Origin of the sequence: Comamonas sp. A23 (assembly GCF_004522605.1) — a bacterium.
GTDB lineage: Bacteria > Pseudomonadota > Gammaproteobacteria > Burkholderiales > Burkholderiaceae_C > Comamonas > Comamonas thiooxydans.
Genome location: NZ_RSDT01000003.1, coordinates 396,097 through 452,988, shown reverse-complemented (window position 1 = coordinate 452,988; position 56,892 = coordinate 396,097). Strand labels below are relative to the sequence as shown.

Sequence of the window (56,892 nt, the reverse complement as noted above, 5' to 3'; positions counted from 1 at the left end):
CCTGCTCAGCGAGAAGCCGCTGTGGCAGGCCTGCCCCCGTGGCGGCCACCTGAAAGGCAAAGACACACGCCATACCGAAACCGATATGGCCTATGGCGAACTGGAAATGGTGCTGCCCGACGGCCACGGCATTCACCATCTGGACTGGCAGCCTGAAAAAGCCGTTCCGCTGCGCAAGAACCTGCTGCGTCTGACGGCCCCCAACCCCGGCATGATGACCGGCCCCGGCACCAACAGCTATCTGGTCGGCGATGCGCATACCGGCTATATCGCCATCGACCCCGGACCGAACGATGCCGAACATCTGCAGCGACTGCACGATGCCGCCGGCGGCGATATCCGCTACATCGTCTGCACCCATTCCCACCCCGATCACTCGCCGGGTGCCGCGCCGCTGCAGGCCATGGTCCTGCTCTCCGGCCATGCCAGGCCGCCCATCATGGGCCGGCCTTCGGCGCCCACCGCGCGCACCAACAGTCGCTTCAAACCCGAGGTGACGCTACGGGACGGAGAGCGCATCACGCTTGCCGGACAAGGGGCAGAAGGCGAGATCACGCATACGCTGCAAGCCATCTTCACGCCCGGCCACGCGGCCAACCACCTGTGCTTTTTGCTGGAGGAGGACGCGCTGCTATTCAGTGGCGATCACATCCTCAATGGCAGCACCACCGTCATCAGCCCGCCGGACGGCAACATGATCGATTACCTCGATTCGCTGGACAGGCTCCACTCCATGTGCCTGGAGCACGACATTCGCTACATCCTGCCCGCCCATGGCTATGTGCTGGGCTTTGCGCGACATCAGATCACCCGCCTCAAGGCCCACCGCCTAGCACGCGAGGCCAAGGTACATCAGGCCATGCGCACCAAGCCCGACGGCAGCATTCAGGACTGGGTGGCGATTGCCTACGCCGACACACCTCAAGCCCTGTGGCCCGTGGCCCAGCAATCGCTGCTGGCGCATGTGGAGCGCATTCAAAAGCTCTGCCTTGGCAGATAGCGCCCAGCGACCGCCGCGCTAGACCTGTGGACAACTAGGACATGGCCGGAGCATTAAGCTCTCGCCATGTCTGAATCCCTGCCTGAACAAGAAAGCATCCGCCTGGCCAAACGCGTGGCGGAGCAAGAACAATGCTCGCGCCGCGAAGCCGAGCTCCATATCGTCGCGGGCAATGTCCAGGTGGACGGCAAAGTGGTGCAAGTGCCCGAAACCCGCGTGCGCCCCGATCAGGTAGTGATCCTGCGCAAGGATGCCAAGCCTGAAGCCATTCCGCCCGTCACCATCCTGATGAACAAGCCTTCGGGCATGACCCAGGGCAAGGCCTACGGCCGCGTGCGCAGCGCGCATTCGCTGCTGAGAGAAGACACCAAAGCCAAGCTGGATACGCCCATGCCCCAGCTGGTGCTGGATCATCACTTCAGGAATCTGGAGTCGTTTCTGACGATTCCCCTGCCTGCCAGCGGCCTCATCGTCTACACCCAGGACAAGCGCGTGGCACGCAAGCTGGCCGAGGAAGGCATGTGGCTGGAGCAGGAAATCATCGTCGGCGTGGAGGGCCAGATCATTGAAGATGGCCTGGAAATTCTTTACGAAGGCTTGCCTATCCCTGGCGGCAACGGCCATCGTCGCATGCCTCCCTGCCATGTGAGCTGGCAGAGCGAAAACCACCTGCGTTTCGCTCTCAAGGGCATTGCGCCCGAAGAGATCGAGAAGATGTGCGCCGCCATCGGCCTGACGGTGGTCAGCATGCGCCGGCTGCGCCTTGGCCGCGTCTCTCTGGCCAAGGTGCCCGAGGGCCAGTGGCGCTATCTGATGCCCTGGGAAAGGTTCTAGACGCCTGTCCTCCAGCTGCGTCATGGATCATACAGCTTGCAAATGAGAATCATTTCGTAGAATGCGGGATTCCTGTGCTGCCTTCCGGCCTCCCGCATGCCCGCGCCCGTCTCCTCCTCTTCCCTGCTGAGTACCTTCCAGGACAGCTACCACGAGCTGGTGCGCTTCGTGGCACGCCGCACCGGCCCGCAGGCCGCGCGTGACCTGGTGCATGACGCCTGGATACGCCTGGCCGAACGCCAGCGCGGTGAAAGCGATGCGCCCGCCGCGCCGGACCATTCACCAAGCACCAGCCGCCCCTATCTCTACGTGGTGATGGAGAACATCGCCATCGACCACCTGCGCCATGGTCGGCGCACGGCCGAGCGCTTTGACAGCAGCGTCCGCGAAGGAGAGCCGCCCTCCCCTCTCAGCCCCGACGTGGCCGACACCCATTCCTACCGCCAGGCCCTGGCCGAGGTCGAAGGCGCGCTGTCACAGCTGCCCGCGCGCTGCCGCGAGATCTTCCTGGCCGACCGCATCGAGGGCGCCTCGCATGCCGAGCTGGCGGCGCGCCACGGCGTCTCGGTCAAGACGGTGGAGCGCGAAGTCATGCGCGCCATGGACAGCGTGGAAGCCGCGCTGCGCCGCTGGCGTGGAGATGCCGCGGCATCCTCCGCATCACGTAAGGGCCGCCGCCGTGCCCTGTCCAGCCTGCTGGGCCTGGCAGGCCTGGGTGCGGGCAGTGCGGCGATCTGGCAGGCCTGGCGCCAGTGGATGCCGCAATACCAGATCCGTCTGACCACAGCCACCGGCCGCATGCTGAACCAGCCCCTGCCCGACGGCAGCAGCCTGACGCTGGACGCCGCCAGCCGCGCCGAGGTGGACTTCTACGCCACGTGCCGGCAGGTGCGCCTGCTGGCCGGCAGCGCCTTCTTCGCCGTGGCGCGCGACACGGAAAGGCCCTTCGTGGTCCAGGCCGCAGACGTGCAGGTCACCGTGCTGGGCACGCGCTTCGAGGTCGCGCTGGAGGGCGATGCCGTGCTGGTCGCCGTCGATGCAGGCCGCGTGCAGGTGCGCGATGGCAGCGGCGCCCAATATGAACTGGGCGCAGGCCAGATGCTGCGCCTGGGGGCAGGACAGACAGCCGCCGTACAGACCACAGCCACCGTGGCAGCCTGGCGGGAAGGCTGGCTGGACTTCCAGAACACGCCGCTGGCCGACGTGGCCCGGCGCCTGGAACGCTACAGCCCGCAGCCGCTGCGCGTGGAGCCCGATGCCGCCGCCCTGCCCGTGCTGGGGCGCATGCGCATTGCGGCGGCCCAGGGCTGGCTGCGCATGCTGCCGCGCACCCTGCCGGTCAGCGTGCAGGAAGAGGAACAAGGCCCGGGAACCGGGCGCACCCTGGTCATCCGCCGCCGCAGCTGAGCCGCCGATGGCCTCGGCCTCGCCGAAACCTCGGCATGTGCGCGTCAGGCATGAGGGAATGTCGGCGCCCGTTCGTAAAGGTATGAAGACCCCGGAACGCGAATCATCCGCAGCCCGGGAATCACCATTGCCCAGATCCGTCACGGGACCTTCCATGTCTTCATCCTCATCCAAACCTTCCCGCCTTGCCCACCACCATGCGGTCGCTGCTGCCATCGCACTGCTGGCCCTGCAGCTGCCTCCTGACGCCCAGGCCCAGACAGCGCCGCCCCCGGCCGCCAGCACCGACTTCCACATCCCCGCCCAGCCGCTGGATCTGGCACTGACCCATCTGGCCCGCCAGGCCGGCCTGCAATTGCTGGCCGCGCCCGAGCTGGTGCAGGGACGCAGGGCACCAGCCGTGGAAGGGCGCCTGAGCACGGCCTCCGCCGTGGCCCGGCTGCTGCGCGGCAGCGGGCTGGAAGGCTATGTGAGTCAGGGCACGCTGGTGGTGGGAAAGCCCGCCGGCACCGTCGCCCTGCCCGAAGTCACGGTATCCGCCGTGGGCGAGACCACGACTACCGAAGGCTCGGGCTCCTACACCACGGGGCTGATGAGCACCTCCACCAAGCTGCCGCTGTCCATCCGCGAGACACCCCAGTCCCTCACCGTGGTCACACGCCAGAAGATGGACGACCAGGGCATGCTGTCCATCGACGACGTGGCCAACAGCGCCACCGGCATCACCATCAACCGCTGGAGCGACGACCGGGCGCGCTATTTCTCGCGCGGCTTCGTGATCGGTTCCTTCCTGCAGGACGGTGTGCCCGTCTCGTATGAAACCGATACCTCCACCTACGACGCCATGGCCATGTACGACCACGTGGAAGTGGTGCGCGGCCCCACGGGGCTGATGACGGGCGTGGGCGATCCTTCGGGCACGATCAATTTCGTGCGCAAGCGCGCGCCGCGCACCACCCAGCGCTCGGTCACCCTGCGCGGCGGCAGCTGGAACCAGGCCGTGGGCGAGATCGATGTGGGAGGAGCCTTCAACGAGGACGGCTCGGCACGCGGGCGCGTCGTGGCCTCGCTGCAGTCGCGCGACCACTTCGTCGACGGCTACAGCAGCAAGCGCCAGCTGCTGTACGGCACCACCGAGTTCGACCTGGGCCGTGACACCACGCTGAGCGTGGGCGGCTCCTATGTCAACGAAGACAACCCCGGCTCGCAATGGATGGGCGTGCCCATGGGCTTCGATGGATCCTTCCTCGGCATACCGAGGTCGCAGCGCTTCTCGCCTTCGTGGAGCAAATGGGACAAGAAGGAAGTCAGCCTCTTTGCCGACCTGGAGCGCCGCTTCGACAGCGGCTGGAAAGCCAGGCTGGCCGCCCGCGCCCTGCAGGCCAAGTCCGCACTGGACGGCGCCTACCTGGTCTCGGGCGGCCTCGACGAACTGGGCCGCACGCGCTACGACGTGGCTGGCGGCGTGTACGACTACGACAAGCGCCAGCTCAGCCTGGATGCCTCGGCCCAGGGCCCCGTGCGCCTGTTCGGCCGCGAGCACGACCTGGCCTTCGGTGTCAGCCGCCGCACCATCCGCTGGAGCGACCAGGGCTACAGCTACCTGTCGCCCACCGGTGAGTGGCTGATCGCCAATGGCGTCGATCCCACCACCTGGAACCCGGACTCGCTGGACCGGTCCACAATGCTGGCCGAAGACCTGTGGACCCGCCGCCAGAAGACCACGCTGACCTCGGCCTACGCCACGGGCCGCTTCCTGCTGGCCGAGCCGCTGAACCTGATCGCCGGTGCACGCCTGGATTGGTATGACTTCACCAACGCCCAGCGCCAGGGCAGCTGGAGCCGCGAACGCGAATTCAGCGAGAAAGCCCGCGCCACCCCCTATGTGGCGCTGACCTATGACATCAACAAGACCTACTCGGCCTATGCCAGCTACACCAGCATCTTCCGACCACAGGATTTTCTCGATGTCTCGGGCAGCATGCTGCCGCCGGTGGAAGGCCGCAATTTCGAGCTGGGCCTCAAGGGCAGCTATCTGGACGACCGCGTGAACCTGGCCGTTGCCGTGTTCAACACCACGCAGGACAACCTGCCCCAGGCCATTACGGACATCAACTCCTGCACGGTGAAGACCAATTGCTACCGCTCCGTCGGCAAGGTCAGGAGCAAGGGGCTGGACGTGGACATCAGCGGCGAGATCCTGCCGCGCCTGAATGCCGGTTTTGGCTACACCTTCACCCAGGCCCAGATCGCCAGCGACAGCACCGAAGGCGTCAAGGGTGCGCCCTATGCCAGCTACACGCCGCGCCACCAGCTCAAGCTGTCCGCCATGTACCACCTGGGCGGCGAGCTGGGCGCATGGCGCGCGGGCGGCGGCCTGCGCTACCAGACCCGCACCACGTCCGAGTCGCTGACCAGCGCTGAGGGCTATGTCATCCGACAACCGGCCTATGCTGTGACCGACCTGGTGGTCGGCTGGCGCGTGAACCAGCAACTGGACCTGCAGGTGAACATCAGCAACCTGTTCGATCGTCGCTATTTCGAGACTCTGGGCACAAACAACGGCGGCAACTATTTCGGCCTGCCGCGCAAGGTTCTGCTGACCGCGCGATACCAGTTCTGACCCGCCAATGAAAATGCCCCGCCAGTGGCGGGGCATGGAAGAAAGTGTGAAGTGCGCCGATAAGCCGGATTCTGTGCACAACGGTTGCCCGCCATGTGACCGCCATTAATCTTGGCCATCAGTCGCCCGATGGCTCGGTGCTACCTACCCGCACACTCCGGGGGCCCCGTCAACGTGTGCCTACTTGGTATTGCTGCGCGTAGAGATTGCCCGTTTCACCCTGGTTGGTCTGCCTTGCGGCACTCCTGCCAGACTCGTCTCTGTTGCTCTGATCCTCACCTCACGGTGGACAGCTGTTAGCTGCTACGCCGCCCTATGCAGTCCGGACGTTCCTCCAGTACGGCCTTTCGGCACTTGTACCAGCGGCGGTCTGGCGCACTTCACGGCGCGCATTATCCCGCGTTCAGAAAGAACTTGCACAGAACTCGCGCCTGAACTGCTCGGGAGGCAGGCCGGACTCGCGCTGGAACATGGCAATAAAGGCCGAGGGCGTGCTGTAGCCCAGATCGTAGGCGATCTGCTGCACGGTGTGGCCGGCCTCCAGCGCGTCGATGGCCTGCAGATAACGCATGCGCTGGCGCCATTCGCCCAGACTCATGCCCAGCTCGCGCTGGCAGTGGCGTGCCAGCGTGCGCTCCGTCATGTGCACGGTCTCGGCCCATTCGGCCAGGCTGCGGTGGTCGTCGGGGCGCGACTGCATGGCGTCCAGCACCTGCACCAGCGCGGGATGCCGGGCCACGGGCAGAAAGCTCAGCTCCAGCGGCGTGGCTCGTAACTGGTCATGCACCACCCGGGCCAACCGCAGATCGGCGTCCGTCACCGGGATCTGCACGCCTCGGGCACCGAAGTCCGCGAGCACGGCCTTGACGATGGGTCCCAGGCGCATGCAGCCCGCCGTCTGCGGCAGGTCCGCACACAGATCAGGGGCCAGATAGACGGAGCGGTACTGCACCGCATGCTGCAGATAGCAGCTGTGCACCACGCCCGGCGGAATCCACACTCCGTGCTGCGGCGGGCACAGGATATGACCCGTGGGCACATCCATGTTCAGGCTGCCGTGGGCCGCATAGTTCAGATGCCCCCAGCGGTGGCTGTGCGGCGGAGCCTCGCTGTGTTCGCCGAACTCGTCATAGCGGAAGTAATAGCTGCCAGGCACTTTGTCGGTGTCCAGTATCTGTACGGCATACCGCTTGGCGGCCGGGCCGGGAGTCGGGGCAGAGGCAGGCATGGGTTCGTCCGGCTTGAGTTATGAAATGTCTGAAATCAGCAATGCGCTTCAAATACGTCAAGCGCATCATAAGCACCTCAAGGAGTTTCATATGGGTGCATACCTATTACCACTGGGCGCGGTGCTGATCTGGTCGGTCAACACCGTGGTCAGCAAGCTGGCCGCAGACAGCATTAGCGCGGCCGAGATCGGGTTCTTTCGCTGGCTGGTGGCCGCCGTGCTGTTCACGCCCTTCGTCCTGCCCTCGATCTGGCGCCAGCGCGCCGACATCAAGCCCCTGCTACCACGGATCGTCGTGCTGGGCGTGCTGGGCATGGTCATCTACCAAAGCCTGGCCTATTACGCCGCCCACTTCACCACGGCCACGCACATGGGCATCATCGGCTCGCTCACGCCCATGCTGGTGCTGGCCCTGGCCGTGTTCATGCTGGGCCAGCCGCTGACGCATGGCGGCATCTGGGGCTCATTGCTGGCGATCCTGGGAGTCGCGCTGGTGGTTTCATCGGGCCGGCTCAGCCATCTGGCTTCCGAGGGCCTGAACCTGGGCGACGCCATGATGTTCCTGGCCATGCTGGCCTATGCGGTCTACAACATCCTGCTCAAGCGCTGGCCCATGCCGCGCCTGGCCACGGTGCAGCTGCTGTATCTGCAGGTGCTGGTTGCCGTAGTCGTGCAGTTCCCGCTCTATCTCTTCTCGCCCAAGACCGGGCTTGACGCCAGCAACCTGCCGCTGGTCGGCTACGCCGGCATCATGGCCTCCATCGCCGCACCGCTGCTGTGGATGAAGGCGGTGCAGACGCTGGGGCCCGGGCGATCGAGCATGTTCTTCAATCTGATCCCCGTATTCACCGCCCTGATCGCGGCATTCGCCCTGAACGAGCCCCTGGCGGCCTACCATGCCGTGGGCGGCATCATGACGATTGCCGGTCTGCTGCTGGCCGAGCTGTGGAAGGCCCCGCTGCGCGCGCGTCCCGCCTTGGCCTGCGGTGCTAAAGCAGCAGATTGAGAATCGCGTAGCTCATCAGCGACAGCAGACTCACCACGAACACCAGCATGACCCAGGGGCCCCAGCGCTGCTCGCGCCAGGAAAAACCGACCAGCAGGCCTACGCAGCAGGCCCCCAGCAGCACCAGAATTGTGTTGAACGTGAGCAAGAACAGTCCTCCCTCAAACAGACTTTGCCCCATTGTTCCCGATTGCAGGCCCCAGGGGAAACACCATCGCCCCTAGGCTTGATGTGAATCAATCGCCAATCCCCGACACCAGGCGCAGACCGGGGTTTTGAGCGGACGGCAGCGCGATCGGGTACGCATGACCCCTAGGGTTTTCCCGTGCTTTATCGGTGCACGCCTGCCTCATGCCGGTGCAAAGCCCGCACCACCTCTGCTCATAAGAATTTGCATTCAGGGCCGCTCAGAATTTCTTGTTGGACAGCCCCTCGCTGCCTTTCGATACTGCCGCCACAGGAACACCGGCCCGCGCCGCATTCCACTGTTCCAAGACACACAGGAGCGCCGGCAAAAGCGCCCCATGTGCCCGCTGCACTTTCGCATACAGGAGACTCCCCATGAGCAGCCCGGCTTCCGCCACCCACCCTCTTGCCGGCCATGCCGGTGCGCACGCGCACCCCGACATGGACGCCACCTACCGCAAGATCACCTGGCGCCTGATCCCCTTTCTGGTCTTTCTCTTTGTCCTGGCCTGGATAGACCGCGTCAACGTCGGCTTCGCCAAGCTGCAGATGCTGCAGGACCTGCAGTTCAGCGAGGCTGTCTACGGCCTGGGCGCCGGCATCTTCTTTATCGGCTATTTCCTGTTCGAAGTGCCCAGCAATCTGCTGCTGGAGAGGATCGGCGCACGCAAGACGCTGGCGCGCATCACCATCCTCTGGGGCGCGGCTTCCATGGCCATGGCCTATGTGACCACGCCCACCATGTTCTATGTGCTGCGCTTCATCCTGGGCGTGGTCGAGGCGGGCTTCTTCCCCGGCGTGGTGCTGTATCTGACCTACTGGTTCCCGGCCCGCCACCGCGCGCGCATCAACGGCTTGTTCATGACCTCGTTCGCCATCGCCGGCGCCGTGGGCGGCCCGATCGCGGGCGCCATCATGAACGGCATGCAGGACGTGGGCCATCTGGCCAACTGGCAATGGCTATTCATCCTTGAAGGCATCCCCTCGGTGATCGCCGGCTTCTTCGTGCTGGCCTGGCTGCCCGAGAAACCCGAGAACGCCAAGTGGCTGAGCGCCGCCGAGCAGCGCGCCGTCAGCGCCGCCGTGGCCCAGGAGAGTCAGCAAGGCCACAAGCAGCATTCCTTCGCCGACGCCTGCCGCAACTACCGTGTCTGGCTGTGTGCCGCCGTGTACTTCTGCATCGTCAGCGGCAACGCCACGATCGCCTTCTGGTCACCGTCCATCATCAAGGAGATCGGCATCCAGAACAATCTGCAGATCGGCCTGATCTCGGCCATTCCCTTCCTGGCCGGCACGCTGGCCATGGTCTGGAACGGCATGCATTCGGACAAGACCGGCGAGCGCCGCATGCACAGCGCCATCCCCGCGCTCATCGCCGCCACAGGCCTGATCCTGACCGGCATGTTCCTGCACGACGCCGTGCTGGCCCTGTGCGCGCTGACGCTGGCCTCCGTCGGCATCCTCGCTGCCTTCCCCGTGTTCTGGTCCATTCCCTCGGCCTTTCTGGCCGGCACGGCGGCCGCTGGCGGCATCGCCCTCATCAACTCCATCGGCAACCTGGCCGGCTTTGTGGCGCCCTACATGATCGGCGCGCTCAAGACCAGCACCGGCTCGCTGTCCTCGGGGCTGTACTTCGTGGCCGCGCTGGAGTTCCTCGCCGCTTTCCTGGTCGTGCTCTTCGTCAAGAAGCAGTGACCGCCTGACGCTGCCTGCGCAGCGCCGCTGTGCGGGGCCCACGGCCCCGCCTCCCCCTTTTTGAGCTTTTCGCCATGCAACTGCAATTCACCACCCCCGAAGGCCAGACCCTGGCCCCCATCTTCGACACCCTGATCGTCGCCGGCTGGGCCGGACGCGACCATGCGGCCATCGAGCACCATATCGAGGAACTGGCCGCGCTCGGCATTCCGCGCCCCAGCGCCGTGCCGCTGTACTACCGCATCGCCAGCAACCAGCTGAGCCAGAGCAGCACGCTGCAGGTGCTGGGCCCGGACTCCTCGGGCGAGGCCGAGGTCTTCGTCTTCAGCCACGGCGGCGAGATGTTCGTGAGCCTGGCCTCGGACCACACCGACCGCAAGCTCGAGGCCTATAGCGTGGCCTTCTCCAAGCAGGCCTGCATCAAGCCCGTGGCCACCCAGGCCTGGCGCTTTGCCGATGTGGCCGGCCACTGGGACGAGCTGATCCTGCGCTCGTGGATCGTGGAGGACGGCCGCGAAGTGCTGTACCAGGAAGGCACGCTGGCCAGCCTGCGCACGCCCCAGGACCTGATCGCGGGCTACACCGGCGGCCAGAGCCAGCTGCCCGAAGGCAGCGGCATGACCTGCGGCACCATGGCCGCCATCGGCGGCATACGCCCTGCCACGCAGTTCGCCATGGAGCTGCATGACCCGCGCAGCCAGCGCAGCATCCGCCACCGCTACCGCAGCGAGCTGCTGGACATCGTCGCCTGAACACGGAGCTACCCATGACTTCAGTCTCTCCCCGCCTGGACCAGGTCTCCGAGCACCTGGCCCAAGGCCAGACCAGCGCCGTACAACTGACCGAGCAGGCCCTGGAGCGCGCCACGCAAGGCGAAGGCCCGCGCGTGTTCACCCGCGTGCTGCGCGAGCAGGCCCTGGCCGAAGCCCGCGCCAGCGATGTGCTGCGCGCGGCCGGCCTGGCGCGCTCGCCCCTGGAAGGCCTGCCCATCTCGGTCAAGGATCTGTTCGACATCGCGGGCCACCCCACGCTGGGCGGCTCCAGACTGCTGGCCGATGCCGCACCCGCCACGCAAACGGCCGAAGTCGTGCAGCGCCTGCGCCGCGCGGGCGCGGTCATCGTGGGCACCACCAATATGACCGAGTTTGCCTACTCGGGCCTGGGGCTGAATCCGCACTACGGCACGCCGCGCAATCCCTGGCAGCGTGATATCGACGGCGGCCGCATTCCCGGCGGATCGTCCTCGGGCGCGGCCATCTCGGTGACCGACGGCATGGCGCTGGCCGCCATCGGCTCGGACACCGGCGGCTCGGTGCGCATTCCCTCGGCGCTGTGCGGCCTGACCGGCTTCAAGCCCACGGCGCGGCGCGTTTCCATGCAGGGCGTGCTGCCGCTGTCTGCCAACCTCGACTCCATAGGCCCGCTGGCGCCCAGCGTGCGCTGCTGCGCCGCGCTGGACGCGGTGCTGTCGGGCGAGCCGCATGGCGAGCTGCACGCGGCCTCGCTGCAGGGCCTGCGCCTGCTGGTGCCCACGAATGTGGTGCTGGACGGCATGGACAGCGCCGTGGCCGCGGCCTGGCAGCGCGCGCTGTCGCTGCTGTACGCGACCGGCGTGCAGATCACCGAGGCCGTGGTGCCGCCCTTCTCCGAGCTTGCGCAGATCAATGCCAAGGGCGGCTTCACCGCCGCCGAGGCCTGGGCCTGGCACCGCAGCCATATCGACGGCGCCGGCCGCCTGGCCGAATACGATCCGCGCGTGGGCACACGCATTCTGCGCGGCAAGGACATCAGTGCGGCCGACTATATCGAGCTGCTGGCACTCCGCCAGCAGTGGATTGCCCGGGTCCAGGCGCAGATGGCCGATCACGACCTGATGCTCATGCCCACGGTGCCCGTGATCGCGCCCAAGATTGCCGAGCTTGAGGCCAGCGACGAAGCCTATTTCGCGGCCAACGGGCTGATGCTGCGCAATCCCACGCTGATCAACTTCCTCGACGGCTGCGCGGTGTCCCTGCCCTGCCACCGCGCGGGTGAAGCGCCCGTGGGCCTGAGCCTGGCCGGCACGGCCGGTCAGGACCAACGCCTGCTGTCGGTGGCACTGGCCGTCGAGGCTTTGCTCGCCCAAGCCTGATTGCTGAGCAAAAATAGGAGCTGCTAGCGCTTGACTGCAATCTATTTCAGACAGAAAACACTCTGAAATCGATAGGCAACAGGCGGTAGCAGCTCCTTTTTTGTTCAGTACCAGATACTCAAGCCTGCACGGCGGGTCTTGACATCGGCGCAAGCTGTGCCCGCTCCTGGCCTGCGCAATTCCTGCACTTTATGCGTCCCCTGCCAGACGGGTTCCCGGCAGCCGCGCCACGGCCTGGCCGTGGTTCAGCGCAAAGGCCGTGGCCACCTCTTCGGCGGCGCGCACCACGGTTTCGGCCAGCGGGTTTTGGTGATCGTTGCGCCAGCAGGCCACCAACGGCAGCGAAGGAAACTCGCGATCCACGCGCAGCAGGCGCAGGCGCTGCTCGGCCAGCTCGCGCTGGATGATGGCCGGCGGCACGGCCGCCACGCCCAGGCCGTCGCAGACCACGCGGATCATGGTCGCCACAGAAGCAATGCAGTTCATGTGCGGCGAGGCGCTGCCTTCGGCGCTGAACAGTTGCTCGATCACCGCATACGGCTCTGAACCGCGCGCAAAGCTCATGATGGGAAAAGCCGCCAGCTCGGCCAGGCTCAGGGTCTCGTCGCCTATGCCCAGCTTGGGGCTGCCCACCCAGGCCATGGCGAACTCGCCCAGCGACAGATTGGCGATGGCACCACCGGAGACGGGCTTGGCCTGCAGCGAGACATCGAGCTGGCCCTTGAGCAGCTGCTCCGACATATGGATGGTGGTGTCGCAGGCGATCTCCACCTGCAGGCGCGGATAGCGCTGCTGCAGCAGCGCGAGAAAGTCGGGGAACCAGCTGTGCACGATGGATTCGATGGCGCCGATGCGGATCACGCCCGCATAGGCCTGCTTGTCCAGCATGTCCTCGCGCATCTCGCGCATCAGCCTGAGCATGCGCTCGGCATGCACCAGGGCCTTGGCGCCGTCGGCCGTGAGCGTGACCTCGCGCACGCCGCGATCGAACAGGCGCACGCCGAACTCCTGCTCCAGCGTGGCAATGCGGCTGGAGACGGCAGCCTGTGTGGTGAACAGCCGCTCGGCCGTCATGCGGAAGTTGCGCAGCTCGGCCAGCAGCACAAAGGTTTCCAGAAACCGTAGATTCATGGGTCGATGTTAATCATCGACCGCGGCCTTGCCCACTTTTCGGGTCATATCGATATAGCCCATTCGCAGAACGCTTGCGTGCACAATGCTCTGTGTCTGCGCAGACAACCTGCGCTGCGATCCACTGTCCCACCATCCCTTATTCGCGGAGGTCCGATGAGAGCTGACAACATTCTGCAAACGATTGGCGACACGCCCGTCATTCACATCAACCGTCTGTTCGGCAGCAATACCAACGTCTGGATCAAGTCCGAGCGCAGCAACCCGGGCGGCTCCATCAAGGATCGTATTGCGCTGTCCATGGTGGAAGACGCCGAGAAATCCGGCGCGCTCAAACCCGGTGGCGTCATCATCGAGCCCACCAGCGGCAACACCGGCGTGGGCCTGGCCCTGGTCGCGGCCGTCAAGGGCTACAAGCTGATTCTGGTCATGCCCGAGAGCATGAGCATCGAGCGCCGCCGCCTGATGCTGGCCTATGGTGCATCCTTTGACCTGACTCCCAAGGAAAAAGGCATGAAGGGCGCCATCGCCCGCGCCCAGGAACTGGCCGCCCAGACGCCCGGCTCCTGGATTCCCCAGCAATTCGAGAACCCCGCCAACGTGGCCGTGCATGAGGCCACCACGGCCCAGGAAATCCTGCGCGACTTCCCCGATGGCCTCGATGCCTTCATCACCGGCGTGGGCACGGGCGGTCACCTGTCCGGCGTGGCCAAGGTGCTCAAGGCCAAGTTCCCCAATCTCAAGGTCTATGCAGTGGAGCCGGCCGCATCGCCCGTGATCTCCGGAGGTCAGCCCGCGCCTCACCCCATCCAGGGTATTGGCGCCGGCTTTGTGCCCAAGAATCTGGACGTCAGCCTGCTCGACGGCGTGATTCAGGTGGAGGCCGAGCCCGCACGCGAATACGCGCGCCGCGCCGCTCGCGAGGAAGGCCTGCTGGTCGGCATTTCCTCGGGCGCCACGCTGGCCGCCATTGCCCAGAAGCTGCCCGAGCTGCCAGCCAGTGCCAGGGTGCTGGGCTTTGCCTACGACACGGGTGAGCGCTACCTGTCGGTGGAAGGCTTTTTGCCCAACGCCTGATTGCGCTACGCGCCCTGCTACCACGCCGCACCCAGTGCGGCGTTTTTTTGCCCGCTATACCCGAGCGCGCCAGGCGCTCATCAGGCCCGCACCAATGGCCCATGGCACAAGCGGTCATCAAGTTCGCTTGACACCAATCCGGGGCACTCCCCTACCATGGGGACAAGATATGCCACAAGCATGACACGGGAGAATTTCCATCTTGTTCCGATTTTTTGAAAAGCAGGTTCCACCTTATCCAGCACAGGAGCCCAAGGTCCCGCCCAAAGGTTTTTTTGCCTTTGTCTGGGCCTGTACCCAGGGCATGCGCGGCTGGATTGGTCTGATGACCCTCACCTCGGCACTGCTGGCCGCCTACGAAGCAGTGCTGTTCGCCATCATGGGCCGCGTGGTGGATTGGCTGGGCACGGTCTCGCCCGCCAACTTCTGGGCCGAACAGCAAGCCACGGTGCTTGGCATCGCCACCATCCTGCTCGGCAGCGTGGTGCTGCTGGCCCTGCACACCACCGTCATGCACCAGGTGCTGGCCATCAACTTTCCCATGCGGCTGCGCTGGGTGTTCCACAAGCTGATGCTGGGCCAGAGCATGTCCTTTTATGCGGACGAGTTTGCCGGCCGCATCACCACCAAGATCATGCAGACCGCGCTGTCGGTGCGAGAAGTGGTGTTCATGGTGGTGGATGTGTTTGTGGGCGTGGGCGTCTACATGATCGGCATTCTGATTCTGGCCGCCAGCTTCGAGTGGCGGCTGATGATTCCGTTTGCGCTGTGGTTCATCGCCTATGCCGCCGCCTGCTTCTACTTTGTGCCTCGCCTGGGCCAGATCGGCAAGGAGCAGGCAGATGCGCGCTCCATGATGACGGGCCGCGTCACCGATGCCTATACCAATATCGCCACCGTCAAGCTGTTCGCTCACACGCGCCGCGAAGCCGAATATGCGCGCAATGCCATGGAAGCCTTCAAGGCCACTGGCTATGCGCAGATGCGTCTGGTCAGCCTGTTCGAGATCACCAACCACCTGATGATTGCCCTGCTGCTGCTGGCCAGCGGCGGAACGGCGCTATATCTTTGGACGCAGGCTCAGGCATCTGCGGGCGTGGTGGCGGCCGTGATTGCCATGGCGCTGCGGCTGATGGGTTACTCGCACTGGGTGATGTGGCAGATGACGGGCCTGTTCGAGAACGTAGGCACCATCCAGGACGGCATCACCACGCTGACCAAGCCGCGTACCATCGTCGATGCACCCGACGCCAAGCCGCTGCAGGTCACGCGAGGAGCGATTGCCTTCGAGGATGTGAGCTTTGGCTACAAGGTGGGCGGTAAAAAGGTGCTGGACCATCTGAACCTGCACATCCGTCCCGGCGAGCGCATCGGCCTGATCGGTCGCTCGGGCGCGGGCAAGTCCACGCTGGTCAATCTGCTGCTGCGCTTTCACGAGCCGCAAGGCGGGCGCATCACCATCGACGGCCAGGACATCCGCAGCGTGACGCAGGACAGTCTGCGCAGTGCCATCGGCATGGTGACCCAGGACACCTCGCTGCTGCACCGCTCCATGCGTGACAACATCCTCTATGGCCGACCCGACGCGAGCGAAGCCGAGATGCAGGCTGCTGCCGACAAGGCCGAGGCTTCTGACTTCATCGCCACGCTGACCGACCTCAAGGGCCGCAGCGGCTATGACGCCCAGGTCGGCGAGCGCGGCGTCAAGCTCTCGGGCGGCCAGCGCCAGCGCGTAGCGATTGCACGCGTGATGCTCAAGGATGCGCCCATTTTGCTGCTCGACGAAGCCACCAGCGCGCTGGACAGCGAGGTGGAAGCCGCCATCCAGGAAAGCCTGGACTCGCTGATGGACGGCAAGACCGTGATCGCCATCGCCCACCGCCTGTCCACCATTGCTGCCATGGATCGCCTGATCGTCATGAACGAAGGCCATATCGTGGAAGAAGGCACGCACCAGCAACTGCTGCAGCGCGGCGGCATCTATGCCAAGCTCTGGGCGCACCAGAGCGGCGGCTTCCTGGCCAACCAGGACGAAGCCGTGCAATAGGCCGGTCTTGTCGTGAGTTCAGGCCACAATCGCCCATAGCGCCTGGCACACGGGTGCATACCGCTCATTGCATGAGTGCGCCAGAGATCAGAAGGGGAGCATCGCTCCCCTTTTGCATGCATCCATCCCACACGCGTCAATACGTCTCAGTTCCAGCTTGCAAGAGAATGAGCCTCTGCGCCATGGACCGCATCACAAAGGGGCGCTCTGAACCATTTGCTGGACAGGTTCACCGCACATTCGATGCTCAGTTTGCTGGAGCATGTACTACACACCGCCCCGTTCAAGAGCTGTCAGATGGCTTGTGTCGTTCATGCGACGGCATTGAACGAAGCAGGTCGATGAGGGGCACAGATAATGCGAGACAGCAAGAGGTCAACGCAATGAGCCCCACCTACGGCAAACTGAAACCCATGGATTACGCACAAGCCTCAATGACTTTTGCTCTCAAAGATGGCTCGATCTCCGGAGTTCAGAGCCCAGAGACAGCAGAGCTGATCAGTGCGGAGCGTTTCAGCGAATTCATCAACCACCTCTACGATGCGGCTTCTTTGCCGGAGGCCTGGGTTCCCTGCCTGGAGGTGATTCGCACGCATATGCGCAGCAATTTTGCGGTGCTGATCATCCGCCAGACCGAGGGAGACAATATTGGTTTGACGATCACCGCATCCGGAGGGCTCGAGGGCTTGCTTACGCACGACGTCTACAGCGAGCACAGTCCATTCCTTGGCATGCCCAAGGAGCAATTCAAGACCATTCCCGACCTGATGTCCGAAAACGAATGGCGCAGCAGCGTCTATTACAAGGACTGGTGCCGTGTGCACAATATTTTCCATGTGATGGCTGCCGATATCGTGACCACCGATGGCAGTGTCTACGGCCTGCGGATCACGCGCCCCGAGTCGGAACCGGCCTTCAGTCAGCGGGATCTGGATCTGGGCCGCATGATCATGCCGCACATCCGCCGTGCGCTGAATATGCATCTGGCACTGCACCATGATCGTCAGGTCATGTCGCTGTACAGCACCGTCACGGCTCGCTTGATGGTGGGTGTCGTCATCCTGGACCAGAATGGCCAAGTGCTGGAAAGCAATCCTGCGGCCAAAGGCATTCTCGATGCTCAGGATGGACTCAGGATCTCCGGTGGCATGCTGGAGGCTGAATATGCCAGCGACAACCGAAAGCTCCAGCGACTGGTCAAGGATGCCTTGCTGTCCTCCCTGGCATCCGCGTCCGTCATGACCGAAGGCATCTCGATTGCCCGTCCTTCGGGTCAGCTCAACTGGGGGCTTGTGGTCCAAAGCATTTCCTCGGGTGACAACGCAGAGGCCAAGAGCCGTCCCTGCGTCGCGGTGTTCATGCGCAACACCGATGACAAGGCCGATCCGTCAGCGCACCTGGCCCAGCAGCTGTTTCAGCTCACGTCGGCGGAGACCGCGCTGGTGATACAGCTGACCCACGGCCTGACGCTGGAGGAAGCAGCCAAAGCGCTGGGCATTCGCCTCAATACCGCAAGAGCTCACCTGCGCTCCATCTTCTCCAAGACCGGCGCCCGCCGTCAAAGCGAGCTGGTACGCTTTTTTCTCAATAGCGCTGCCTGGCTGGGAAGCAAGAGCGGCTCCTGATCCTCGCGCGGCAACCGAGTTCCAGGCCTTGAGCGACCTGTACTCATCGCCCTGAAGCAGCAGGGCAGGCAGGACTCCTCAGCGGTCTGAGGGCCGCCAGGGAGCCGCCGCGAAAGCCTCCGTCACCCATTGCTTGAACGCCTTCATGGCGCCCGTGTTGTACTGCCCCGAAGGTCGCAGCAAGTAGATGCCGCCGGCTTCCCCCAATGTCCATTGCGGCAGTATGCGGACCAGCTCTCCAGCATGGATGGAGGGCATGAGGTGCCAGTCACTGCCGGCGATGATGCCCACCCCTTTGATTGCCGCATGAAGCAAGGCTTCGTTGTCGTTGCTGAGGATGGAGCCGCTGACGCGCACTGATTCGGCAACACTGGCGACCTTCTTTCCTGCCGACTGAACCAGTCGCCATTGCGGAAAGTCCAGGAGGCCGGTGTAGCCCAGGCAGTTGTGACGGACGAGATCTGCAGGCCTGTCTGGCGCTTCATGGCGCTCAAGATAGCTGGATGATGCACACAGAAGGCGGTACTGATCGCATAGCCGCGTGGCAACCAGCCGGCTGTCCGCCAGATTGCCGATACGTATGGCGGCGTCAAAACGCTCTCCCACAATGTCCACGATGCGCTCGCTGTACTCCACTTCGAGCGCCACTTCCGGGTAGGCCAGGGAAAAATCCGCCAGCATGGGGCTGATCCACCGCCGCCCCATCGTCGCGGGCATGGACAAGCGCAGGCGCCCCCGTATTTCCTGCGCTCCCTGCGCTGCTTCCTGCTCTGCATCCCGAATCAGATGGGCAGCCTGGCGCAGCTTTTCGACAAGTCGCCAGCCCTCGTTGGTGAAATGCAGCTGGCGCGTGGTGCGCTCCACCAGACGCACGCCCAGTCTTCGCTCGAGCGCCTGCATGCGCTTGGAGAGCACCGAAGGGTGACGCGCCAGCAATCGTCCCGCAGCGGCAAACGAGCCCTGGTCCGCCAGTGCGACCAGCGTGGCGAGCTCATCCGTGTGCTGGCTGTCGAATATCTCCATGGTGTCTATAGCGATTCAGGGGGTGAGGATGATCGAGCCTTGCGAGCGTCCTTGCTCCAGGTCTGCGTGCGCCAGGGCTGCGTCCTTGAGCGCATAGCTTTTCCATATGCGAGGCGTGAGTATGCCGGCTGCGATGGCATCCAACACGTCCTGCGCACGGCTCTGGTACTCCTCTGTCGTTGCCGTATGCGCGGCCAGAGACGGACGGGTCAGAAACAGCGAACCCTTGGCATTGAGCACGCCCACCTCGACGGCTGGCGGCAGGCCCGATGTGGCACCAAACGACACCATCAGCCCTCTGGGTCGCAGGCAGTCCAGCGAAGCCAGGAATGTGTCCTTTCCGATGGAGTCGTAGACCACATCCACCTTTCGGCCCTGCGTGGCCTGCATCACCAGGGATGGCAGTGTCTGCGCATCAAAGACAAACACCTGGTCGCAGCCCGCAGCCTTGGCGCGCTCCACGCTGGCCGGCTTGGAAACGACGCCCAGTACCTGGGCTCCCAGGTGCCTTGCCCAGGCGCACATCAGCTGCCCCAGCGCCCCCGCAGCGCCATAGATCAGTACGCAGCTGCCCTGCTTCACCTGGCCCGTGGTCTTGAGCAGATACTGGGCCGTGATGCCCTTGAACAGGACCGACGCGGCAGCATCATCCGCGAGACTGTCCGGAAGCCGGATCAAACGATCAGCGGGGAACAAGCGCGCACTGGCATACGCGCCCAGCGGCCCGGTTGCGTAGCCGACACGGTCCCCCGACTTCAGGCCCGACACTCCCGAGCCCACGGCTGCCACGGTTCCCGCGCCCTCCAGACCCAGTCCCGAAGGCAATGCAATCGGGACCAGCCCTTTGCGCTGATTGACATCCAGAGGATTGACACCGATGGCGGTCTGCTCGAGCAGAACTTCGCCCGGCCCCGGTGACGGCAGATCCAGCTCTTCGAGCTGCATCACTTCGGGCGCACCTGAGCTGTAGATTCGAATGGCGACAGCCATGGCTTTTCCTTGGGAATGATGAAGAAACCATCGTATTCATGCCATCTGTGTGCATCAACATGAGCGCATGCACATAATAAGTGCATGTGGTGCAGCAATCACCGCATGACGCTCCGTGCTTGGCCGAAGCCACGAAGCGGACTGCCACTGTCACACCGCCAGCTGCGAGACAAGTTAGTTAGTCAACTGAAGAAGAATCCGACGCTTGAAGCGAAAGAAAATTTACAAGAAAGCTTGATCAATGAGCATAGAACTCCCCAAACATGCGCAGCAGCAGGCCATTGCCTCCATAGAACGCTATTTCCGCGAAAACATGGACGAACCCATAGGCAATATGCAATCCGGTGCCCTGCTGAATTTCTTTCTCGCGGAAATAGGCCCCAGCATCTACAACCGTGCCGTGGCCGATGTGCAGGAAAACCTGCAGGCCAGGCTGCAGGAGCTGGACTATGAAGTCGGCAAGGAAGAATTCAGCTACTGGACGGCCAAGCGCACAGGCAAGCGCTGAAATGACTCCAGCCAGACGCCTGCAAGCAGCTCTGCGGCCAGACCAGCCGGCACCGACTGCGGCGGCGTTGGAGAAACTGGCTCATGCCCTCAGGGATGAAGGCATGAGCCAGGCCGCGCTCTATCGCCTGTTCCAGGCCGAGCATGCGCGCTCGGACCTCGATGAACCGCGTCTGGAAGCACTGGCCGGGATCATGGACCTGATCTGGGGTGGCGGCTGGGCCAAAGGCCATGCCTTGTTCGAACAGGAGCTGTCGCAAGCACGGCTGGACAGCGAGTAAGACGGGGCCGGCTGGCATACCATCGCCGCATGCGTCTTCTCCATACCTCCGACTGGCATCTGGGTCAGCACTTCATGGGCCGCAGCCGCCAGACCGAGCATCAGGCCCTGATCGACTGGCTGCTCACCCAGGTCCAGACCCATTCCGTGGATGCCGTGCTGATCGCCGGCGACATCTTCGACACCGGAGCCCCGCCCAGCTATGCGCGCGAGCTGTACAACCAGCTCATCGTGCGCCTGCACGACGCAGGCGCGGCCTTGCTGATACTGGCGGGCAATCATGACTCGGTCAGCGTGCTCGATGAAAGCCGCGAGCTGCTGTCTTACCTGGGCGCCCAGGTGGTCAGCTCGACCGGTGATGAGGCACGGCATGTCGTCACGCTACCGCAGCGTGGCACAGCGCGGGAGCCTGGCTGTATCGTCTGCGCCCTGCCCTTCATCCGCCCGCGTGATGTGCAGCAAAGCCAGGCCGGACAAAGCGCGCAGGACAAGCAGCAGGCACTGCAAACCGCGATTGCGTCCACCTACCAGCGCGTATATGCCGCAGCCCTGCAACAGCAACAGGCGATGCAGGCCAGCCAGGGCGAACGGCTGCCCATCATTGCCACCGGCCATCTGACCACGGTGGGTGCCAGCAGCAATGAATCGGTGCGTGAAATCTATGTGGGCGCACTGGAGGCCTTTCCGACCAATGCCTTCCCGCCGGCCTGCTATATCGCTCTTGGCCATATCCACAAGCCGCAGCTCGTAGGCGGACTCGATCACATCCGCTACAGCGGCTCTCCCATCGCGCTTGGCTTTGACGAAGCCAGGCAGACCAAGCAGGTACTGCTGGTGGACCTGAATGCCGACGGGCTGCAGACCGTCACCGCCCTGCCCGTGCCGGTGTTTCAGCCCATGGCCTCCATCACCGGCAGCCTGGCGCAGATGCCTGCCTTGCTGGAATCTGCCTCGACCCAGGTACAAGCCGATCGGCCGGTCTGGCTGGAGGTGACGGTACAGGAAGACGACTACCTGTCCGACCTCACGGCGCGCGTGCAGGCCATGGCCGAGTCACTGCCCGTGGAGATTCTGCGCATCAAGCGCCAGCGCGGCCAGGCTGCGGCACAGCTGTCCGGCGAGGCCCGCGAGTCGCTGGATGAACTCACCCCGCTCGATGTGTTTTCACGCCGACTGGCCCAGGAGAGCCTGGAGCCCCCACTGCAATCGGCGCTGACCGAGCGCTATCGACAGGTGCTGCGCGGCCTCCACGACGAGCAAGGAGCAGCGGCATGAGAATTCTCAAGCTGCGCCTGAAGAACCTGAATTCGCTCAAGGGCGAGTGGAACGTGGACTTCACAGTCGCCCCCTTTGCCGACAACGGCCTGTTTGCCATCACCGGACCCACGGGCGCGGGCAAGTCCACGCTGCTCGATGCCATCTGCCTTGCGCTCTACCACCAGACGCCACGCCTCGACACCATCAGCGGCAGCAACGACATCATGACGCGCCACACCGGCGAGTGCGAAGCCGAGGTGGAGTTCGAAGTCAAAGGTGTGGCCTACCGCGCCTTCTGGAGTCAGCGCCGCGCGCGCGGCAAGCCGGACGCAGCCCTGCAAGCACCCAGGGTGGAGCTGGCACTGGTGGCGGACGGCAGCATACTCACCACCCACATCAAGGACAAAGCCCGGCGCATCGCAGAGATCACCGGGCTGGACTTTGCGCGCTTTACCAAGTCCATGCTGCTGGCCCAGGGCGGCTTTGCCGCCTTTCTGCAGGCCACGGCCAATGAGCGCGCCGAGCTGCTCGAAGAACTGACCGGCACCGATATCTACGGTCGCATCTCGCAGTCCGTTTTCGAAAGAGCGCGCGACGCCCGCCAAGCCCTGGAAAAGCAACAGGCCCAGGCACAGGGCATGCAACTGCTGGATGCAGGCACACGCGAGCAGCTACAGTCCCAGGCGGCACTGCTGCAGACCGGCTTGACGGATCTGCAGGCACGCCACCAGCAACTGCAAACCGTACAACGCTGGCAGGCACAGACCATGCAGGCCATGGAGGAGGTTGAGCAGGCACGCAATGCACAAGCAAACGCCCAGCAAGCGCTGAGTGATGCAGCACAAGATTTGCTGCGCCTGCAGGCCCACGGACCTGCGCAGGCAATCCAGCCCATGCACCATCGCTGGCAGCTGGCACAAGACCAGCAAAGCGAACAGGCCGCGCAATTGCAGCAACTGCATACCCTGCGGCTGCAAGCCCAAAGCGCGCAATGGCATCAACACCAACAGGCCCGGCAACTGGCTGACGATCAGCTGCAGCAGTCAAGGCTGCAGCTGCAGTCTGCACAGGCCCGGCAGGCCGACTTGACGGCATGGCTGCAAGCCCATGCCAGCCGCGCCATGCTGGGTGAAAACCTCAGCGGCTGGCGCGAGCAGCTGCAGCAAGGCCAGCAACTGCAACGGCAAACCATCCAGACAGAAGGCCAGATGACGCAGCTGCAGAAGCTCGCCCGGCAACTGCAGCAGCAAGCAGACGCACAGACGCAGCAATCCACGCAGTCGACACGGCAAGTCTCCCAGACGCTGCAACAGCAGCAGGCCGCAGAGCAAGCCCTGCAGCAGCAGCTGACCACGCACGGCAGCCTGCCTCAGCTGCGCAGCCACTGGCAAAACGCAGAGCGCCAGCTGCATCACTGGCAGCAGTTGCAGGAACATGCCGAACTGCGCCAGCCCCTGGACGTGCAGCAGCAGCGCAATTCGCAGGCGCTGAGCTCCGTTGATTCCCGCATTCAGGAGCAGCTGGCGCAACGCGATGACTTGCGTGCGCAGTACAAGGCTCTCAAGGAAAAGGTGGCCGACAAGCAAGCCCTGCTTGACCAGGAGCGCCTCATCCAAAGCCTGCAAGAGCACCGCGCTGCGCTGCAGCCCGGAGATGCCTGCCCGCTGTGCGGGTCTCAGGATCACCCAGCCATCACCGAATACGCGGCGCTGGATGTATCAGCCACAGCCGCTGCGCTGCAGCAGGCACAGAGCGAACTCGAGTCGCTGCAGCGCCAGGGCGAGCAGCTGAACACCGCGCTGGCCACTGCCCAGGGCCAGCGGCAGCAGCAGCAGGAGCAGCACCAGGCCATTGCCCAGCAGATTGAAAAATGGCTGTCACGCTGGGCTGACTTGCGCGCGCAGAGCGCAGTGCCGCTGGATGAGGCGGCATGGCAGCAGCCCGAAGCACTGCGCACCGCTTGCGCTGAAGCCGGGCAGCAGAGTGTGCAGCTACAGCAGAACCTGGCCGATGCCGAAACTGCCGAACGCCAGCTGCAACAGTCCAAGGACGCCTGCCAGGCGGCTGTGCAACACCAGCAGCAGATCGAGCATGCACAGGCCAGCACCCGGCAGGCTCTGCAGAGCAATCTGACGCAGCAGGAGCAGACCGCTCAGGCACTGCAAGCCTTGATGCAGCAGGCCGGCGGCCTGCAAACTCGCTTGCAGCTTGCCCTGCAGACGGCATGCTACGCATTGCCCGAGAGCGCAGACACCGCAGACTGGCTGGATGCGCGTCAGCAGGAATGGCAGCAATGGCAGCGCCAGCAACAGGCAATGCAAGAGCTGACCCAGCAGATCGACCTTCTGCAACGCCAGGTCGAACAAGCCGCGCAAGATGCCGAGCACTGGCTGCAACGCAGCCAGGCCCTGCCTGACATGTCCGCCGACGCCACCGCCTATACAGTGCCAGCCGCCGCCACGCTGCAGGACTGCAGAGTTCTGCTCGAACAAACAGCGCAGCAACTGGCCAGGCTGCAAGGTCAGGCAAGCCAGGCACAAGCCACGCTTGAGCAGCTGCAGCAATCGACGCGGCAGGCCCAGGCCGAATGGCAGCAGGCGCTGCAGGCCAGCCCGTTCTCCGACGAAGCGCAGTACACCGCAGCCCTGCTGTCCGATGCCGAACAGCAAGGTCTGCAGGCACTGAGCAACCAGCTTCAGGGCGCGGCACAACGCGCAGCCGCCTTGCAGGCAGACGCCAGCCAGCGCCTGACCGCACTGCAAGCACAGGCGCTCAGCGATGAAGCACCCGAAACCATTACCGAGCAAATTACCCAGCTGGAGACCGAACGCGCCCAGCAAGCCGAGCAACTGGGCGCCCACCGCGCCCGCCTCAAAGATGACGATGACCGCCGCGCGGGCCAGCAAGCCTTGCTGGCCCGGATTGCCGAGCAGGAACAGGACAGCGATCTCTGGCAACACCTGGACAGCCTGATAGGCTCCGCCAGAGGCGACAAGTTCCGCAAGTTCGCACAGGGGCTGACGCTGGATCATCTGCTGCATCTGGCCAACCGACACCTGGAGCGCCTGCACGGTCGCTATCTGCTGCGGCGCAAGCCCACTGGCGAGCTGGAGCTGGACATTGTGGACGGCTGGCAGGGCGATGTGGCGCGCGACACGCGCACGCTCTCGGGCGGCGAGGCCTTTCTCGTCAGCCTGGCACTGGCACTGGCACTGTCCGATCTGGTCAGCAGCAAGACCTCGATCGATTCGCTATTCCTCGACGAAGGCTTCGGCACGCTGGACGGCGATACGCTGGAGATGGCCCTCGCCGCGCTCGATGCACTCAACGCCAGCGGCAAGATGATTGGCGTCATCAGCCATGTGGAAGCACTCAAGGAGCGCATTCCGGCGCAGATCCGCGTGGAAAAAGCAGCCGGAATCGGCTACTCCAGACTGGTGATCTGAAGCCTGGTTCAGGTGCCGGGCGGAGGTGGCGGCATCATGCCCGGGCGCGGCGGCCGCCGCCCTGGGCCTCCTGGCCCGCCTGGCGGCATGGAGCCCTTGACCTGGCAGAGCTTGTCGGCACTATCGCTGCGCACCACCACGGTCTTCGATGCCAGCATCACCCCTCCCAGGTTCTGCACATCGAAGACATAAGGCGTCTTGTCCGGCTCCTGCCCGACCACGTTGTCCACATCCAGGCGGGTATCGGGCTGGCCCTTGTCCCTGTAGGGCGGCGCCTGCGCAAAGATCTCGCTGTTGAGCGCATCGCTGAACAACAACTGGCTGGTCAGCCACGATGCAGCGCTGTCCGCCGGGTCGTAGCTGCCTTGCAGAATGCGAAAGTGCACATGCACGGCGCGGCCGCGATACCAGCCGGGGTAGCAGCTGTCGAAGCGCGCCACGCCATTGCCGTCGGTGCGTTGATAGCCGCGAAAGAACTGCTTGTTCCCATCGGTCGCATCGTTGTTGCACATGCGGTGAATCTGGCCCGAGTAACCGCCCGTGTGATTGGTATGCCAGATCTCCACAATCGTGCCCGGCACCGGCTCGCAGCGCTCGTTGACCACGCGGATCTGCATATGCAGCGGCAGGCCATCCCAGCCATCGCTGACATCCATGCGCTCGGGAGACAGCGTATGGCAGGGGCCGATGGTGGCCTCGCAGGTCAGGCGGCAACTGCCCGCCAGCCCGGCACCGGCAAACGGGTTGATGCCGCGCACGGCAGCGGTGATGGCCTTGGTGCCACCGCTGAGCCATGGAGCAGCGGCTTTCCCCACGCTCCTCACCGACTCCGCAGCGGGAGCTGCGCAGCCGAGCAAGGGAATGACGGGCAGCACCCCCAGTACAGCACCGGAATGCTGCAGCCAATGCCTGCGGGTAAGCGGCAGGAACGAGTCGGAGGATGAATGGGACATGGAGCTTGGGCGTCAAGTCAGACTGACCGCATGCTAGTGCACGGCAAGTCATTCAGGCGCTTGCTTTGCGAGCTTTACCGCAACGATACATCCACGCAGCGCCCCCCAAATTACCCTTAACCGACAGATCTCCAGCACTGCAAAGCACTCACCAATCCATAGCAAACACCACTTTGATTTCGGGCGTAATAGATTGATTTCAATAAAGAAAAATCAAGACCTCAAGCAGCAACCCGTCCATCAAGTCTGGTGTTAACCCTCTGCGCCGGCCTGTCACTCGCTTCAAAGATGCATGCACTGGCGGAAGGCCAGGATAACCACCCAGAGGAGATGAAGTAGATGACACAGGAGACCCAGAAAACCGGCCGCCGCAACCTACTCAAAGGTGCCGCGGTGGCTGCTTCCGCCATGTCCGTGCCCATGATAAGCACGGCCCAGACCACGTCCTGGCGCTTTCAGAGTACCTGGCCAGCCAAGGATATTTTTCACGAGTTTGCCCAGGACTTCGCGAAGAAAGTCAACGACATGACCGGCAACCGCCTCAAGATCGAGGTGCTGCCTGCCGGCTCCGTGGTGCCTGCATTCCAGTTGCTGGATGCGGTATCCAAAGGCACGCTGGATGGCGGGCACGGCGTGATTGCGTACTGGTATGGCAAAAGCCAGGCCGTAGCGCTGTGGGGGTCCGGACCGGCCTTTGGCATGGATGCCAATATGGTGCTGGCCTGGCACAACTATGGCGGAGGCAAGGAGCTGCTGGACGAGATCTACGGCGGCCTGAAAATGGACGTGGTCTCCAAACTCTATGGCCCCATGCCGACCCAGCCGCTGGGCTGGTTCAAGAAACCCGTGGCCAAGGTGGAAGACCTGAAGGGACTGAAATTCCGCACCGTCGGCCTTGCCGTGGATGTGTTTACGGAAATGGGTCTGGCTGTGAACCCACTGCCTGCCGGTGAGATCGTTCCAGCCCTGGATCGCGGCCTGCTGGATGCCGCCGAGTTCAACAATGCATCCAGCGACCGCGTGCTGGGCTTTCCGGATGTGACCAAGAACTGCATGCTGCAAAGCTTTCACCAGTCGAGTGAGCAGTTCGAGGTGCTGTTCAACAAGACCAAGTTCAACGCCCTGCCGGCCGAGATCAAGTCCATCATCGAGTACGCCACCCAGGCCGCCAGCGCCGACATGAGCTGGAAGGCCACCGACCGCTATGCCAAGGACTATGCAGAGATGCAGTCCAAGCAAGGCGTGAAGTTCTACAAGACACCCGACGCCATCCTGCGCGCCCAACTGGCTGCCTGGGACAAGGTGACATCCAAGAAGGCCGCCGAGAACCCCATGTTCAAGCGGGTGATGGACTCCATGCGCACGTTTGCCCAGCGCAGCGGACGCTGGCAAAACGATACCGACCTCGACTTCAAGATGGCCTGGAACCACTACTTCGCGCAAAAGCGCAGTTGATTCCGACGCAGCGCAGCCCAGCAGGGGCTGCGCCTGTCTGCCTCCCGCAGTCCCGCCCCGGCAGGCGGGCATCTCATCTTCTTCGCACCTCGCTGCATCACGCAGCGGAGACTGCCATGCAAAAAATTCTGCTTGCTGTCGATGCGTTCTCGACCTTTATCGGCAAGGTGGCGGCCTGGGCCGTGGTGCTGCTGACAATGCTGATCAGCTGGGAGGTGTTCTCCCGCTATGCACTGAACAAACCTCACGCCTGGGTGCTGGATGCACAGATCATGCTCTACGGCACCATGTTCATGCTGGCCGGCGCCTACACCCTGTCCAAGAACGGCCATGTGCGCGGCGATGTGCTCTACGGCTTCTTCAGCCCGCGTGCGCAGGCTGCCGTGGATCTGTGCCTGTACATCCTGTTCTTCCTGCCTGGCGTACTGGCGCTGACCTGGGCCGGCTGGACCTATGCCCACGAATCGCTGGATATTCGCGAGCAGACCTTCTCTGCCCATCCGTTGCCGCTGTATCCATTCAAATTCATGATTCCGCTGGCTGGTGGCGTGCTGCTGCTTCAGGGCCTGGCTGAAATCGCCCGCTGCATGCTGTGCCTGCGCGACGGCCAATGGCCCCGTCGCGGCGCAGACGTGGAAGAAGTGGATGTGGAAAAGCTCAAGGAAATGGTGCAGGAGGGCAAAGCATGAAGATGCGCAAGGAACTCTGGTTCGGCTTTTCCATCATGGCCCTGGTCGTGCTCTCGGCCATCGTGCTGCTGCTGGGCGTAGAAAACATCACCAACGGCCATCTGGGCCTGCTGATGCTGTCGCTGGTGGTGGTCGCCATCATGCTGGGCTTTCCCACTGCCTTCACGCTGATGGGCATGGGCATGATCTTCACCTGGCTGGCCTATGAGCGCGATACCACACGCACACTGGATTTGATGGTGCAGTCAGCCTACAAGAGCATGACCAATGACGTGCTCATCGCCATCCCCCTTTTCGTCTTCATGGGCTATCTGGTCGAGCGCGCCAACCTGATCGAAAAGCTGTTCAAAAGCATGCACCTGGCCATGGCCCGCGTGCCGGGCTCGCTTGCTGTGGCCACGCTGGTGACCTGCACCGTGTTTGCCACCGCCACCGGCATTGTGGGCGCCGTGGTCACGCTCATGGGCCTGCTGGCACTGCCCACCATGCTGCGTGCCGGCTACAGCACGTCCATGGCGGCAGGGGCCATCACGGCGGGTGGCTGCCTGGGTATCTTGATACCGCCTTCGGTGCTGCTGATTCTCTATGGCGCGACAGCAGGCGTTTCCGTCGTCCAGCTGTATGCCGGCGCTTTCTTCCCTGGCCTGATGCTTGCCGGCCTGTACGTGGGCTATGTGGTTATCATGGCCAAGATCAAGCCGGCCTGGGCACCACCGCTGTCAGCCGCCGAGCGCCAGGTAGCTCTACCGCCCCTGACTCGCGAGCTGCCCGCCACCGCTCAGCAATACGCCCCCATGCGCCTGCTGGCCGCACTCAAAGGCCAGCGCAATGCACAGGTTCCCACAGGCTATCTGCTGCGCCAGCTGGCCGTGGTGGTTCTGCCCGGAATGCTGTTCCTGCTGCTGGCTGCCAGCAGTTGGCAGGCAGTGACGACGCCTGCGGTGCAGGAACAGTTCGAGATCCAGCCCATAGGCATGGAAAGCAGCAGCTCCTCCAGCTCCGGCACTGGCCTTGCCGAGCCGCCCATAGAAGGTGGCTTGCAGGAACCACCCACAGAAGGAGGGCTACAGGAGCCGCCCGGCTCAGAGTCCTCCGCCCCGGTGGCAGCAACGGCGCCGGCAGAGCCTGAAACAGGCAGCAACGCACCGGGCGTGCCTGCTGCCAGCCAGGCTGAAACCCAGCCAGCCCCCACCTGGTGGTGGATTGGCTTTGCAGTGCTGGGGACCTGCATCGCACTGTTTTATCTGTTTCTGAGTTTTGCGCGGCTGGAAATCTTCAAGATGCTGCTGGGCTCGTTCTTTCCGCTGGTGGTGCTGATCCTGACCGTACTCGGCTCCATTGTCTTTGGCCTGGCCACGCCGACCGAAGCGGCTGCCATGGGTGCCTTGGGCGGCTTTGTGCTTGCCGCTGCCTACAAGCGCCTGAGTATCGATGTCGTCAAGGAGTCCGTGTACCTGACCGCCAAGACCTCGGCCATGGTCTGCTGGCTGTTTGTGGGCTCGGCCATTTTCTCCGCCGCCTTTGCATTGCTGGGCGGGCAGGAGCTGATAGAGCGCTGGGTGCTGTCCATGAACCTCAGCAAGATAGAGTTCATGATCCTCTCCCAGGTCGTGATCTTTCTGCTGGGCTGGCCGCTGGAATGGACGGAGATCATCGTCATCTTCATGCCCATCTTCATCCCTCTGCTCAACCACTTTGGCGTTGACCCGCTGTTCTTCGGCCTGCTGGTGGCGCTGAATCTGCAGACGGCCTTCCTCTCTCCACCCGTGGCCATGTCTGCCTTCTACCTCAAGGGGGTGGCACCGCCTTCGGTGACGCTCAACCAGATATTCGTGGGCATGATGCCCTTCATGGGCATACAAATCCTGGCCATCGTGCTGCTCTACATCTGGCCGCAGATCGGTCTGTGGCTGCCGGAACTGCTCTACAAATAACAAAAGGCCACCAGCACATCACTATCAAATGCATAGCTGACTGCGCTTGTTACATAGCAACTTCGTGTTCAAAGAGATGAGAACATGAGCTGTATCAAGCGCAAACCGCTATCTTCTTAGAAGCGATAAGCACAACAAAAGCCGAGGTCACCATGGCCTTGTCGCGCAGTCATCAGGTCTTTGCCGTACCATCCAGACCCTTGCTTGATAGGTACAAGCCATGATCCGGATCGCAGAACTCAAACTCCCTCTCTCGGCGGTTGAATACCACCCCGAGAACCACACCGAATACCAGCCCACGGACAAGCTCACGCAGCTTGCTGCCGAGCGCCTGGGAATTGCGGCCGCCGCCATTGCCAAGCTGCATGTGCACAAGCGCAGCTTCGATGCGCGCAAGGCGGAACTGCTGGCCGTCTACATTGTCGACATCACGCTGGCCGACGAGGGCCAGGAGGCCGCGCTGCTGACGCAGTTTGCCGACCATCCCCATGTCAACCCGACGCCAGACATGAGCTGGAAACCCGTGGGCCAGGCCCCGGCGGATCTGGATGAGCGCCCCGTGGTCGTGGGCTTTGGCCCCTGCGGCATGTTTGCCGGGCTGGTTCTGGCCCAGATGGGCTTCAAGCCCATCGTGCTGGAGCGCGGCAAGACCGTGCGCGAGCGCACCAAGGACACCTGGCGCCTGTGGCGCAAGCGCGAGCTGACGCCCGAGTCCAATGTGCAGTACGGCGAAGGCGGCGCCGGCACCTTCTCCGACGGCAAGCTCTACAGCCAGATCAAGGACCCGCGCCATCTGGGCCGCAAGGTGCTGACCGAGTTCGTGACCTATGGTGCGCCGCCCGAAATTCTCTACGCGGCTCACCCCCATATCGGCACTTTCAAGCTGGTCAAACTGGTCGAAGGCATTCGCGAGGAAATCGTGCGCCTGGGCGGCGAAATCCGCTTCGAGCAGCGCGTGACCGATGTACAGATCGAAGAAGTCGACGGCCAGCGCCAACTGGTCGGCCTGCAGGTGCTCGACCAGGCCACAGGCCAAAGCTATGCGCTGCCCACCCACCATGCCGTGATGGCGCTGGGTCACAGCTCGCGCGACACTTTTGCCATGTTCTACGAGCGCGGCGTGGCCATGGAGGCCAAACCCTTCTCCGTGGGCTTTCGCATCGAGCATCCGCAAAGCGTGATCGACCGCGCCCGCTGGGGCAAGGATGCCGGCCACCCTCTGCTGGGCGCTGCCGACTACAAGCTGGTGCACCATGCCAAAAATGGCCGCGCCGTCTACAGCTTCTGCATGTGCCCGGGCGGCACCGTGGTGGCAGCGACCAGCGAACCCGGGCGCGTCGTCACCAACGGCATGAGCCAGTATTCGCGCGCCGAGCGCAATGCCAATGCCGGCATGGTCTGCGCCATCAGCCCCGAGGACTACCCGCAAGACGCCGAGAGCTTTGCCTGGGCCTTTGACGGCAAGACCTTTGGCGTTGAAAAGCAGCAAAAAGGCGAGCATCACCCGCTTTCCGGCATTGTGCTGCAGCGCCAGCTGGAGTCCAGGGCCTATGTGCTCGGCGGCCAGAACTACAGTGCGCCCGGCCAGCTCGTGGGTGACTTTGTGACTGGCAAGCCCTCCACCGAATTTGGCGAAGTTCAGCCCTCCTACAAGCCCGGCATCAGCCTCGGCGATCTGCACCAGGCCCTGCCCGCCTATGCGATCGAAGCCATGCGCGAGGCCCTGCCCGCCTTTGGCAAGAAGATTCGCGGCTACGACATAAAGGATGCCGTGCTGACCGGTGTGGAAACCCGCACCTCGTCCCCGGTCAAGATCGGTCGCGGCGCCGACTTCCAGAGCGATAACACGCGCGGTCTATACCCGGCCGGTGAAGGTGCGAGTTACGCAGGCGGCATTCTGTCGGCCGGTGTGGATGGCATCAAGGTCGGCGAGGCCGTAGCGGCTGCGATTCTCGGAGTCGAAGTCCCCTCCTCGGGCGCGCGCGGCTCGGGCGGAGCCCTGTAAGCGAGGCAGACAGCCTCGCTGCCCCCCTCCCAGGCATGCCAGCCCTGCTGCTGGCTGCCTTTGATGGTGCTTCCATACCTGACGTCATGGCTTTACAATTTTTTGGACGCCGACTGACAATGCACCAGGCTGGCATCGGTACGCTGGTGACTTCATCGCACGCCAGCGTCACCATGAAACCTCTGCGACTTGCCCCTGCCTCCATGTCCCTGGGACTGGCCTGCTGGCTGGCTGCAGTCAGTGCCGGCGCACAAACCAGTGATTCCGCCGCTGCAGCAGATACTGCCGGCAGCAAGCCCTCTGCGCTGTCGGGCTGGATGCTTGGCTACGCGCCCCTGGACTGGCACTTCTCCGATGCCAAAAAGGAAAACGATTTCGAGCCCGACGAACAAAAGCATGCCTATGTCTGGCTGATCCAGGCCGAGAAGGAGCTGGACGAGCGCCATATCGCGGGATTCGCCTATTTCAGGAACTCATTCGGCCAGCCCAGCCAGTACGCCTATTACGGCTGGCGACTCAGGCCTTTTGACAGCGTGCCAAGCCTTTTATTCAAGGTCACGGGCGGCATCATTCACGGCTACAAGTTTCCGTACAACAAGAAGATCCCGTTCAACAACAGGCATGGCTGGGGCATCACGGCCATTCCGGCCGTGGGCTATGACTTCAACAGCAACTGGGGCCCCCAGATCAATGTGCTGGGCAATGCCGGCGTGATGTTCCAGCTCAACTACACGGTTCGCTAGGCCGCAGGGAACGACCTGTCAGGCACCGCGCAGCCTGGCAAAATCAGGCGTACGCTTTTCCAGAAAGGCCGCAATGCCTTCGCGGGACTCCTCGTTGCCCTGGGCCTCGACCATGTAGTCAGCCTCCAGCGCCAGCTGCTGCTCCAGACTGTGGCTGTGAGCCACCCGGCATAGCGCCTTGATGCGCGCAGTCGCGACCTCCGGCCCCTGGGCCAGTTGTCTGGCCAGCTCCAGCGCTTGGGCCAGGGCCTGGCCCGGCTCCGTCAAACGGTTGATGCAGCCATGCGCATGCATGCGCTCGCCGCTGATGCGCTCGCCCGTCAGGCAGAGCTCGGTCAGCAATTGGCGGGACATGAATTCGGCCAGAAACGAAGTCGCGCCACCGTCGGGTGTGAGGCCAACCTTCACATAGGCCACCGAGAAAACCGCCGACCTTGCCGCCACCAGCATGTCGCAAGCCATGGCCAGAGACAGGCCTGCACCAGCGGCAGCGCCCTCCACCGCCGCAATCACGGGTTTGGGGCAGTCGCGTATGGCACGAATCAGATGGTTGAGGTCCTCAAGCTTTAGGCGGCGTTCGGCCAGCGGCATCTCGCGCCTCGTTGCCAGCTGGTTCAGATCGCCGCCAGCGCAGAAATGACCGCCCTCGCCTGTCAGAATCACGGCGGCCACCGAGGCATCGGTGCCGGCCGCACGCAGCGCTTCCATGACCGCGTGGTAATACTCGGGCGACAGCGCATTGCGCGCTGCCTGGTTGTTGTTGGAGAGAACAAGAACAGAGCCTTCGCGGCGGGTGACAAGAGCAGGATTCACGGCAAACCTCCTGCATCCGACTCTAGCGATACAGGCACGGCCCGCCTAGCGGGCGGATGCCCTCTCTTGTCACCTAGCGGACGCCCTCAGCGGCGCGGTCCCCAATGGCCGCCGCCGTGATGCCAGCCGCCAGGACCATGATTCCACCCACCCTCATGCCAGCCATAGCCGGGACGTGGCGGCATGGCCCAGCGGCCGGGGCGCCAGTTGTAGCGCCCGCCGCCCCAGCCCCAGGAGCCGCCGATCCAGACATAGGCCGGCGAGGGAGCCACCGGGATCACCTCGTTGATCAGGGGAGGCGGGGCCATGGGTGCATAGACGTCGCCCGCAACCACCTCGGTTCCATAAGCCGGATAGGCCGGGGCCACCACGCAGCCCGTAAGCAGGGCAGCGGAGCCGCCCAGCAGCAAGACCGGCAGCAGTCGGCGGGTCATGGTTTGAGAGATGAAGGACATCACAACTCCTGAAAGTCCGGGGACATGTATATGCTCCTACAACGCAAAAGCCCCTGCCGGTTGTTGACAGGGGCTTGTGAAGCAGCGGTAAAGACCGGCTACTGCCGTTTACACATGCGTACGCTTAGCGGGCGTTTTGCAGTGCAGCAATGCGCTGCTCGATGGGCGGGTGGGTAGAGAACAGCTGGCCGATGCCACCGGCAATGCCCATGGCCGCCACGCTCTTGGGCAGCTCGCCCGGATGCATGCCGCCCAGACGGGCCAGCGCATTCATCATGGGCTGCTTGCGCCCCATGAGCTGGGCAGCACCCGCATCGGCACGGAACTCGCGCTGGCGCGAGAACCAGGCCACGATCATGGCGGCGACAAAGCCCAGCAGGATATCCAGCACCACGGTGGTGATCATGTAGCCGATGCCGGGGCCGGAGCTTTGCTCGTCGTTGCGGCGCAGGAAGGAGTCGACCGCATAGCCGATCACGCGCGAGAGGAAGACCACAAAGGTGTTCATCACGCCCTGGATCAGCGTCATGGTCACCATGTCGCCATTGGCGATGTGGGCCACTTCGTGACCGATCACGGCCTCGACCTCTTCACGGGTCATGCCTTCGAGCAGACCTGTGGACACGGCCACCAGGGCCGAGTTCTTGAAGGCGCCGGTCGCAAAGGCGTTGGGCTCGCCCTCATAGATGCCGACCTCGGGCATGCCGATGCCAGCCTTTTCGGCAAAGCCGCGCACGGTGTTGACGATCCAGGCCTCATCGGCGTTGCGCGGCTCGTTGATGACCTGCACGCCCGATGTCCATTTGGCCATGGGTTTGGAGATCAGCAGCGAGATGATGGCGCCGCCAAAGCCCATGATGAAGGCAAAGCCCAGCAGGGCGCCCAGATTGAGGCCGTTGGCAGTGAGGTAGCGGTTGACGCCCAGCAGGCTGGCGACGATGCCCAATACCGCCACCACGGCGATATTGGTCAGTAGAAATAAGGCAATACGTTTCATCGAGGGTGTACTCCACACAGGGGACAAAATGACCAGAACCCCTGAGGCACCGCCTGTGCAGGACGAATGCTCATCAAACCAGTTCTGTTTCTGGCAGTACCCGTTGTTGTGTTGTTTGTGCGGTACGTGGGGCTCGGAAAACTAGAGAGTCATCATAGAAGGAAAAGTTCTGGTTTTGCAGGCACCAGTTCGGGATTCCCAATATGGGAATTGGTAGATAGGGCTTGCTGGCCAGATTGCAAGACCGGGTCCGCAACTGATCGACCAGCCAGCCATCGGCCTCGGCCGGCGACGTCAGGCCAGGAGCGTGCTCCAGCGGCACGCAGATCACATGCGCGGTGATGGCCTTGCGCGGCCGGACCAGCTTTTCCAGCAAGGCATGGCCTATGGGAAGGAAGCGTGCCTGCTCCCACAGTGCACGCCGGACCACGAACAGCTCCTGCCAGCGCTTGTCGCGCAGCGCATCGCACAGTGCCTGCGGCGCCAGCAGCAAGCCGCCGTTCTCGTCCAGCACCGTGATCGAATCGCGCAGGCGCCCGCGCTGCGCCCCCACACCCTGGCGCTCTATCTCGGCCGCCTGCAGCGCGTTGAGCCGCTGCTTGAGCAACGGCCAGTGCAGCCAAATCAGGCCGTTGAAGAAGTCATGCAGATTGTCGCGCGTGGGAATGCTGCGCCGGCTGTGGATGAATGCCTCATAGGCCTGGCCGGCAGGCAGCTGCAGCTGATCGACGAACTGCCAGCCCGGCAGCAGTCCTTGGGCGGCAGCCACCTCCTGCAAGGCCCGGGCCACGCCGGCACCGCCCAGCACCCGGTCATGAACCTGACGTCCAAGCGCTTGCAGCGGTGCCAGCCATGGCGCCTGCCAGTCAACGGCCCAATCCACCGACTGCACTGCGGTGGGCTCCATCAAGGCAGCACCTCGTCCTGATGCCCGCGCAGATCGCGCACAGCCACCCTGGCAGTGCCCTCGTCACGCAGCTCGAACACCTGGGTCGCGGCCATGAGCTTGGTCAGCGAGGCATAGCCATAGTTGCGTGCATCAAACGACAGCTTGTTGCCGATATGCGTTCCCACCGCCGCCACACGTGCCCAGCCGGCCTCGTCCTGGGTGGCCTTGACGGCATCGCGCAGCATGGCGATGAGCTGCCTGTCTTCCTTGAGCATGTGCGAAGGCACGCGCAGCGTGGTGCAGGCCGGTGCGGCCACACCGGTGCCGCCTGCCACCCGGCCATTGCCGGCATTGGGATTCGGTCCCAGCGGCTGGCTTGCCGCGGGCACCGCGCGCGGCACGGCATCGGCCTCCAGAGCCTCGCGGCGCTCGCTGCGGCTGACAATGCCGTCGCCCAGCTCCTTGAGCGCATCGAAATACAGAAAGCGCGAGCAGGCATTGACGAAAGCCCTGGGCGTCTGCTCCGCCCCGAATCCATAGACGGCAGCGCCCTTGGCGCGCAAATGCATGACCAGCGGGGTGAAGTCGGCATCCGACGAGACGATGCCGAAGGCATCGGGCTTTTCGGTATAGAGCAGCTCCATGGCATCCACCGTCATGGCCATATCGGTCGCGTTCTTGCCCTTGGAGTAGTCGAACTGCTGCATGGGCCGCACGGCATATTCGAGCAGCTTGCTCTGCCAGCCATGCAGACCGGCCTTGGTCCAGTTGCCATAGGCACGGCGAATATTGATCAGGCCGAAGGTGGACAGCTCGGTCAATATCTCGTCAATCATCTCTGCGGGCGCGTTGTCCGCATCGATCAGCAAGGCAATCCTGGGCTGGACATCGTTGGGCATGCAATCTCCTGAGCGCTGTTTGGCCAAGCCTAACCGAGGCTCTGCGCAAAGCCAAACTAAAAAAGGAGCGGCTTGCGCAACTCCTTTCTTGATTTCAGACCGGAAACACCTTTGATTCAAGTGAACACAGGCGCTTGCAGCTACTGTTTTTAATCCAGCATCTTCCAGGGCAGGGCTTCGCCAAAGCGCAGCGGCTTGAGCTGCGCCCCTTCGCCGTATGCAAAGCTCACGGGCGGCGTCCAGCTTTCCTTGACCAGGGTGATGGTGTCGGTGTTGCGGGGCAGTCCGTAGAAATCGGCTCCGTTGAAGGAGGCAAAGGCTTCCAGTTTGTCGAGAGCCCCGACGCCGTCGAACACCTCGGCATACATCTCGATGGCGGCGTGGGCACTGTAGCAGCCGGCGCAACCGGTCGCGGCTTCCTTCAGATGCGCTGCATGGGGTGCGCTGTCCGTGCCCAGGAAGAACTTGCTGCTGCCGCTGGTGGCGGCCTGCACCAGCGCCAGGCGATGGGTTTCGCGCTTCAGGACCGGCAGGCAATAGAAATGCGGGCGCACGCCGCCCAGGAAGATGGCGTTGCGGTTGAACAGCAGATGCTGGGGCGTGATGGTCGCAGCCAGGAAATCATCGGCCTCAGCCACGTACTCGGCGGCTTCCTTGGTCGTCACATGCTCCATGACGATCTTGAGCTCGGGGAAATCCTTGCGCAGAGGCTTGAGCTGCTGCTCGATGAACACGGCTTCACGGTCGAACAGGTCGATGCTCTGATCGGTGACTTCACCATGCACCAGCAGCACCAGGCCTTCGCGCTGCATGGCTTGCAGCGTGGGATAAATCTTGCGCAGATCGGTCACGCCATGGTCGGAATTGGTCGTGGCACCTGCGGGGTAAAGCTTGCAGGCCACCACGCCGGCCGCCTTGGCGCGCACGATTTCCTGAGGGCCCAGGTTGTCCGTCAGATACAGCGTCATCAGCGGCTGGAACTGGCTGCCTTCAGGCACGGCCGACAGAATGCGGGCGCGGTAGTCCGCAGCCATCTCCGCCGTGGTGACCGGGGGCTTGAGGTTGGGCATGATGATGGCACGGCCCATCTGGCGGGCAGTGTGCGGCACCACGCAGCGCATGGCATCGCCATCGCGCACATGCAAGTGCCAATCATCGGGGCGGGTAATCGTGATGGTCTGAGTCATGGCCGATATTGTCCCATCTTCGCTGGCGGCAAGGCCGCACCCGACCCCGCAAGAGCAGTGCTCCCACGGCGACCGCAGGCTCTTCTCTCTGGCATTTGGCGCAAAAATCCTCAAAAATGAAGCCAAGGAGGAGGTCTTATGTCTGTTCCTCAAGCTCTGGCCGGCACACCATTGCGCACCGACTTTCTCAGCGCCAGCGACGCAGCCCGGCTGGTCGCGCGCGTCGGCATCACCCAGGTGCTGCGCCTGATCAGCCAAGCCCTGGAGGCCGACTTCGGCCGCTGGCAGGACTTCGACAAAAGCGCGCGCACCGCCGCCCATTCAGCCAGCGGCGTGATCGAGCTGATGCCGGTGGCCGATGCGCGGGACTACGCCTTCAAATACGTCAACGGCCACCCGCACAATCCGCGCCTGGGCCTGCCCACCGTGATGGCTTTCGGCGCGCTGGCCGATGTCGCCACCGGCATGCCGCGCTTTGTCAGCGAGCTGACGCTGACCACGGCCTTGCGCACCGCCGCCACATCCGCCATGGCTGCGCGCCATCTGGCGCGCGCCGGCAACCGCAGCATGGCGCTGATCGGCAATGGCTCGCAAAGCGAATTCCAGGCTCTGGCCTTCATGGAGCTGCTGGGCGTGCGCGAGCTGCGCCTGTTCGACATCGACCCTGCGGCATCGCAAAAGCTGCTGCGCAACCTGCAGCCGTTCCTGCCCGGCTTTTGCGCCACGGCCATCGTCTGCACCAGCGTGCGGGACGCCGTGGCCGGCACGGACATCGTGACCACCGCCACCGCCGACAAGACCCGCGCCACCATCATCCCCGGACATTTGCTGGAGCCCGGCATGCATATCAATGCCGTGGGCGGTGATTGCCCCGGCAAGACCGAGTTCGATGCCAGCGCCCTGCAGCGTGCGCAGGTCTTTGTCGAGTACGAGCCGCAGACGCGCATCGAGGGCGAGCTGCAGCAAATGCCCGCCGACTTTGCCGTGACCGAGCTCTGGCGCGTGCTGCAGAAGCTGGCGCCGGGCCGGACATCGGATGCCCAGATCACCCTGTTCGACTCCGTGGGCTTCGCGCTGGAGGACTACTCGGCGCTGCGCACCATGCACAGCCTGGCACGAGGCGCGGGCCTGCTGTCACAGATCGAGCTGGTGCCGGAGCTCGCCGACCCCAAGGATCTGTTTGCCATGGTGAGACAGGCAGCCAGTCCCCAGATCATCAATCTTGCGGCCCGTAAGACGGCCTGAAGCGGAGCGGCTCATGGCATACACATCGTCCACACTGATCGGTCTGCCCACCGATATCGGTGCCTCGCGCCTTGGCGCGGCCATGGGGCCCGATGCCCTGCGTGTGGCCCAGCTCGGTCCGGCGCTGCAACGGCTGGGTGTGCAGGTCAGCGATCTGGGCAATCTGAGCGGCCCCGCCAACCCGCGTGGCGCGCGCGATGCCCAGGGTCTGCGCAATCTGGCCGAATGCCTGAGCTGGAACCGGATCGCCCATGACGCTGTGCTGCAGGTGCTGCAGCAACACCGGCTGCCCATACTGCTGGGTGGCGACCATACGCTGGCCACAGGCTCCATCAGCGCCGTGGCCCGCCATTGCCGCGCCACGGGCAAGCAGCTGCGCGTGCTCTGGCTGGATGCCCACTCGGATTGCAACACCCCCGAAAGTTCGCCCACGGGCAATCTGCACGGCATGCCGGTTTCAAGCCTCTGCGGACTGGGACCGGCGGAACTGGCCTCGCTGTCGGGCACGACTCCCGCCCTGCCTGCCTCATCGTTCTGCCAGATCGGCCTGCGCAGCGTGGACGAGAGCGAAAAGCACATGATCCGAGAGCTGGGGCTGGAGGTCTACGACATGCGGGCCATTGACGAGCTGGGCATGCGTGAAGTGATGCGCCGCGCCCTGGTCAGCCTGCTGGGACGCAACGACAGAGACATCCATCTGCATCTGAGCTTTGACGTGGACTTTCTCGATCCTGACATTGCTCCCGGCACCGGCACGCCGGTACGCGGCGGCCCCACCTACCGCGAGGCCCAGCTGTGCATGGAAATGATTGCCGACACCGGCCGTCTTGCCTCGCTGGACATTGTGGAGCTCAACCCGGCGCTGGACCTGCGCAACCAGACGGCGGAGTTGGTGGTGGATCTGGTGCAAAGCCTGTTTGGTCAGAGCACGCTGATGCGCGCCCCCCGCGGCGTGCTGCAATGCTGAGCGGCCGGTCTGGGTCTGGCGCGAGGCCATGAAAAAAGGCGCTCCTGCGAGCGCCTTTTTGCGGCTTGCCTGCGGCATCAATGCTGCAGGATCTTGTTGAGGAATTCCTTGGTTCGCGGCTGGCGGTTTTCGGGATGGCCGAAGAACTCTTCCTTGCTGCAGTCCTCCAGAATCTTGCCGCCCACGTCCATGAAGATCACACGGCTGGCCACCTTGCGCGCAAAGCCCATTTCGTGGGTCACGCACATCATGGTCATGCCTTCGTTGGCCAGGCCCATCATCACGTCCAGCACTTCGCCCACCATTTCGGGGTCCAGTGCCGAAGTGGGTTCGTCGAACAGCATCACGATGGGATCCATCGACAGAGCGCGCGCAATGGCCACGCGCTGCTGCTGACCACCGGAGAGCTGGCCGGGGAACTTGTCCTTGTGAGCGGTCAGGCCCACGCGGTCCAGCATCTTGAGGCCACGGGTCTTGGCGTCGGCAGCACTGCGGCCCAGCACCTTCATCTGTGCGATGGTCAGGTTCTCCGTCACCGACAGGTGGGGGAACAGCTCAAAGTGCTGGAACACCATGCCCACGCGGCTGCGCAGCTTGGGCAGGTTGGTCTTGGGATCGTGCACTGCCGTGCCGTCCACAAAGATCTCGCCCTTCTGGAAAGGCTCCAGCGCATTGATGGTCTTGATCAGCGTGGACTTGCCGGAGCCCGAAGGGCCGCACACCACCACCACCTCGCCCTTGTTGATATTGGTGGAGCAATCGGACAGCACCTGAAAGCTGCCGTACCACTTGGAAACGTTCTTGAGTTCAATCATTTTTCACTCCGACTTTTGTCAGTGATCCATCGCAGCGCCTGCAACGGGCTCGGTCAGGCCAGGGACGGCCAGCAAGGGCCGCCCCGCAGCCGAGGCCGTCGTCCCCCTTGAGGGGGAGGGCGCGAAGCGACTCAGGGGGTGTTTCATCGAATAATGGCAATCTTCTTGTGCAGACGCTTGACGAACCAAGACAGTGCAAAGCAGATCACAAAATAGGTCACGGCAGCCGCCAGATAGGATTCGATGGGTCGGCCGAAGTTCTTGCCGGCGATTTCGAAGCCCTTGAGCATGTCGTAGGCACCGATCGCATAGACCAGCGAGGTATCCTGAAACAGGATGATGGTCTGGGTCAGCAGCACGGGCAGCATGTTGCGGAAGGCCTGAGGCAGCACCACCAGACGCATGTTCTGACCATAGGTCATGCCCAGCGCCTGTCCGGCAAACACCTGTCCACGTGGAATGGACTGGATGCCGGCACGCATGATCTCAGAGAAATATGCTGCTTCGAACGCCACAAAGGTGATGATGGCCGAAGTCTCCGCACCGATGGGCTTGCCGATCAGCATGGGCATCAGCAGGAAGAACCACAGAATCACCATCACCAGCGGGATGGAGCGCATGCCGTTGACATAGATGGTGGCAGGCAGGTCCAGCCACTTCTTGCCCGACAGGCGCATCAGCGCCAGCAAGGTGCCGAAGAAGATGCCGCCCAGCGTGGCGATCACGGTCAGGGACACGCTGAAATACAGCCCCTTCAGCACAAAGTTGCTGAACAGGTCCCACGAGAAAAACGACCAGTCGAGGTTGAGATTCATATCAGTGGCCTCCACCGCTGGCTGCAATCAGGCCGGGCACGCGAGAACGCTTCTCGATGAAGGCCATGATGCGGTTGATGATGAAGGCAGAAATCACATACAGACCTGTCACAGCCATATAAATTTCGACGCCACGAGCCGTCTCTTCCTGGGCCTGCATGGCGAACATGGTCAGTTCGGCCACGGACACGGCAAACGCCACGGACGAGTTCTTGAACACGTTCATGGCCTCGCTGGTCAGCGGCGGAATGATGATGCGAAACGCCATCGGCAGCAGCACATAGCGGTAGGTCTGGAAGGTCGTGAAACCTACTGCCATGCCGGCGTAGCGCTGGCCCCGCGGCAAAGCCTGAATACCGGAGCGCACCTGCTCGGCAATACGGGCAGAGGTGAAGAAACCGATCGCAAACACCACCAGCACAAAGCCCGGCAGGGACTTCATTGCGGGGAAGATGGCCGGAACCACGTGGTACCAGATGAACACCTGGACCAGCAAGGGAATATTGCGGAACAACTCCACCCAGGCATTGCCCAGGCGCACTATCCACGGACGATCGGGCAAGGTACGCAAGGTACCGATGACTGCGCCCAGCACCAGAGCGATGACCAGCGACAGCAGTGCCACCGACACGGTCCAGCCCCAGGCCGACATCATCCAATCCAGATAGGTGATGTCACCGTTCTTGCCAAAACAACTCTGCCCGACCTCTTGGGTAATGGTGTCCTGACAGAACACCTGCCAATCCCAACTCATACGAGCACCTCTTTCATTCTTGGTTTATGAGGGCAAACGCTCACACCGGCCCTCGCAACAAAAAAGCCCCTTCTAACCGCTTGGCAGAAGGGGCGGTACACCTATAGGCGGGATTACTTGACTTCGTAAGCTTCCATGGGCTTGTCGTTGGGGTGAGCCCACGCATCCTTGGTCGCTGCCGACAGTGGCAGACCCACCTTCACGTTGTTGGGAGGAATGGGCTGCAGGAACCACTTGTCGTACAGCTTGGTCAGAGAACCATCCTTGATCTGACGCACGATGGATTCGTCCACAGCCTTCTTGAAGGCGGGATCGTCCTTGCGCATCATGCAGGCGATGGGCTCCACCGACAGCACTTCACCCACGATCTTGTAATCGTTGGGAGCCTTGGACTTGGAAATATTGGCGGCCAGGATGGAGCCGTCCATGATGAAGGCATCGGCGCGGCCGGTTTCCAGCATCAGGAAACTGTCGGCGTGGTCCTTGCCCATGACTTCCTTGAAGGTCAGGCCGTCGGCGCGCTTGTTCTTGCGCAGGGTCTGTACGGAAGTCGTACCCGTCGTGGTCACGATGGTCTTGCCGTTCAGGTCCTTGATGCCGGTGATGCCGGAGTTGGCACGAGTGGCAATGCGCACTTCTTCCACATAGGTGGTGAAGGCAAAGGCTGCATCCTTCTGACGAGCCGTGTTGTTGGTGGTGGAGCCGCACTCGATGTCCACGGTGCCGTTCTGCACCAGAGGAATACGGTTTTGCGAGGTCACGGGCTGGTACTTCACTTCCAGCGCTGTCAGGCCCAGTTGCTTCTGGATGTCCTTGAGAATGCGCTCACCCATTTCGGTATGGAAGCCTACATATTTGCCATTGCCCAGCGTATAGCCCAGGCCGGACGATTCACGCACGCCCAGAGTGACGCTGCCGGTGGACTTGATCTTGGCCAAGGTGTCATTGGCCTGTGCAAACACGGTGCCAGTTGCCAGTGCGGTTACGGCGATGGCCAACAAATGCTTCTTCATACGGATCTCCTATTGGTAAGGACCAAAAACGCTTGCCACTCCTTAACGCATCGCCCTTTGTGAGGGTGGACAGGTTGCGTTAACAAATGTACTGCACACATTGTGCAGTCATGAAGATGGCTGAAATGCAATCATTTCTAAGACTTTTCCCGTAGGCAATTCAGGAAGGCAACCACCTACTTACCGCCTCAATCTTGTGTTGCAAAGCAGCACCTCTTTTTGTGCAAGCTGCGAACTCTAATGCTTTCGTGATTTCACAAGCCAATGCCGATGGCAAAAATCCTTATGCGCAACTTGCATATTCAGTATTAACCCGATGCATAACATTAGGGTTTTCACCAGTAAAACACCTGAAATCACGGCAAGCTGGTCACACAAGCAAAAAAAGGGCCAGCTGGCCCTTTTGGAAGAAAAGCAACACTCGATCGGGTTACACAGCCTTGACCTCGCCACCCGCAATCTCGCCCTGCTCCTTGAGGAAGTTCCATAGCGCAGCCGCTCCTCCCTGAGGGGCATCGCCCGTGGGTTTTTCCCGATAGGCCCGCACTTCCATGTCCATCTGAAAACCGGTCACACCTTCCGGCACTGCACGCACCAGTCGACCGGACTCCAGCTCGCCGCGTACCGCGCTATAGGGCAAAAAGGCCACGCCATGACCTTCCAGCGCCATGGCCTTGAGGCCTTCGGCCATATCGGTTTCATAGACGCGCTCGAGGTGCACGGCCTCGGCCGCCTCCTTGAGGATCAGCTCCGTCACCCGCCCCAGATAAGCGCCAGCGGCATAGCCCAGGTATGGCAAGGGCTGGCCCTGGCGGCCGGGCAGGGCAAAGATGGGGTTGCCGTTCTCGTCCGGCTTGGAGTAGGGAGCCAGCACCTCATGCCCCAGACTCACCATCTCATAGCGCGAAGGGTCCAGCTGAAAGGGCTGAGAAGAGTGGTAGTAAGCAATCAGCAGATCGCAGCCACCTTCCACGAGACGCATCACCGCATCATGCACATTGAGTGCGAACAGACGGCTGCGGAAGGGGCCGAACTTCTCGTGCACGGCCGAAACCCAGTTCGGGAAGAACGTGAACGCCAAGGTATGCGGCACGGCAAAGCCCACCATGCCCTTGCCCGCACTGACGTGGGCACGCAGCATGGTGCGGGTGCTCTGCAAGGACTGCAGTATCTCCAGCGCCTGCTCGTACATGGTCTTGCCTGCTGGCGTCAGTCGCGTCGGGTACGAGCTTCTGTCGACCAGATCGGTTCCCGCCCAGGCCTCCAGCGCCTGGATGCGGCGCGAGAACGCAGGCTGCGTAACGTGGCGCAGCTGGGCCGAGCGGCTGAAACTGCGGGTTTCAGCAAGGCTGACAAAATCTTCAAGCCATTTGGTTTCCATAGACTCTCATTATCCGCTGCCCTGCACCAAAGCTGTGCAACGGAGGTAATCCTTGTTGGCTAGTAAACGGGACAAAACACAGACTCGACGATGAGCCATGCCTTGGTCGCCAGACCCTAGGGTAATGCCTGCCGCCAGACGTAAGCCCTGCGACATAGATACCTTGATAATATTTGCTCACATCTATCCGGTGTGTCTACTCGCTCCAAGCCATCCCGGCGCACAACGCCGTGAAGGTCAAGGAACAACATAAGGACTTACGCAAACAAGAATGCAACGCGGCCTGCCTCCTGAGGCAATCGTCTTGCCGGAACCCGTTTTGCGTAAGTCGTGAACATAAGGGCATTCTCATCGAGTGCGCGCGGATCACGCCATTCAGGCGAGCTGCCCTGACTCCTGTGTGTTTTTCTGACTTTCCGCGTTCATGTCCTCCACTCCTCCCGAGACCGATGGTGCCGCCGATGCCGGCGCGCGCCCGGACGAGCCTCGTTCCCTGCGCATTGAAGACTGGCTGACCGTGATCATCATGGCCGCTCTGGCCCTGATCACCTTTGCCAATGTGCTGGTGCGCTACTTCACCAACTCATCCTTCGCCTGGACCGAGGAAATCTCGGTCTTTCTGATGATCTTGCTGGCCCTGGTCGCAGGCTCTGCCGCCGTGGCTCGCAATCAGCATATCCGCATCGAGTTTTTCTCGGACAGCGGCTCCGTCCAGCGCCGCAAGGCACTGGCCCGGTTCGGCTCTCTGATGGTGGCATTGCTGTTTGCCATCATTGCCGTGCTCAGCGTGCGCGTGGTCTGGGACGACTTCCGTTTCGAGGAGACCTCGCCCGGCATCGGCCTGCCCCAATGGTGGTATTCGATCTGGCTACCCGTGGTCTCGGCACTGATCACTGCACGCGCCATCGGCCTGTTCATCCGTCAGGGCAAGCCCGGCGCCTTCCCCGACGAGCCCGTGGAAAAAGACCACAGCAAGGAGATCGCATGATCGCTACCTTGCTGTTCGTGGCCTTTCTGGGCCTGATGTTCATCGGCGTGCCCATAGGTGCCGCCCTCGGTCTGGCCGGTGCGGCGGCGATTGCCCTGGCCAATGCCGATACGCAGTGGTTCGGTCTGCTGGCCGTGCCGCAGAATTTCTATGCCGGGCTGGGCAAATATCCGCTGCTAGCCATTCCCATGTTCGTGCTGGTGGGCTCCATCTTCGATCGCTCGGGCGTTGCCCTGAGGCTGGTGAACTTTGCCGTGGCCATCGTGGGCCGCGGCCCCGGCATGCTGCCGCTGGTGGCGATTGCCGTGGCCATGTTCCTGGGCGGCATCTCCGGCTCCGGGCCAGCCAATGCGGCGGCCGTGGGCGGCGTGATGATTGCCGCCATGAGCCGCGCCGGTTATCCCAAGAGCTTCTCCGCCAGCGTGGTCGGAGCGGCCGCAGCAACGGACATTCTGATTCCGCCTTCGGTGGCCTTCATCATCTACTCGGTGCTGGTGCCCGGTGCTTCGGTGCCGGCCCTGTTCGCAGCCGGCATGATTCCCGGCGTGCTGGCAGGTATCGCGCTCATCATTCCCGCCGTGTGGATGTCGCGCAAGCACAAGATGGGTGCGCTCGAAGCCTCCATGCCCCGCCCGCCGTTCTGGAAAAGCCTGCGCGAGGCCTCCTGGGGCCTGGCCGCTCCGGTGCTGATCCTGGGCGGCATGCGCATGGGCTGGTTCACCCCCACCGAAGCCGCCGTGGTTGCCGTGTTCTACGGGCTGTTCGTCGGCATGGTGATTCACCGCACCATCGGCCTGCGCGACCTGTTTCCGATTCTGCGCGAAGCGGGCGAGCTGTCGGCCGTGATCCTGCTGGTGGTGTCGCTGGCCGGCATTTTTGCCTTCTCGCTGTCCACCCTGGGCGTGATCGATCCGGTGGCCAACGCCATCGTGAATTCCGGTCTCGGCGAATACGGCGTGCTGGGCCTGCTGATCCTGCTGCTGATCACCGTGGGCATGTTCCTCGACGGCATCTCGATCTTCCTGATCTTTGTGCCGCTGCTGCTGCCCATCATGAACCACTACCACTGGGATCCCGTCTGGTTTGGCGTGATCCTCACGCTCAAGGTGGCACTGGGCCAGTTCACGCCGCCGCTGGCCGTGAACCTGATGGTCAGCTGCCGCATCGCGGGCGTGCGCATGGAGTCCACCGTGCGCTGGGTGGGCTGGATGCTGCTGTCCATGTTCGCCGTGATGATTCTGGTCATTGCCTTCCCCCAGCTCGCGCTGTGGCTGCCCGCAAGACTTGGCTATTGACCCCCTGAGCGGCTATGTCTAGGCGGCCCCACCACTTCCCCCCTCTCTCTCGCTTCTCGGGAGGGGGACGACACCAGCGCTGCGGGGCGGGGCGGCCAGCTTCGGCCCTTGCGCGGTGTCCGCTGAGATGGGCGGTGCTTATTCCATGTGCAATGCATCAAACAAGCAAAGCATTTTTTCGTTTCTAAAAGGGAGACAAACCAAATGAAACTTCGTACCTTCCTCGCATCCGCCGTGGCCACGGCCGCCGCTTTGGCCTTTGCATCGCCCATGGCCATGGCCCAGACCAAGTACAAGAGCGAATACCGCATGTCCCTGGTGCTGGGCACGGCCTTTCCCTGGGGCAAGGGTGGCGAGCTGTGGGCCGACAAGGTGCGCGAGCGCACCCAGGGCCGCATCAACATCAAGCTCTACCCCGGCACCTCGCTGGTGCAGGGCGACCAGACGCGCGAGTTCTCCGCGCTGCGCCAGGGCGTGATCGACATGGCCGTGGGCTCGACCATCAACTGGTCGCCCCAGGTCAAGTCGCTGAACCTGTTCTCCATGCCCTTTCTCTTCCCCAACTTCAAGGCCGTGGATGCCGTGACCCAGGGCGAAGTGGGCCAGGAAATCTTCAAGACCCTGGAAAAAGGCGGCGTCGTGCCTCTGGCCTGGGGTGAGAACGGCTACCGCGAAATCTCCAACTCCAAGCACGCCATCAAGACGCCCGCCGACCTCAAGGGCATGAAGATTCGCGTCGTGGGCTCGCCCCTGTTCCTGGACACCTTCACGGCCCTGGGCGCCAATCCCACGCAGATGAGCTGGGCCGATGCCCAGCCCGCCATGGCCAGCGGCGCCGTGGACGGCCAGGAGAACCCCATCGGCGTTTACATGGCGGCCAAGCTGCAGTCCGTGGGCCAGAAGCATCTGACCATGTGGGGCTATATGAACGATCCGCTGATCTTTGTGGTGAACAAGGACATCTGGAACAGCTGGACACCGGCTGACCAGGCCATCGTCAAGCAAGCCGCGCTGGATGCCGCCAAGGAAGAAATCGCCATCGCTCGCAAGGGCCTGGTCGAAGCCGATAAGCCTCTGCTCAAGGACCTGGCAGGCCTGGGCGTGACCGTGACCACGCCTAACGCTGCCGAGCGCGAAGCCTTTGTGAAGGCCACGCGCCCCGTGTTCGACAAGTGGAAGAGCCAGATCGGCGCACCGCTGGTCGACAAGGCCGAAAAGGCCATTGCAGCCAGCCAGAAATAAGCTCCCCCTGAGCCGCTACGCCTAGGCGGCCCCGCGGCTTCCCCCTCTCTCTTCGGGAGGGGGACGACACCCTCGCTGCGGGGCGGCCCTTGCTTGGTGTCACTGGTTTGGTCCGCGCCAGCTTCATGGCGCCGCAGATAGTAAAAATCCCCGCACGGCTTGCCGTGGCGGGGATTTTTTTGCTATGAATATCAAAGCTGTAAGCGCCTGATATAAGTGAATTTCAACATCAAATCAAATTGAAATACAACCACATCAATCGCAAGCAGCTTTCGATTCAATAGCACTCAGATGGGCGAAACCAAGGGCTTGCCATCCAGATGGCAGCGCATATTGGCGATGAAGCGGTCCACCGAGTTCTGCACGGCCTCGGGCGACCAACCGCCCACATGGGGCGTCAGCACCACGGCGTCCAGATCGATGAGTTCCCGCGGCGGCAGCGGCTCGCTTTCGTAGACATCCAGTCCGGCACCGGCCAGACGGCCTGCACGCACGGCGTCGGCCAGCGCTGCGGTATCGACCACCGAGCCGCGCGCGATATTCACCAGCACGCCTTTCTCGCCCAGCGCATCGAGCACCTCTGCATTGATCAGATGGCGCGTGCCAGCGCCGCCCGGCGTGGCCACCAGCAGCACATCGGCCCAGGCAGCCAGCGCCAGCAGATCGTCGAAGTAGCGGTAGTCGGCGCCCTCGCGCGGCTTGCGGTTGTGATAGCCGACGGGCATATCGAAGGCGGCCGCGCGCCTGGCGATCTTGGCGCCGATCTGGCCCAGCCCCACGATGCCCAGGCGCTTGCCCGAGACATTGGCCGGCAGCGGCAGGGCCGAGCGCCAGATGCCGGCACGCGTGGCCTTGTCCAGCTTGACGATGCCGCGCACCGCAGCGATCAGCAGACCCATGGCGTGGTCGGCCACGCAGTCGTCGTTGGTCCCCACGCCGTTGCCGACGGCAATCCCGTGCGCCTTGGCATAGGCCACGTCGATGTTCTCGTAACCCGCGCCCATGGCGCAGACCAGAGCAAGCCTGGGCATGCGCTGCATCTGCGCGGCCGACAGGCCCGTTGCGCCAATCGTGCACACGCATTGCACGCGAGCTCCGTGGGCGGCGATTGCGGCCTCGGCCTGATCGGCCTCGGGCGCATAGATCACATCAAAGTCGGCAAAGGTCTGCTCCATCTGCTGCAGATGGGCGGGGACCTGGAGATTCAGGACTAGCAGGGCAGGCTTCATGGCGGGAACGCGGCGCTTTCATGGAAAACGCCTATTTTGAGCAGGCTGCGCCAGCCCTGCCCGTGCATGGTCAAAACCTGCCCGATCCGTTCATCACAGATCCAGCACCAGGCGAGCCGACCTGGCGCGCGAGCAGCAGGGCAGGAACTGGTCGTTGGCAGCCTGCTCGTCTTCGGTCAGATACATATCGCGGTGATCGGGCTGACCAGAGATGACGCGCGTCAGGCAGGTTCCGCAGACGCCCTGCTCGCACGATGTCTGGACGCAGACTCCGATGGACTCCAGCGCCTGCACCACGGTCTGCGCGGGCGTGACACGCACCACCTGGCCGCTGCTGGCGACCTCCACCTCGAAGCTCTCGTCGTCGGCGCGGTGCTCCACTTCGGCGGCAAAGAACTCGTAGTGCAGATGTTCAGCGGGCCAACCCGCCTCTCGTGCCGTATCGAGCACGGCGTCCATAAAGCCCTTGGGTCCGCACACATACAGATGCTGCTCCTGCTCTCTTTGCTGCAGCAATTCGCTCAAGCCCAGCGACGACTTTCCATGGGCGTCATCCACATGGATCTGCGCCTTGTCAGCCCATTGCGCAGTCTCGATGGTCTGGGCAAACGCCATGCGCTCACGCGAGCGGCCGCAGTAGTGCAGTGCGAAATCCGCACCGTCGCGCGCCAGCTTGCGCGCCATGGCCAGAATCGGCGTGATGCCTATGCCGCCTGCCAGCAGCAGATGCTTGCGGGCCGGCGCATGCAGCTCGAAATGGTTGCGCGGGTGGCTGATGGTGATCTGCTGGCCGGCCTGCAGCTGCTCATGCACGGCCGCCGAGCCACCGCGCGAGGCGGGCTCGCGCAGCACGGCAATCACATAGCGGTCCAGCTCGGCGGGATCGTTGCTCAGCGAATACTGGCGCACCAGCCCACCAGGTAGGTGCACATCGATATGCGCACCCGCACTGAACGGCGCCAGGCTGGCGCCTTCCAGAGCCCGCAATTCCAGGCTGCAGATACCGGCTGCCTGCTCCTGCTTGTGCGCAATGCGCACCTCGAACGTGGTTTCAGTCTTCATCTCGGGTACTTCTCTTTTGCTTGTGCGTCCCTAGGCCAGCGCCTGCGAGGCTTGCGCGCCGGCCTGGCGCAAGCGCTCGATCACGCGCCGCGCACGGTTGGGCCCCACATCCACGTGGATATCCACCACGGCGCGTGCACCAAATCGCTGCTGGTTGCGGAACTGGGCTTCGATGACCACCTTGTCTTCTTCGAAAGTGGCCGCCGTCTGATCGATCACCAGCTGTGTCGTGTCCTGCATCTGCGGATGCGGATTGGTCGCAATCGTCCAGAAGTAATGCGCGCTGGTCTCCGTCTCCGGCGTCACGCCGTGAAAGCCGCGCATATGGAATCCTTCGCGCTCCGGGTTGTCCAGCCTGTCCTGGCCGGCATCCATGGCACCGGTCCAGATACGCACATGCGAGGGATGAAACTCCACTTCCTGCCAGCGGTCAATGCGGCCCTGAAAAGGCCAGGCCTGTGCATAAGTAGGTGGAGGGTCCGAATCCGGCATCCAGCGCACCACCTTCACGCTGTCCCCGTCCTGGCTGACCTTGAGATCCGCGTTCATATGCACGCGGGCATTGCCGCCTATGGTCTTGAGGTGCACATAGCCCAGATGGCTCAGATCCAGCAGATTGTCGTGAATCAGCTGATACGGTGCGTCGTAGTGGTAGACGCCGCCGCCAAAACGATATTTGGGGTCGCTGTGCACGGCATAGGCAGGCGGCTCCGTGTCCGGCACGGAGTCCGGTGTCGCGCCCATCCAGATCCAGAGAATCTGGTCGCGCTCGCGCAGCTCGAAGGACTTCACGCAGGCCTTGGCCGGAATCCGTTCCTGGCCCGGTATTTCCAGGCAGCGCCCCTCATGGCTGAAGAGCAGGCCATGGTAGCCACAGCGCAGACCCGCAGCTTCCACCGTGCCGCAGGACAGCGGCAACTCGCGGTGGCAACAGCGATCCTCAAGCGCCGCGACCCGGCCATCCTCCGTGCGGAACAAGACCACCGGCTGGCCCAGCAAGGTGCGCGCCACCGGCTGGTCCTTGAGCTCCCAGGCAAAGCCCGCCACATACCATTGATCCAGCGGAAAGGCCGTCAGGGCCGCGCTCATGGGTTGAGAAATCTGGTTCATCGAAGTCTCCCTGGTCAATGAGCGGCAGCCACTGTCTCGGACGCAGCGCGCCTGTCCGCAGCCTGCGGGCCTGCAATACGATGCATGGACACGATGACGGCAGCCAGGACAAACGCCAGGCCATAACCCAGGTACAGCTGATCGGGCGACCAGGCCGCATCCAGCAGGCCACCGGCCACCAGAGGCGACACAATCGCCCCGATGCGGCCGATGCCTATGCCCCAGCCCACGCCCGTGGCGCGCACATCGCTGCCGTAGACCACCGGCGCAATCGCATAGAGGCCGGCCACACAGGCATTCACAAACACACCAATCAGAAAGGCCAGCGTGTACGACATCCACAGCGCGCCGGAGCTACCCACCAGAAAGCACAGCAGCACTGCCGTCACCAGCATGAAGACCGCCAGCGCACGGTGAATCGCGAAACGCGCCGCCAGCAGGCCCAGCAAGGTCGCGCCCAGAATGCCGCCCAGACTCAGCAGCACGCCCGTGGTCACGCCCTGCTCGGGCGTCAGCCCCGAGGCCGCCAGCAGCTTGGGCGTCCAGCTCATCACGAAATAAAAGCCGAACATCACCGAGAAGAAGGACAGCCAGACCAGCAAGGTGGGGCGCAGCAGCCTGGGAGACAGCAGCTGCAAAGGGCCCATGCGCTTGCCTTCACCGCTGCCTGCCGCCACGGCCTGAGGCAGGGAACCCAGTGCGGGCAGGCCCATCTTGCGAATCAGTCCATTGAAACGCTGCAGCGCATTGGCGGGTCGCTTGACCAACAGAAAGTCCAGAGACTCGGGCAAGGCAAACCAGGCCAGAACCAGCACCGCCAGCGTGGAGCAACCGCCAAACAGGAAGACGGAACGCCAGCCATGGTGCGCGAGCAGCCAGACCGCGATACTGCCGCCAATGGTCGCGCCCAGCGCATAGCCGGTCGATTGCAGCGTGACTGCCAGACTGCGCCAGCGCAGCGAGGCATATTCGCTGGCAATCACATTGCTGCAAGCCAGAATGCCGCCCACGCCCAGGCCCGTGATCACGCGCAGCACCGCAAGCTGCGTGGGCGTCTGGCTCCAGGCCGAAGCCAGCATGCCCAGCCCGGACACGGCCAGGCACAGCAGAATCAGGGGACGGCGCCCCAGCTTGTCGGCCATGGGCGCCAGCAGCAGCGAACCTGCGGCCATGCCGAAGAGGCCGGCACTGAGCAAAAAGCCCAACTCCGAGCCGCTGAGCTTCCAGTGCGCCGACACCGCCGAAGCCGTGAAGGCCATCACCAGCACGTCAAAACCATCAATCATGTTCAGGGCCATGCATACCGCGATGACCGACCATTGGAAGGTCGTCATGGGCCGCTGGTCCAGATGCGCGCGCAAATCCTGTTCCATCGTTGTCTCCTTGTTTTCTATCATTCATTCAGCATACTGAATCACATTCAGTTTACTGAATGAAATCTTGATCCAGCACAAGTGGATTCCCTAGTCGTGCCGGTTCACAGCCGGCGCTGGCCGGCGTGATCGTGATGAAGCCGCCGCGCCAGAACGGGCTGCTAGCCGTTGATCACCGCTTGCTCGCCGGCTTCAGTGCTGTCGTGCAACTGCACGAACTTGCGCAGCAGGCGCTTGAACTCCGCCTGCTCCTCGGGCTCCAGCGCCGAGAGCATGCGCTGCTGCAGCTCGTAGACATTGGGCACAAACGCGGCCAGCATGGCTTCGCCCTCGGTGGTCAGGCTCAAACGGCGCTGACGCCTTGGCAGCAGCTCGCGATGAATCCATCCCTTGCTTTCCAGACGCGCAGCGATATCGGCCGTAGTCGAGTTGTCCAGTGCGACAAGACGCGCCAGCGTCACCTGGTCGATGCCGGGAGACTCTTGCAGCATGCGCAGGATGGCGTATTGAACCGGCGTCACATCGGGGCCCAGCACTTCTCGAAACAGCAGCGCAGCAATCTGCTGGGCTCGCCGAATCAGATGACCTGGCTGGTCGTAGAGATCCAGGGAAAGCGGGTTGGGTGTGGTGGGCGATTCCATGCAGCAGCGTAGCAAGGGCAGCGCTGCCTATGGGCATCGCTGACTCCGATTCGAGGAGCTGCAAGATTACTCCATCTACTGGCATGATCTGCCCCGCCTGCGGCCGTTCAGGCCAGCGCTGCAACGTCCGACTCGCTTTTCTCTTCGTCGATCAGGCGCTCGATGATCTTGCGCGACTGCACGCCGCCGGCATCGATATTGAGCTTGAGCAGCTGACGCTGCGGATAGTCCTCAAGGTTGCGCTGCTGCAGCTCCAGCATCTCCAGGTCTTCGCTGAAGATCTTGTGCTGGCCTTGCTTGATGGCCGCCGTCACCGATGCATCGCCGGGATTGAACTTGCGCGCCATGCCCCAGAAGTACCACATGCTGCCATCGGTCTCCGGAGTGATGAAGTCCACCACCATGCTGTAGACCTTGTGCTCGTCAGCGGCGTCATAGCCGCCCTTGCCGGCATGCGCCACACCGACCTCGATCAGCACATGGCTGGGAGGAGTGAAGCGGCAGACCTGCCAGCGGTCCACAGGCACGTCATCGGCCAGACCATTGCTGCGCAATGCCATCTTCCAGAACGGAGGTGCCTCGATGTTCTCCATGAAGCGGCTGGTGACCACCTCGCTGTCGCCCATGACCTCGGTCTTGCAGGGCGTCTCGTCGATCTCGGCCTGACCGATGCTGCTGGCATGCACATAGGTTTCATGGGTCAGGTCCATGAGGTTGTCGATCATCAGGCGATAGTCGGCCTTGATGTGGAACAGCCCGCCGTCATAGGCCCACTCGGGGTTGTCATGCCATTGCAGATCCGGGATCAGCGCTGCATCGGCCGCATCCTTGTCGCCCGGCCAGACCCAGACAAAGCCGTAACGCTCTTCCACCGGATAGCTTTTGATGGCAGGAAAGCCACGCACGCGCTGGCCGGGCATGGCAACCGTCTTGCCGTCGCAGCCCATCTCCAGCCCGTGATAGCCGCAGACCAGCTTGCCTTCGCAGACGCGGCCCAGCGACAGCGGTGCGCCGCGATGCGGGCAGAAGTCCTCGACGGCGGCCATCTTGCCTTCCAGGGCGCGGTAGAAAACCATGCGCTCGCCGCAGATCTGGCGCCCCAGCGGCTTGTCCGTGACTTCGGCCGCAGTGGCAGCAACATACCAGGTGTTGCGAGGATAGGTGGGCTGTGCTTGCTTGCTCATCGTGGGTGTCTCCTTGTATTTATCGGTCGGGGTCTGGTCCGGGCACCGCCTGCTGCGCCACGGACCGGGTATCAGCGGCTGGCGCGAATCAGTTGCGCACCGGGTACGCGCGTGGTCTCGGGCGAGCGCATGGCTTCGCGCAGGTTGCGCCGCGCAATGCGTGAGTGCTCTTTCATCAGCGCCTCGGCACGCGCGCCTTCGCGGTGCTCGATGGCGTCAATCACTTCACGGTGCTGCTCCTGCGCCAGAATCAGGCTGCGCAGCGCGCGCGGCGACTCGGAGTCGGCCACCACAAAGCCCGAGGGGGAGGCAAAGGGCAGGCGCTTGACCCGCTCCAGCTCGCGCTGCATGAAGCTGCTGCCCGACATCTCCAGCAGGATGTCGTGAAATTCGGAGTTCAAGGCCACATAGGCGGAAAACGCTTCGTCGCCCCAGTTCTGGGCATCCAGCACACGGTCGATGGCATCCAGACAGCGCGCGGCTCTCGCCAGCAGGGCTGCATCCACCCCGCGCTCGGCCGCCATGCGCGCCGCCAGACCTTCCAGCGTGCCGCGCAGCTCGATGGCGTCAGACACATCGGCTTCGGACAGCACGCGCACCTTGTAGCCGCGCCCGCCCGCCGTGGCTTCCAGCATGCCCTCCTGCTCAAGCCGCATCAGCGCTGCACGTATGGGAGTGCGGGAGATGCCCAGACGCTCGGCCAGCACCAGCTCGGAGATGCGCTCTCCGGCCGCCATCTCGCCGGCAAGAATCATTTCGCGCAGCTGCAGCTGCGCCTTCACGACCTGGGAATGGTTTTCTTCCGCTGCAGCAGCGGGGGCAATGGAGGGTGGCATGTCTCGCGGGGTATTTAGTTCTTGGTAGACGGAAGAAATGTATACATAAAAATCAAAAAACAGCGATTTAATTGCCAAACCAAGGGTAAAAACCTAACATCATGTATACATATAAGCAAAGCAGTCAAAAAGAAAGCCACCCGAAGGTGGCTTATCAAACGTCTGGCGAGAGGCGGCCGCACTCAGGCGGGAATCTCCGATGACTCCTGCTGATTGAGCTGCATATTCCACATGCTGGAGTAACGCCCTCCGGCGGTCAGCAGCTCCTCGTGCGTGCCGCGCTCGATGATGCGGCCGCTGTCCATGACCAGGATTTCATGCGCTTCGACCACGGTGGACAGGCGGTGGGCAATGACCAGCGATGTCTTGCCCTGCGCCGCGCTGCGCAGCTCGTGCTGGATGGCACGCTCGTTGGCGCTGTCCAGTGCCG

At 63.2% G+C, this 56,892-nt stretch carries 50 protein-coding genes and 1 other RNA gene (2 of these 51 cut by a window edge); 25 read left to right on the top strand and 26 right to left on the bottom strand.

The window, feature by feature from the left end; translation table 11 throughout:
- The 4 genes from EIC84_RS10360 to EIC84_RS10345 form a co-directional block, all read left to right on the top strand.
- Positions 1-1,000, top strand: partial view of an MBL fold metallo-hydrolase gene (locus EIC84_RS10360; RefSeq protein ID WP_003069040.1) — the 3' portion only. The gene continues 695 nt to the left of window position 1, outside the view; the window shows 1,000 of its 1,695 coding nt (coding positions 696-1,695); its start codon lies beyond the left edge, outside the window; its stop codon occupies positions 998-1,000.
- A 66-nt stretch (positions 1,001-1,066) separates the two neighbouring features.
- Positions 1,067-1,834, top strand: a complete 768-nt coding sequence (locus EIC84_RS10355; RefSeq protein WP_003069043.1) for a pseudouridine synthase — start codon at positions 1,067-1,069, stop codon at positions 1,832-1,834.
- A 96-nt stretch (positions 1,835-1,930) separates the two neighbouring features.
- Positions 1,931-3,241 carry a sigma-70 family RNA polymerase sigma factor gene (locus tag EIC84_RS10350; RefSeq protein ID WP_134737311.1) on the top strand — a complete coding sequence of 437 codons (1,311 nt, stop codon included), beginning with the start codon at positions 1,931-1,933 and terminating at the stop codon, positions 3,239-3,241.
- A 154-nt stretch (positions 3,242-3,395) separates the two neighbouring features.
- Positions 3,396-5,864: a TonB-dependent siderophore receptor gene (locus EIC84_RS10345; RefSeq protein ID WP_003070800.1), complete on the top strand. Its 2,469-nt coding sequence runs from the start codon at positions 3,396-3,398 to the stop codon at positions 5,862-5,864.
- A gap of 44 nt (positions 5,865-5,908) precedes the next feature.
- On the opposite strand, the gene rnpB is transcribed toward EIC84_RS10345, so the two are convergent.
- Both rnpB and EIC84_RS10335 read right to left on the bottom strand, forming a co-directional pair.
- An RNA gene (gene rnpB / locus EIC84_RS10340) (RNase P RNA component class A) lies at positions 5,909-6,246 on the bottom strand.
- 21 nt (positions 6,247-6,267) lie between these two features.
- On the bottom strand, positions 6,268-7,092 hold the full coding sequence (locus EIC84_RS10335; RefSeq protein WP_003070803.1) for a helix-turn-helix domain-containing protein: 825 nt from the start codon (positions 7,090-7,092) through the stop codon (positions 6,268-6,270).
- Between the two features lie 91 nt (positions 7,093-7,183).
- On the opposite strand from EIC84_RS10335, the gene EIC84_RS10330 reads away from it, so the two are divergent.
- A complete protein-coding gene (locus EIC84_RS10330) occupies positions 7,184-8,098 on the top strand; it encodes a DMT family transporter (protein WP_034363475.1) in 915 nt (304 codons plus the stop codon).
- Here EIC84_RS10330 and EIC84_RS10325 read toward each other — a convergent pair.
- Positions 8,082-8,246 carry a hypothetical protein gene (locus tag EIC84_RS10325; protein ID WP_237704523.1) on the bottom strand — a complete coding sequence of 55 codons (165 nt, stop codon included), beginning with the start codon at positions 8,244-8,246 and terminating at the stop codon, positions 8,082-8,084. The two genes, EIC84_RS10330 and EIC84_RS10325, sit on opposite strands and share 17 nt — an antisense overlap.
- A 413-nt stretch (positions 8,247-8,659) precedes the next feature.
- Here EIC84_RS10325 and EIC84_RS10320 point away from each other — a divergent pair, with 413 nt between their 5' ends.
- From EIC84_RS10320 to EIC84_RS10310, 3 genes are all read left to right on the top strand, one after another.
- Entirely contained in the window at positions 8,660-9,979 is a 1,320-nt protein-coding gene (locus EIC84_RS10320; protein ID WP_003070808.1) for an MFS transporter, read from the top strand.
- A gap of 74 nt (positions 9,980-10,053) precedes the next feature.
- Positions 10,054-10,731 carry a DUF2848 domain-containing protein gene (locus tag EIC84_RS10315; protein ID WP_003070810.1) on the top strand — a complete coding sequence of 226 codons (678 nt, stop codon included), beginning with the start codon at positions 10,054-10,056 and terminating at the stop codon, positions 10,729-10,731.
- A 14-nt stretch (positions 10,732-10,745) separates the two neighbouring features.
- Positions 10,746-12,110 (top strand): amidase, encoded by a 1,365-nt coding sequence (locus EIC84_RS10310; RefSeq protein WP_134737310.1) that lies wholly within the window; start codon positions 10,746-10,748, stop codon positions 12,108-12,110.
- A 189-nt stretch (positions 12,111-12,299) separates the two neighbouring features.
- Here EIC84_RS10310 and EIC84_RS10305 read toward each other — a convergent pair whose 3' ends face one another.
- Positions 12,300-13,241, bottom strand: a complete 942-nt coding sequence (locus tag EIC84_RS10305) for a LysR family transcriptional regulator (protein WP_003068150.1) — start codon at positions 13,239-13,241, stop codon at positions 12,300-12,302.
- Positions 13,242-13,397: 156 nt separating this feature from the next.
- On the opposite strand from EIC84_RS10305, the gene cysK reads away from it, so the two are divergent.
- The 3 genes from cysK to EIC84_RS10290 all read left to right on the top strand — a co-directional run bounded on the left by cysK (position 13,398) and on the right by EIC84_RS10290 (position 17,990).
- Positions 13,398-14,318, top strand: coding sequence for a cysteine synthase A (gene cysK, locus EIC84_RS10300; RefSeq protein ID WP_003068146.1), 921 nt, complete (start codon positions 13,398-13,400; stop codon positions 14,316-14,318).
- Positions 14,319-14,520: 202 nt separating this feature from the next.
- Positions 14,521-16,365 carry an ABC transporter ATP-binding protein gene (locus tag EIC84_RS10295; RefSeq protein WP_003068144.1) on the top strand — a complete coding sequence of 615 codons (1,845 nt, stop codon included), beginning with the start codon at positions 14,521-14,523 and terminating at the stop codon, positions 16,363-16,365.
- Between the two features lie 383 nt (positions 16,366-16,748).
- On the top strand, positions 16,749-17,990 hold the full coding sequence (locus EIC84_RS10290; RefSeq protein WP_003068142.1) for a hypothetical protein: 1,242 nt from the start codon (positions 16,749-16,751) through the stop codon (positions 17,988-17,990).
- 78 nt (positions 17,991-18,068) lie between these two features.
- On the opposite strand, the gene EIC84_RS10285 is transcribed toward EIC84_RS10290, so the two are convergent.
- Together EIC84_RS10285 and EIC84_RS10280 are read right to left on the bottom strand one after the other, a co-directional pair.
- Positions 18,069-19,013, bottom strand: coding sequence for a LysR family transcriptional regulator (locus EIC84_RS10285; RefSeq protein WP_003068141.1), 945 nt, complete (start codon positions 19,011-19,013; stop codon positions 18,069-18,071).
- 15 nt (positions 19,014-19,028) lie between these two features.
- Positions 19,029-20,003: a quinone oxidoreductase gene (locus EIC84_RS10280; RefSeq protein ID WP_003068139.1), complete on the bottom strand. Its 975-nt coding sequence runs from the start codon at positions 20,001-20,003 to the stop codon at positions 19,029-19,031.
- A gap of 241 nt (positions 20,004-20,244) precedes the next feature.
- Here EIC84_RS10280 and EIC84_RS10275 point away from each other — a divergent pair, with 241 nt between their 5' ends.
- Genes EIC84_RS10275 through EIC84_RS10260 form a run of 4 tightly spaced genes read left to right on the top strand, consistent with a single transcriptional unit; the run spans position 20,245 to position 25,493 of the window.
- Positions 20,245-20,511, top strand: a complete 267-nt coding sequence (locus EIC84_RS10275; RefSeq protein WP_003068137.1) for a DUF2164 domain-containing protein — start codon at positions 20,245-20,247, stop codon at positions 20,509-20,511.
- A gap of 1 nt (position 20,512) precedes the next feature.
- Complete coding sequence (locus EIC84_RS10270) at positions 20,513-20,791, top strand: hypothetical protein (RefSeq protein ID WP_003068135.1); 279 nt, start codon at positions 20,513-20,515, stop codon at positions 20,789-20,791.
- Positions 20,792-20,820: 29 nt separating this feature from the next.
- Positions 20,821-22,065, top strand: coding sequence for an exonuclease subunit SbcD (sbcD, locus tag EIC84_RS10265; RefSeq protein WP_003068133.1), 1,245 nt, complete (start codon positions 20,821-20,823; stop codon positions 22,063-22,065).
- Positions 22,062-25,493, top strand: coding sequence for an SbcC/MukB-like Walker B domain-containing protein (locus EIC84_RS10260; RefSeq protein ID WP_003068131.1), 3,432 nt, complete (start codon positions 22,062-22,064; stop codon positions 25,491-25,493). The genes sbcD and EIC84_RS10260 overlap by 4 nt, the downstream gene beginning before the upstream one ends.
- Positions 25,494-25,501: 8 nt before the next feature.
- Here EIC84_RS10260 and EIC84_RS10255 read toward each other — a convergent pair whose 3' ends face one another.
- Positions 25,502-26,446, bottom strand: a complete 945-nt coding sequence (locus EIC84_RS10255; protein ID WP_100086424.1) for an intradiol ring-cleavage dioxygenase — start codon at positions 26,444-26,446, stop codon at positions 25,502-25,504.
- A 339-nt stretch (positions 26,447-26,785) separates the two neighbouring features.
- Between EIC84_RS10255 and EIC84_RS10250 the strand changes: the two genes are divergently transcribed.
- The 5 genes from EIC84_RS10250 to EIC84_RS10230 all read left to right on the top strand — a co-directional run bounded on the left by EIC84_RS10250 (position 26,786) and on the right by EIC84_RS10230 (position 33,272).
- On the top strand, positions 26,786-27,901 hold the full coding sequence (locus tag EIC84_RS10250; RefSeq protein WP_003068127.1) for a TRAP transporter substrate-binding protein: 1,116 nt from the start codon (positions 26,786-26,788) through the stop codon (positions 27,899-27,901).
- Between the two features lie 116 nt (positions 27,902-28,017).
- Positions 28,018-28,590, top strand: coding sequence for a TRAP transporter small permease subunit (locus tag EIC84_RS10245; protein ID WP_003068125.1), 573 nt, complete (start codon positions 28,018-28,020; stop codon positions 28,588-28,590).
- Positions 28,587-30,524, top strand: a complete 1,938-nt coding sequence (locus EIC84_RS10240) for a TRAP transporter large permease subunit (RefSeq protein WP_003068123.1) — start codon at positions 28,587-28,589, stop codon at positions 30,522-30,524. Before EIC84_RS10245 ends, EIC84_RS10240 begins: the two co-directional genes overlap by 4 nt.
- A 220-nt stretch (positions 30,525-30,744) precedes the next feature.
- Positions 30,745-32,529, top strand: a complete 1,785-nt coding sequence (locus tag EIC84_RS10235; RefSeq protein ID WP_003068121.1) for an NAD(P)/FAD-dependent oxidoreductase — start codon at positions 30,745-30,747, stop codon at positions 32,527-32,529.
- A gap of 119 nt (positions 32,530-32,648) precedes the next feature.
- Positions 32,649-33,272 (top strand): hypothetical protein, encoded by a 624-nt coding sequence (locus tag EIC84_RS10230; RefSeq protein ID WP_237704495.1) that lies wholly within the window; start codon positions 32,649-32,651, stop codon positions 33,270-33,272.
- A gap of 18 nt (positions 33,273-33,290) precedes the next feature.
- Here EIC84_RS10230 and EIC84_RS10225 read toward each other — a convergent pair whose 3' ends face one another.
- The 6 genes from EIC84_RS10225 to pyrC all read right to left on the bottom strand — a co-directional run bounded on the left by EIC84_RS10225 (position 33,291) and on the right by pyrC (position 38,521).
- Positions 33,291-34,085 carry an oxepin-CoA hydrolase, alternative type gene (locus tag EIC84_RS10225; protein WP_003068117.1) on the bottom strand — a complete coding sequence of 265 codons (795 nt, stop codon included), beginning with the start codon at positions 34,083-34,085 and terminating at the stop codon, positions 33,291-33,293.
- A gap of 86 nt (positions 34,086-34,171) precedes the next feature.
- Complete coding sequence (locus EIC84_RS10220) at positions 34,172-34,540, bottom strand: YXWGXW repeat-containing protein (protein ID WP_003068115.1); 369 nt, start codon at positions 34,538-34,540, stop codon at positions 34,172-34,174.
- 124 nt (positions 34,541-34,664) lie between these two features.
- Entirely contained in the window at positions 34,665-35,537 is an 873-nt protein-coding gene (gene htpX, locus EIC84_RS10215) for a protease HtpX (RefSeq protein ID WP_003068113.1), read from the bottom strand.
- Positions 35,538-35,610: 73 nt separating this feature from the next.
- Positions 35,611-36,444, bottom strand: coding sequence for a DUF3025 domain-containing protein (locus tag EIC84_RS10210; protein WP_003068110.1), 834 nt, complete (start codon positions 36,442-36,444; stop codon positions 35,611-35,613).
- Positions 36,444-37,325: an NYN domain-containing protein gene (locus EIC84_RS10205; protein WP_003068107.1), complete on the bottom strand. Its 882-nt coding sequence runs from the start codon at positions 37,323-37,325 to the stop codon at positions 36,444-36,446. Before EIC84_RS10205 ends, EIC84_RS10210 begins: the two co-directional genes overlap by 1 nt.
- 149 nt (positions 37,326-37,474) lie before the next feature.
- Positions 37,475-38,521: a dihydroorotase gene (gene pyrC, locus EIC84_RS10200; protein ID WP_034362813.1), complete on the bottom strand. Its 1,047-nt coding sequence runs from the start codon at positions 38,519-38,521 to the stop codon at positions 37,475-37,477.
- 129 nt (positions 38,522-38,650) lie between these two features.
- Between pyrC and EIC84_RS10195 the strand changes: the two genes are divergently transcribed.
- Together EIC84_RS10195 and rocF are read left to right on the top strand one after the other, a co-directional pair.
- Entirely contained in the window at positions 38,651-39,757 is a 1,107-nt protein-coding gene (locus EIC84_RS10195) for an ornithine cyclodeaminase (RefSeq protein WP_003068103.1), read from the top strand.
- Between the two features lie 13 nt (positions 39,758-39,770).
- Positions 39,771-40,724: an arginase gene (rocF, locus tag EIC84_RS10190; RefSeq protein ID WP_003068101.1), complete on the top strand. Its 954-nt coding sequence runs from the start codon at positions 39,771-39,773 to the stop codon at positions 40,722-40,724.
- Between the two features lie 77 nt (positions 40,725-40,801).
- Here the strand turns inward: rocF and EIC84_RS10185 are convergent, their stop codons facing one another.
- The 5 genes from EIC84_RS10185 to EIC84_RS10165 form a co-directional block, all read right to left on the bottom strand.
- Complete coding sequence (locus tag EIC84_RS10185; protein WP_003068099.1) at positions 40,802-41,539, bottom strand: amino acid ABC transporter ATP-binding protein; 738 nt, start codon at positions 41,537-41,539, stop codon at positions 40,802-40,804.
- A 143-nt stretch (positions 41,540-41,682) separates the two neighbouring features.
- Complete coding sequence (locus EIC84_RS10180) at positions 41,683-42,354, bottom strand: amino acid ABC transporter permease (protein WP_003068096.1); 672 nt, start codon at positions 42,352-42,354, stop codon at positions 41,683-41,685.
- A 1-nt stretch (position 42,355) separates the two neighbouring features.
- Entirely contained in the window at positions 42,356-43,108 is a 753-nt protein-coding gene (locus EIC84_RS10175; RefSeq protein WP_003068095.1) for an amino acid ABC transporter permease, read from the bottom strand.
- Positions 43,109-43,221: 113 nt separating this feature from the next.
- Complete coding sequence (locus EIC84_RS10170) at positions 43,222-44,121, bottom strand: transporter substrate-binding domain-containing protein (protein ID WP_003051113.1); 900 nt, start codon at positions 44,119-44,121, stop codon at positions 43,222-43,224.
- A gap of 430 nt (positions 44,122-44,551) precedes the next feature.
- Positions 44,552-45,502 carry a LysR substrate-binding domain-containing protein gene (locus tag EIC84_RS10165; RefSeq protein WP_039050033.1) on the bottom strand — a complete coding sequence of 317 codons (951 nt, stop codon included), beginning with the start codon at positions 45,500-45,502 and terminating at the stop codon, positions 44,552-44,554.
- A gap of 424 nt (positions 45,503-45,926) precedes the next feature.
- Between EIC84_RS10165 and EIC84_RS10160 the strand changes: the two genes are divergently transcribed.
- The 3 genes from EIC84_RS10160 (at position 45,927) to EIC84_RS10150 (ending at position 49,027) form a co-directional block, all read left to right on the top strand.
- The gene (locus EIC84_RS10160) at positions 45,927-46,490 is read left to right on the top strand and encodes a TRAP transporter small permease (RefSeq protein ID WP_003068089.1); all 564 of its coding nucleotides are present in this window, start codon (positions 45,927-45,929) and stop codon (positions 46,488-46,490) included.
- Positions 46,487-47,785 carry a TRAP transporter large permease gene (locus tag EIC84_RS10155; protein WP_003068086.1) on the top strand — a complete coding sequence of 433 codons (1,299 nt, stop codon included), beginning with the start codon at positions 46,487-46,489 and terminating at the stop codon, positions 47,783-47,785. The genes EIC84_RS10160 and EIC84_RS10155 overlap by 4 nt, the downstream gene beginning before the upstream one ends.
- A gap of 204 nt (positions 47,786-47,989) precedes the next feature.
- Entirely contained in the window at positions 47,990-49,027 is a 1,038-nt protein-coding gene (locus EIC84_RS10150; RefSeq protein WP_003068083.1) for a DctP family TRAP transporter solute-binding subunit, read from the top strand.
- A gap of 287 nt (positions 49,028-49,314) precedes the next feature.
- Here the strand turns inward: EIC84_RS10150 and EIC84_RS10145 are convergent, their stop codons facing one another.
- The 8 genes from EIC84_RS10145 to EIC84_RS10110 all read right to left on the bottom strand — a co-directional run.
- Positions 49,315-50,256 (bottom strand): 2-hydroxyacid dehydrogenase, encoded by a 942-nt coding sequence (locus EIC84_RS10145; RefSeq protein ID WP_003068081.1) that lies wholly within the window; start codon positions 50,254-50,256, stop codon positions 49,315-49,317.
- A gap of 93 nt (positions 50,257-50,349) precedes the next feature.
- Positions 50,350-51,318, bottom strand: a complete 969-nt coding sequence (locus tag EIC84_RS10140; protein WP_003068079.1) for a PDR/VanB family oxidoreductase — start codon at positions 51,316-51,318, stop codon at positions 50,350-50,352.
- A 30-nt stretch (positions 51,319-51,348) separates the two neighbouring features.
- Complete coding sequence (locus tag EIC84_RS10135; protein WP_003068078.1) at positions 51,349-52,428, bottom strand: Rieske 2Fe-2S domain-containing protein; 1,080 nt, start codon at positions 52,426-52,428, stop codon at positions 51,349-51,351.
- Between the two features lie 14 nt (positions 52,429-52,442).
- On the bottom strand, positions 52,443-53,801 hold the full coding sequence (locus tag EIC84_RS10130; RefSeq protein WP_003068076.1) for an MFS transporter: 1,359 nt from the start codon (positions 53,799-53,801) through the stop codon (positions 52,443-52,445).
- A 161-nt stretch (positions 53,802-53,962) separates the two neighbouring features.
- The gene (locus tag EIC84_RS10125; RefSeq protein ID WP_003051093.1) at positions 53,963-54,442 is read right to left on the bottom strand and encodes a MarR family winged helix-turn-helix transcriptional regulator; all 480 of its coding nucleotides are present in this window, start codon (positions 54,440-54,442) and stop codon (positions 53,963-53,965) included.
- A 107-nt stretch (positions 54,443-54,549) separates the two neighbouring features.
- The gene (locus tag EIC84_RS10120) at positions 54,550-55,626 is read right to left on the bottom strand and encodes an aromatic ring-hydroxylating dioxygenase subunit alpha (protein WP_003068073.1); all 1,077 of its coding nucleotides are present in this window, start codon (positions 55,624-55,626) and stop codon (positions 54,550-54,552) included.
- A gap of 71 nt (positions 55,627-55,697) precedes the next feature.
- Positions 55,698-56,462, bottom strand: a complete 765-nt coding sequence (locus EIC84_RS10115; RefSeq protein WP_003068072.1) for a GntR family transcriptional regulator — start codon at positions 56,460-56,462, stop codon at positions 55,698-55,700.
- A gap of 182 nt (positions 56,463-56,644) precedes the next feature.
- Positions 56,645-56,892, bottom strand: partial view of an ABC transporter ATP-binding protein/permease gene (locus EIC84_RS10110; RefSeq protein ID WP_003068071.1) — the 3' portion only. It continues 1,582 nt past the right edge of the window; the window shows 248 of its 1,830 coding nt (coding positions 1,583-1,830); its start codon lies off the right edge, out of view; the stop codon is at positions 56,645-56,647.

Excerpts from the sequence above, each read along its gene's own strand:
- EIC84_RS10205 (WP_003068107.1), bottom strand. The coding sequence starts at position 37,325 with ATGCCCAACGATGTCCAGCCCAGGATTGCCTTGCTGATCGATGCGGAC.
- EIC84_RS10240 (WP_003068123.1), top strand. The coding sequence starts at position 28,587 with ATGAAGATGCGCAAGGAACTCTGGTTCGGCTTTTCCATCATGGCCCTG.
- EIC84_RS10245 (WP_003068125.1), top strand. The coding sequence starts at position 28,018 with ATGCAAAAAATTCTGCTTGCTGTCGATGCGTTCTCGACCTTTATCGGC.
- EIC84_RS10305 (WP_003068150.1), bottom strand. The coding sequence starts at position 13,241 with ATGAATCTACGGTTTCTGGAAACCTTTGTGCTGCTGGCCGAGCTGCGC.
- EIC84_RS10235 (WP_003068121.1), top strand. The coding sequence starts at position 30,745 with ATGATCCGGATCGCAGAACTCAAACTCCCTCTCTCGGCGGTTGAATAC.
- EIC84_RS10155 (WP_003068086.1), top strand. The coding sequence starts at position 46,487 with ATGATCGCTACCTTGCTGTTCGTGGCCTTTCTGGGCCTGATGTTCATC.
- EIC84_RS10115 (WP_003068072.1), bottom strand. The coding sequence starts at position 56,462 with ATGCCACCCTCCATTGCCCCCGCTGCTGCAGCGGAAGAAAACCATTCC.
- htpX (WP_003068113.1), bottom strand. The coding sequence starts at position 35,537 with ATGAAACGTATTGCCTTATTTCTACTGACCAATATCGCCGTGGTGGCG.
- EIC84_RS10230 (WP_237704495.1), top strand. The coding sequence starts at position 32,649 with ATGCACCAGGCTGGCATCGGTACGCTGGTGACTTCATCGCACGCCAGC.
- EIC84_RS10350 (WP_134737311.1), top strand. The coding sequence starts at position 1,931 with ATGCCCGCGCCCGTCTCCTCCTCTTCCCTGCTGAGTACCTTCCAGGAC.
- EIC84_RS10330 (WP_034363475.1), top strand. The coding sequence starts at position 7,184 with ATGGGTGCATACCTATTACCACTGGGCGCGGTGCTGATCTGGTCGGTC.
- EIC84_RS10270 (WP_003068135.1), top strand. The coding sequence starts at position 20,513 with ATGACTCCAGCCAGACGCCTGCAAGCAGCTCTGCGGCCAGACCAGCCG.
- EIC84_RS10315 (WP_003070810.1), top strand. The coding sequence starts at position 10,054 with ATGCAACTGCAATTCACCACCCCCGAAGGCCAGACCCTGGCCCCCATC.
- EIC84_RS10175 (WP_003068095.1), bottom strand. The coding sequence starts at position 43,108 with ATGAGTTGGGATTGGCAGGTGTTCTGTCAGGACACCATTACCCAAGAG.
- EIC84_RS10145 (WP_003068081.1), bottom strand. The coding sequence starts at position 50,256 with ATGAAGCCTGCCCTGCTAGTCCTGAATCTCCAGGTCCCCGCCCATCTG.
- EIC84_RS10285 (WP_003068141.1), bottom strand. The coding sequence starts at position 19,013 with ATGGAGATATTCGACAGCCAGCACACGGATGAGCTCGCCACGCTGGTC.
- EIC84_RS10160 (WP_003068089.1), top strand. The coding sequence starts at position 45,927 with ATGTCCTCCACTCCTCCCGAGACCGATGGTGCCGCCGATGCCGGCGCG.
- EIC84_RS10195 (WP_003068103.1), top strand. The coding sequence starts at position 38,651 with ATGTCTGTTCCTCAAGCTCTGGCCGGCACACCATTGCGCACCGACTTT.
- EIC84_RS10210 (WP_003068110.1), bottom strand. The coding sequence starts at position 36,444 with ATGGAGCCCACCGCAGTGCAGTCGGTGGATTGGGCCGTTGACTGGCAG.
- EIC84_RS10250 (WP_003068127.1), top strand. The coding sequence starts at position 26,786 with ATGACACAGGAGACCCAGAAAACCGGCCGCCGCAACCTACTCAAAGGT.
- cysK (WP_003068146.1), top strand. The coding sequence starts at position 13,398 with ATGAGAGCTGACAACATTCTGCAAACGATTGGCGACACGCCCGTCATT.
- EIC84_RS10260 (WP_003068131.1), top strand. The coding sequence starts at position 22,062 with ATGAGAATTCTCAAGCTGCGCCTGAAGAACCTGAATTCGCTCAAGGGC.
- EIC84_RS10150 (WP_003068083.1), top strand. The coding sequence starts at position 47,990 with ATGAAACTTCGTACCTTCCTCGCATCCGCCGTGGCCACGGCCGCCGCT.
- rocF (WP_003068101.1), top strand. The coding sequence starts at position 39,771 with ATGGCATACACATCGTCCACACTGATCGGTCTGCCCACCGATATCGGT.
- EIC84_RS10275 (WP_003068137.1), top strand. The coding sequence starts at position 20,245 with ATGAGCATAGAACTCCCCAAACATGCGCAGCAGCAGGCCATTGCCTCC.
- EIC84_RS10170 (WP_003051113.1), bottom strand. The coding sequence starts at position 44,121 with ATGAAGAAGCATTTGTTGGCCATCGCCGTAACCGCACTGGCAACTGGC.
- sbcD (WP_003068133.1), top strand. The coding sequence starts at position 20,821 with ATGCGTCTTCTCCATACCTCCGACTGGCATCTGGGTCAGCACTTCATG.
- EIC84_RS10290 (WP_003068142.1), top strand. The coding sequence starts at position 16,749 with ATGAGCCCCACCTACGGCAAACTGAAACCCATGGATTACGCACAAGCC.
- EIC84_RS10120 (WP_003068073.1), bottom strand. The coding sequence starts at position 55,626 with ATGAGCAAGCAAGCACAGCCCACCTATCCTCGCAACACCTGGTATGTT.
- EIC84_RS10220 (WP_003068115.1), bottom strand. The coding sequence starts at position 34,540 with ATGTCCTTCATCTCTCAAACCATGACCCGCCGACTGCTGCCGGTCTTG.
- EIC84_RS10335 (WP_003070803.1), bottom strand. The coding sequence starts at position 7,092 with ATGCCTGCCTCTGCCCCGACTCCCGGCCCGGCCGCCAAGCGGTATGCC.
- EIC84_RS10135 (WP_003068078.1), bottom strand. The coding sequence starts at position 52,428 with ATGAACCAGATTTCTCAACCCATGAGCGCGGCCCTGACGGCCTTTCCG.
- EIC84_RS10320 (WP_003070808.1), top strand. The coding sequence starts at position 8,660 with ATGAGCAGCCCGGCTTCCGCCACCCACCCTCTTGCCGGCCATGCCGGT.
- EIC84_RS10140 (WP_003068079.1), bottom strand. The coding sequence starts at position 51,318 with ATGAAGACTGAAACCACGTTCGAGGTGCGCATTGCGCACAAGCAGGAG.
- EIC84_RS10310 (WP_134737310.1), top strand. The coding sequence starts at position 10,746 with ATGACTTCAGTCTCTCCCCGCCTGGACCAGGTCTCCGAGCACCTGGCC.
- EIC84_RS10185 (WP_003068099.1), bottom strand. The coding sequence starts at position 41,539 with ATGATTGAACTCAAGAACGTTTCCAAGTGGTACGGCAGCTTTCAGGTG.
- EIC84_RS10180 (WP_003068096.1), bottom strand. The coding sequence starts at position 42,354 with ATGAATCTCAACCTCGACTGGTCGTTTTTCTCGTGGGACCTGTTCAGC.
- EIC84_RS10255 (WP_100086424.1), bottom strand. The coding sequence starts at position 26,446 with ATGTCCCATTCATCCTCCGACTCGTTCCTGCCGCTTACCCGCAGGCAT.
- EIC84_RS10125 (WP_003051093.1), bottom strand. The coding sequence starts at position 54,442 with ATGGAATCGCCCACCACACCCAACCCGCTTTCCCTGGATCTCTACGAC.
- EIC84_RS10165 (WP_039050033.1), bottom strand. The coding sequence starts at position 45,502 with ATGGAAACCAAATGGCTTGAAGATTTTGTCAGCCTTGCTGAAACCCGC.
- EIC84_RS10280 (WP_003068139.1), bottom strand. The coding sequence starts at position 20,003 with ATGGCTGTCGCCATTCGAATCTACAGCTCAGGTGCGCCCGAAGTGATG.
- EIC84_RS10130 (WP_003068076.1), bottom strand. The coding sequence starts at position 53,801 with ATGGAACAGGATTTGCGCGCGCATCTGGACCAGCGGCCCATGACGACC.
- EIC84_RS10355 (WP_003069043.1), top strand. The coding sequence starts at position 1,067 with ATGTCTGAATCCCTGCCTGAACAAGAAAGCATCCGCCTGGCCAAACGC.
- EIC84_RS10345 (WP_003070800.1), top strand. The coding sequence starts at position 3,396 with ATGTCTTCATCCTCATCCAAACCTTCCCGCCTTGCCCACCACCATGCG.